General features: G+C 57.1%; 51 protein-coding genes (1 of these 51 running past the window's edge). 25 read left to right on the top strand and 26 right to left on the bottom strand.

What is annotated here, in order from left to right; translation table 11 throughout:
- Both ACZYUB_RS14940 and mltA read right to left on the bottom strand, forming a co-directional pair.
- Positions 1-1,209, bottom strand: partial view of a putative bifunctional diguanylate cyclase/phosphodiesterase gene (locus ACZYUB_RS14940; protein ID WP_463949049.1) — the 5' portion only. Its footprint begins 579 nt before the window's first position; the window shows 1,209 of its 1,788 coding nt (coding positions 1-1,209); the start codon lies at positions 1,207-1,209; the stop codon falls past the left edge of the window.
- 403 nt (positions 1,210-1,612) lie between these two features.
- Complete coding sequence (gene mltA / locus ACZYUB_RS14935; protein WP_463949048.1) at positions 1,613-2,698, bottom strand: murein transglycosylase A; 1,086 nt, start codon at positions 2,696-2,698, stop codon at positions 1,613-1,615.
- A gap of 250 nt (positions 2,699-2,948) precedes the next feature.
- Between mltA and ACZYUB_RS14930 the strand changes: the two genes are divergently transcribed.
- Positions 2,949-4,166: a glycoside hydrolase family 26 protein gene (locus ACZYUB_RS14930; RefSeq protein WP_463949047.1), complete on the top strand. Its 1,218-nt coding sequence runs from the start codon at positions 2,949-2,951 to the stop codon at positions 4,164-4,166.
- A 261-nt stretch (positions 4,167-4,427) separates the two neighbouring features.
- Here the strand turns inward: ACZYUB_RS14930 and ACZYUB_RS14925 are convergent, their stop codons facing one another.
- Positions 4,428-5,897 (bottom strand): RimK family protein, encoded by a 1,470-nt coding sequence (locus tag ACZYUB_RS14925; RefSeq protein WP_463949046.1) that lies wholly within the window; start codon positions 5,895-5,897, stop codon positions 4,428-4,430.
- 289 nt (positions 5,898-6,186) lie between these two features.
- Here ACZYUB_RS14925 and ACZYUB_RS14920 point away from each other — a divergent pair, with 289 nt between their 5' ends.
- Positions 6,187-7,281, top strand: coding sequence for a GNAT family N-acetyltransferase/peptidase C39 family protein (locus ACZYUB_RS14920; RefSeq protein WP_463949045.1), 1,095 nt, complete (start codon positions 6,187-6,189; stop codon positions 7,279-7,281).
- 123 nt (positions 7,282-7,404) lie between these two features.
- On the opposite strand, the gene ACZYUB_RS14915 is transcribed toward ACZYUB_RS14920, so the two are convergent.
- Both ACZYUB_RS14915 and ACZYUB_RS14910 read right to left on the bottom strand, forming a co-directional pair.
- Positions 7,405-8,715 carry an MFS transporter gene (locus tag ACZYUB_RS14915; protein WP_463949044.1) on the bottom strand — a complete coding sequence of 437 codons (1,311 nt, stop codon included), beginning with the start codon at positions 8,713-8,715 and terminating at the stop codon, positions 7,405-7,407.
- A 639-nt stretch (positions 8,716-9,354) separates the two neighbouring features.
- Positions 9,355-11,124: a metallophosphoesterase family protein gene (locus tag ACZYUB_RS14910; RefSeq protein WP_463949043.1), complete on the bottom strand. Its 1,770-nt coding sequence runs from the start codon at positions 11,122-11,124 to the stop codon at positions 9,355-9,357.
- A gap of 802 nt (positions 11,125-11,926) precedes the next feature.
- On the opposite strand from ACZYUB_RS14910, the gene ACZYUB_RS14905 reads away from it, so the two are divergent.
- From ACZYUB_RS14905 to ACZYUB_RS14890, 4 genes are all read left to right on the top strand, one after another.
- Positions 11,927-12,325 carry a hypothetical protein gene (locus tag ACZYUB_RS14905; protein WP_463949042.1) on the top strand — a complete coding sequence of 133 codons (399 nt, stop codon included), beginning with the start codon at positions 11,927-11,929 and terminating at the stop codon, positions 12,323-12,325.
- Positions 12,326-13,297: 972 nt separating this feature from the next.
- Positions 13,298-14,290 carry a DUF2971 domain-containing protein gene (locus tag ACZYUB_RS14900; protein WP_463949041.1) on the top strand — a complete coding sequence of 331 codons (993 nt, stop codon included), beginning with the start codon at positions 13,298-13,300 and terminating at the stop codon, positions 14,288-14,290.
- Positions 14,291-14,548: 258 nt separating this feature from the next.
- Positions 14,549-15,085, top strand: coding sequence for a hypothetical protein (locus tag ACZYUB_RS14895; protein WP_463949040.1), 537 nt, complete (start codon positions 14,549-14,551; stop codon positions 15,083-15,085).
- A gap of 383 nt (positions 15,086-15,468) precedes the next feature.
- A complete protein-coding gene (locus ACZYUB_RS14890) occupies positions 15,469-15,831 on the top strand; it encodes a hypothetical protein (protein WP_463949039.1) in 363 nt (120 codons plus the stop codon).
- Positions 15,832-16,808: 977 nt separating this feature from the next.
- On the opposite strand, the gene groL is transcribed toward ACZYUB_RS14890, so the two are convergent.
- The 3 genes from groL to ACZYUB_RS14875 all read right to left on the bottom strand — a co-directional run bounded on the left by groL (position 16,809) and on the right by ACZYUB_RS14875 (position 19,563).
- Positions 16,809-18,446: a chaperonin GroEL gene (groL, locus tag ACZYUB_RS14885; protein WP_463949038.1), complete on the bottom strand. Its 1,638-nt coding sequence runs from the start codon at positions 18,444-18,446 to the stop codon at positions 16,809-16,811.
- A 97-nt stretch (positions 18,447-18,543) separates the two neighbouring features.
- Positions 18,544-18,837, bottom strand: coding sequence for a co-chaperone GroES (locus ACZYUB_RS14880; RefSeq protein WP_463949037.1), 294 nt, complete (start codon positions 18,835-18,837; stop codon positions 18,544-18,546).
- Positions 18,838-19,035: 198 nt separating this feature from the next.
- Positions 19,036-19,563: an FxsA family protein gene (locus tag ACZYUB_RS14875; RefSeq protein WP_463949036.1), complete on the bottom strand. Its 528-nt coding sequence runs from the start codon at positions 19,561-19,563 to the stop codon at positions 19,036-19,038.
- Between the two features lie 312 nt (positions 19,564-19,875).
- Here ACZYUB_RS14875 and aspA point away from each other — a divergent pair, with 312 nt between their 5' ends.
- The 11 genes from aspA to ACZYUB_RS14820 all read left to right on the top strand — a co-directional run bounded on the left by aspA (position 19,876) and on the right by ACZYUB_RS14820 (position 34,029).
- Positions 19,876-21,315, top strand: a complete 1,440-nt coding sequence (gene aspA / locus ACZYUB_RS14870) for an aspartate ammonia-lyase (protein ID WP_463949035.1) — start codon at positions 19,876-19,878, stop codon at positions 21,313-21,315.
- Between the two features lie 102 nt (positions 21,316-21,417).
- Positions 21,418-21,735 carry a divalent-cation tolerance protein CutA gene (cutA, locus tag ACZYUB_RS14865; RefSeq protein WP_463949034.1) on the top strand — a complete coding sequence of 106 codons (318 nt, stop codon included), beginning with the start codon at positions 21,418-21,420 and terminating at the stop codon, positions 21,733-21,735.
- Positions 21,732-23,642: a protein-disulfide reductase DsbD gene (dsbD, locus tag ACZYUB_RS14860; protein ID WP_463949033.1), complete on the top strand. Its 1,911-nt coding sequence runs from the start codon at positions 21,732-21,734 to the stop codon at positions 23,640-23,642. The genes cutA and dsbD overlap by 4 nt, the downstream gene beginning before the upstream one ends.
- A gap of 259 nt (positions 23,643-23,901) precedes the next feature.
- Positions 23,902-24,957, top strand: coding sequence for a porin (locus ACZYUB_RS14855; RefSeq protein WP_463949062.1), 1,056 nt, complete (start codon positions 23,902-23,904; stop codon positions 24,955-24,957).
- Positions 24,958-25,279: 322 nt separating this feature from the next.
- Complete coding sequence (locus tag ACZYUB_RS14850) at positions 25,280-25,603, top strand: GIY-YIG nuclease family protein (RefSeq protein ID WP_463949032.1); 324 nt, start codon at positions 25,280-25,282, stop codon at positions 25,601-25,603.
- The gene (locus ACZYUB_RS14845) at positions 25,597-27,147 is read left to right on the top strand and encodes a helix-turn-helix domain-containing protein (RefSeq protein ID WP_463949031.1); all 1,551 of its coding nucleotides are present in this window, start codon (positions 25,597-25,599) and stop codon (positions 27,145-27,147) included. The genes ACZYUB_RS14850 and ACZYUB_RS14845 overlap by 7 nt, the downstream gene beginning before the upstream one ends.
- A gap of 324 nt (positions 27,148-27,471) precedes the next feature.
- Positions 27,472-30,126 (top strand): alpha-amylase family glycosyl hydrolase, encoded by a 2,655-nt coding sequence (locus ACZYUB_RS14840; RefSeq protein ID WP_463949030.1) that lies wholly within the window; start codon positions 27,472-27,474, stop codon positions 30,124-30,126.
- A gap of 254 nt (positions 30,127-30,380) precedes the next feature.
- Positions 30,381-31,748 carry a sodium-dependent transporter gene (locus ACZYUB_RS14835; RefSeq protein ID WP_463949029.1) on the top strand — a complete coding sequence of 456 codons (1,368 nt, stop codon included), beginning with the start codon at positions 30,381-30,383 and terminating at the stop codon, positions 31,746-31,748.
- A 166-nt stretch (positions 31,749-31,914) separates the two neighbouring features.
- Positions 31,915-32,304 (top strand): hypothetical protein, encoded by a 390-nt coding sequence (locus tag ACZYUB_RS14830; protein WP_463949028.1) that lies wholly within the window; start codon positions 31,915-31,917, stop codon positions 32,302-32,304.
- A 52-nt stretch (positions 32,305-32,356) separates the two neighbouring features.
- Entirely contained in the window at positions 32,357-32,794 is a 438-nt protein-coding gene (locus tag ACZYUB_RS14825; RefSeq protein WP_463949027.1) for a GNAT family N-acetyltransferase, read from the top strand.
- Between the two features lie 83 nt (positions 32,795-32,877).
- The gene (locus ACZYUB_RS14820) at positions 32,878-34,029 is read left to right on the top strand and encodes a GGDEF domain-containing protein (RefSeq protein ID WP_463949026.1); all 1,152 of its coding nucleotides are present in this window, start codon (positions 32,878-32,880) and stop codon (positions 34,027-34,029) included.
- Between the two features lie 4 nt (positions 34,030-34,033).
- Here the strand turns inward: ACZYUB_RS14820 and pfkB are convergent, their stop codons facing one another.
- The gene (pfkB, locus tag ACZYUB_RS14815) at positions 34,034-34,969 is read right to left on the bottom strand and encodes a 6-phosphofructokinase II (protein WP_463949025.1); all 936 of its coding nucleotides are present in this window, start codon (positions 34,967-34,969) and stop codon (positions 34,034-34,036) included.
- A 221-nt stretch (positions 34,970-35,190) separates the two neighbouring features.
- On the opposite strand from pfkB, the gene ACZYUB_RS14810 reads away from it, so the two are divergent.
- Positions 35,191-35,901 (top strand): hypothetical protein, encoded by a 711-nt coding sequence (locus ACZYUB_RS14810; RefSeq protein WP_463949024.1) that lies wholly within the window; start codon positions 35,191-35,193, stop codon positions 35,899-35,901.
- A 64-nt stretch (positions 35,902-35,965) separates the two neighbouring features.
- Entirely contained in the window at positions 35,966-36,565 is a 600-nt protein-coding gene (locus ACZYUB_RS14805) for a GNAT family N-acetyltransferase (RefSeq protein WP_463949023.1), read from the top strand.
- A gap of 27 nt (positions 36,566-36,592) precedes the next feature.
- Here ACZYUB_RS14805 and ACZYUB_RS14800 read toward each other — a convergent pair whose 3' ends face one another.
- Positions 36,593-37,504 (bottom strand): LysR substrate-binding domain-containing protein, encoded by a 912-nt coding sequence (locus ACZYUB_RS14800; protein WP_463949022.1) that lies wholly within the window; start codon positions 37,502-37,504, stop codon positions 36,593-36,595.
- Positions 37,505-37,600: 96 nt separating this feature from the next.
- On the opposite strand from ACZYUB_RS14800, the gene ACZYUB_RS14795 reads away from it, so the two are divergent.
- Positions 37,601-37,807 carry a DUF1127 domain-containing protein gene (locus tag ACZYUB_RS14795; RefSeq protein WP_463949021.1) on the top strand — a complete coding sequence of 69 codons (207 nt, stop codon included), beginning with the start codon at positions 37,601-37,603 and terminating at the stop codon, positions 37,805-37,807.
- 44 nt (positions 37,808-37,851) lie between these two features.
- Here the strand turns inward: ACZYUB_RS14795 and fkpA are convergent, their stop codons facing one another.
- A complete protein-coding gene (gene fkpA, locus ACZYUB_RS14790) occupies positions 37,852-38,694 on the bottom strand; it encodes an FKBP-type peptidyl-prolyl cis-trans isomerase (RefSeq protein WP_463949020.1) in 843 nt (280 codons plus the stop codon).
- 277 nt (positions 38,695-38,971) lie between these two features.
- Between fkpA and ACZYUB_RS14785 the strand changes: the two genes are divergently transcribed.
- Positions 38,972-39,187 (top strand): SlyX family protein, encoded by a 216-nt coding sequence (locus ACZYUB_RS14785; protein WP_460884012.1) that lies wholly within the window; start codon positions 38,972-38,974, stop codon positions 39,185-39,187.
- A gap of 132 nt (positions 39,188-39,319) precedes the next feature.
- Here the strand turns inward: ACZYUB_RS14785 and ACZYUB_RS14780 are convergent, their stop codons facing one another.
- From ACZYUB_RS14780 to glyA, 14 genes are all read right to left on the bottom strand, one after another.
- A complete protein-coding gene (locus tag ACZYUB_RS14780) occupies positions 39,320-39,568 on the bottom strand; it encodes a hypothetical protein (RefSeq protein ID WP_463949019.1) in 249 nt (82 codons plus the stop codon).
- A gap of 512 nt (positions 39,569-40,080) precedes the next feature.
- Positions 40,081-41,016 carry an ABC transporter permease gene (locus ACZYUB_RS14775; protein ID WP_463949018.1) on the bottom strand — a complete coding sequence of 312 codons (936 nt, stop codon included), beginning with the start codon at positions 41,014-41,016 and terminating at the stop codon, positions 40,081-40,083.
- A gap of 2 nt (positions 41,017-41,018) precedes the next feature.
- A complete protein-coding gene (locus tag ACZYUB_RS14770; protein ID WP_463949017.1) occupies positions 41,019-41,996 on the bottom strand; it encodes an ABC transporter permease in 978 nt (325 codons plus the stop codon).
- Between the two features lie 139 nt (positions 41,997-42,135).
- Positions 42,136-43,692, bottom strand: a complete 1,557-nt coding sequence (locus ACZYUB_RS14765; protein WP_463949016.1) for an ABC transporter substrate-binding protein — start codon at positions 43,690-43,692, stop codon at positions 42,136-42,138.
- 47 nt (positions 43,693-43,739) lie between these two features.
- Positions 43,740-45,461, bottom strand: coding sequence for a dipeptide ABC transporter ATP-binding protein (locus ACZYUB_RS14760; protein WP_463949015.1), 1,722 nt, complete (start codon positions 45,459-45,461; stop codon positions 43,740-43,742).
- A 426-nt stretch (positions 45,462-45,887) separates the two neighbouring features.
- Positions 45,888-46,376, bottom strand: coding sequence for a phosphatidylglycerophosphatase A family protein (locus ACZYUB_RS14755; RefSeq protein WP_463949014.1), 489 nt, complete (start codon positions 46,374-46,376; stop codon positions 45,888-45,890).
- 16 nt (positions 46,377-46,392) lie between these two features.
- Positions 46,393-47,361, bottom strand: a complete 969-nt coding sequence (gene thiL / locus ACZYUB_RS14750) for a thiamine-phosphate kinase (RefSeq protein WP_463949013.1) — start codon at positions 47,359-47,361, stop codon at positions 46,393-46,395.
- Between the two features lie 125 nt (positions 47,362-47,486).
- Positions 47,487-47,903 carry a transcription antitermination factor NusB gene (gene nusB / locus ACZYUB_RS14745; RefSeq protein WP_463949012.1) on the bottom strand — a complete coding sequence of 139 codons (417 nt, stop codon included), beginning with the start codon at positions 47,901-47,903 and terminating at the stop codon, positions 47,487-47,489.
- A gap of 13 nt (positions 47,904-47,916) precedes the next feature.
- A complete protein-coding gene (gene ribH / locus ACZYUB_RS14740; protein ID WP_460884003.1) occupies positions 47,917-48,387 on the bottom strand; it encodes a 6,7-dimethyl-8-ribityllumazine synthase in 471 nt (156 codons plus the stop codon).
- Between the two features lie 128 nt (positions 48,388-48,515).
- Entirely contained in the window at positions 48,516-49,625 is a 1,110-nt protein-coding gene (gene ribBA / locus ACZYUB_RS14735; protein ID WP_463949011.1) for a bifunctional 3,4-dihydroxy-2-butanone-4-phosphate synthase/GTP cyclohydrolase II, read from the bottom strand.
- Positions 49,626-49,654: 29 nt separating this feature from the next.
- Entirely contained in the window at positions 49,655-50,317 is a 663-nt protein-coding gene (locus ACZYUB_RS14730) for a riboflavin synthase (RefSeq protein WP_463949010.1), read from the bottom strand.
- Between the two features lie 2 nt (positions 50,318-50,319).
- Positions 50,320-51,417, bottom strand: a complete 1,098-nt coding sequence (gene ribD, locus ACZYUB_RS14725; RefSeq protein WP_463949061.1) for a bifunctional diaminohydroxyphosphoribosylaminopyrimidine deaminase/5-amino-6-(5-phosphoribosylamino)uracil reductase RibD — start codon at positions 51,415-51,417, stop codon at positions 50,320-50,322.
- A gap of 45 nt (positions 51,418-51,462) precedes the next feature.
- Positions 51,463-51,912 (bottom strand): transcriptional regulator NrdR, encoded by a 450-nt coding sequence (gene nrdR / locus ACZYUB_RS14720; protein ID WP_460884000.1) that lies wholly within the window; start codon positions 51,910-51,912, stop codon positions 51,463-51,465.
- Between the two features lie 143 nt (positions 51,913-52,055).
- Complete coding sequence (gene glyA, locus ACZYUB_RS14715; protein ID WP_463949009.1) at positions 52,056-53,309, bottom strand: serine hydroxymethyltransferase; 1,254 nt, start codon at positions 53,307-53,309, stop codon at positions 52,056-52,058.
- 318 nt (positions 53,310-53,627) lie between these two features.
- Between glyA and aroQ the strand changes: the two genes are divergently transcribed.
- The 4 genes from aroQ (at position 53,628) to ACZYUB_RS14695 (ending at position 56,656) form a co-directional block, all read left to right on the top strand.
- Positions 53,628-54,083: a type II 3-dehydroquinate dehydratase gene (gene aroQ, locus ACZYUB_RS14710; protein WP_463949008.1), complete on the top strand. Its 456-nt coding sequence runs from the start codon at positions 53,628-53,630 to the stop codon at positions 54,081-54,083.
- 29 nt (positions 54,084-54,112) lie between these two features.
- Complete coding sequence (gene accB, locus ACZYUB_RS14705) at positions 54,113-54,565, top strand: acetyl-CoA carboxylase biotin carboxyl carrier protein (RefSeq protein WP_463949060.1); 453 nt, start codon at positions 54,113-54,115, stop codon at positions 54,563-54,565.
- 13 nt (positions 54,566-54,578) lie between these two features.
- A complete protein-coding gene (gene accC / locus ACZYUB_RS14700) occupies positions 54,579-55,919 on the top strand; it encodes an acetyl-CoA carboxylase biotin carboxylase subunit (RefSeq protein ID WP_463949007.1) in 1,341 nt (446 codons plus the stop codon).
- Between the two features lie 131 nt (positions 55,920-56,050).
- Positions 56,051-56,656 carry an HD domain-containing protein gene (locus ACZYUB_RS14695; RefSeq protein WP_463949006.1) on the top strand — a complete coding sequence of 202 codons (606 nt, stop codon included), beginning with the start codon at positions 56,051-56,053 and terminating at the stop codon, positions 56,654-56,656.
- Between the two features lie 7 nt (positions 56,657-56,663).
- Here the strand turns inward: ACZYUB_RS14695 and xerD are convergent, their stop codons facing one another.
- Positions 56,664-57,548 carry a site-specific tyrosine recombinase XerD gene (xerD, locus tag ACZYUB_RS14690; RefSeq protein WP_463949005.1) on the bottom strand — a complete coding sequence of 295 codons (885 nt, stop codon included), beginning with the start codon at positions 57,546-57,548 and terminating at the stop codon, positions 56,664-56,666.
- Between the last annotated feature and the right edge of the window lie 123 nt (positions 57,549-57,671).

The raw sequence follows: 57,671 nt of genomic DNA, 5'->3' as shown, positions 1-57,671 counted from the left end.
GTCCAGGATCAGTCGGGATTGCTCGGCGACGGGTATGAACTGGTCGGGTGGCACCATGCCCAACTCGGCGTTGTGCCAGCGCAGCAGCACCTCCATACCGACCATCTCATGGCTGCCGGCCTGGATCTTCGGCTGATAATGCAGATAGAACTCGTCGCGCCGGATCGCCTCCTTGAGGTGTTGTTCGATACCGATGCGCCGCAAGTTCTCCTGCCCCATCCGCGAATTGAACTCCACCAGCCGGTTCTTGCCATGGGTCTTGGCGTAGTACATGGCCATGTCAGCATTGCGGATCAGGGTATCGTAGTCGTTACCATCCTCCGGGTAGGTACTCATGCCGATGCTGCAGGAGACGGCGAACTCGACCTCGTTGAGGGTTACCGGCACCTCGAACAGATGGCGCAATTGTTGTCCGGCACGCAGCGCGGCCAGGCGATTGGGTTGCTGACCCAGCACCACCACAAATTCATCACCGCCAAAACGCCCCAGCGCATCATAGGGACCAATGAAACCCTCCAGCCGCTCGGCGATCTGCTTGAGGATGCTATCCCCCACCCCATGCCCCCGGGTGTCATTGAGATCCTTGAAATTATCCAGATCGATGAAGAACAGCGCCACGCACTGATGGGCCAGCTGTGCCCGCTGCAAAATAGAGTCAAAACTGGCGGCCAGAGCCGGACGATTGGTCAGATTGGTCAGGTAATCGTGGTGGGCCATGTGCCGCAGCATCAGTTCGGCACGTTTACGCTCGGTAATATCCCGCGCCATGCCTGCGGTGCCAATCACCTTGCCCTTGCGATCAAACAGCGGCACCTTCAAGGTTTCGGCCCAGGCTTCGCGCCCTCCCTCCCCGGTAATGGTCTCCTCCCGCAGCAGGGACTCGCCACTTTCCAGCACCCGCCGATCGTCGGCGATATAACCGGCAGCGGCATCCGGCGTGGACAGATCATGATCCGTCAATCCGACCAGAGACTTGGGTTGGCGGCCGAAGGTTTTGCCAAACTGGGCATTCACAAACAAGAAGCGCGATTGGGTATCCTTGACCCAGGTCAGATCCGGAATGCTGTCCATCAAGGCCTGCATATGCTCACCCGTCTGGAGCAGATGGCGATTCTCACGCCATGCCCAGAGCAGCAGCAATAATAGCCCGGCCAGTACCAGCAGCAGAGCAGGAACCACCCAAGAATCAAAATCCACACCCGGCAACATACTGGCTTCCTGTAGATGAACGATGAATACGGCCCCTGAAAACCGGACCTGACGAAGCACAGTCCCGGTAGCGGAGCAAAGACAGCAATAGCACCATTAGAGTGGATCCCGATGCAAACGCATACTCTGACCAGTCATTCATGTTCGGAGTTGCAGATGTCATCACGATTCAGAGGTCAAAATGACCCCGCACCGCGAATTAACCCTGATTTATGTAATTGAATTGCAACACAAAAAGCCTCATTTAGAGCCCACCCCATCGATGTGAACAAGGTGCGAAATAAAGTTCCGCGCCAGTGGCGAAAGAGCCACATAACCCCCTGCCGAACCTGCTTACCGCGACAAAAAAAGGCCCCGGAGCAATCGGGGCCTGATGAAACATGTATGGTGGTGGCGACTGACATCAGCCGGCGCTGCTGACTCGCATCCATTCCGGGCTCGGCGCCGACCAACGCTTGGGCCACAACACCCTCAAATCCAGTGGTGATTGCAGCCGCCCCGCCAGCTCATCGGCCAGGTCACCATGCCCCAGGAACAGATCGGCCCGCACCCGGCCCTTGATGGCGCCGCCCTTATCCTGGGCGATCACCAGCCGGGAAAACGGTGTCTGATCCGGCCACTGGCTGCGGATCTTCAGCGGCGTACCCAGGGGGATGTGGCGCGAGTCCACCGCCACACTGCGGTAGGGTGTCAACCCGGCTTTGAGCGCCATGGCGCCCGGCGGACCGACGTGCTTCTCCTGCCGCCGGTCGATGTCATAGAAGACATAGGATTCATTGTGCTGGAACAGCCAGTCGACCCGATCCGGATTGCGCTCCACCCAGGCCTTGATCGCCTGCATGCTCATCTGCTCGCGGGGCACTTCACCGGCGTCGATCAATACCCGACCAATCGAGGTATAGGCGCGATTGTTCTTGGTGGCATAGGTCAGTTTCACCGTGCTGTTATCCGGCAACACCACCCTTCCGGAGCCCTGCACGCCGAGGCTGTAGGCATCAAACTTGTCGCAATACATCAGCACCGCCCGCCGCAGCGCCGACGATGGCGCCGTCTCGATCTGGCGCCGGGTCAGATAGGGCACTCCCTTGCGCAGATCGCTGGGCGTGCCATATACCGGATAGTTGAGGCGTGCCGTCGGCCGCCAGCTGCAGCGCAATTGCGCCTCCATATAACCGGTCAACAGACCGTGGCCATCATCCAGGGCATATTCATCAAAGTTCTGCTGGAAGAAACGAGCGGCGGCGGTAGGCGTCTTGGCGGTGCGCTGGGCTTGCCAGCACAGGCTCTGCCACTGCATACCCAGGCGCGGACAGGAGTTGAGAAACGCCTGCAACGCCTCTTGCTGCTGCCGATCCTCCCCGACCAGCGAGGCCGGGAGTCGATGGGTGACTGGCTTGGCGGCCGGACGGGAGGCGACCGAGGAGGGAACCGGAGGCGTGGAGGAACAGGCGGCCACCAGCAGCAGGCAACCGAGTAACTTCTTGGACATACGTGGATCCTGATAACAGTTCAATGGCCAATCACGGCACAACTGCCGCACAGCATAATCGATTTGTCCCCGCAGGCAGAAGCATGAGTCTCAGATCACAAACCTTTACAAAATTTAAAGCCCTCAATGAGTCTTTATCTGGCGCTATGGCAAGCTAGCGACCGTGGTTCAATTATTGACCACACAGTCAATCCATACTCACTCGTTCCATTCATAACAACATCAATAAAACTCCAGCAAGGATGACGCGATGACGATAAAAACAGCACAGGGATCTCGACGCCCCACCGCAACACTGGTTCCGTTCCTGGTCAGTGCACTGTTACTGGCCGCCTGTGGGGGCGGCGGTGATAAAGAACTGCACACTGACGTCTACAAGGCAACCAGCCAAGCCAGCGATCCAGCCGCCACCCCGGCGGCACAAAGTGTCATGAAGTACCTGGCGGCGCTGAGTAACGACACCATTCCGGGCGTGCTGGCCGGTCAGAATACCGGCCACGGCGATCAGATCCTCAACCTCACCGGCACGGTCGGCTATGCACCGCTCATCGATGAGCTGGAGCTACAGACCGGCGAGGCCCCGGCCGTAGTAGGCCTGGATTACGAATATGACCAGATCTTCACCCCGACCCAGCTGAGCAACGCCAACCAGAAGCTGATCGAGCACTGGCAGGCCGGGGGTCTCGTCACCATCAACTGGAGCCCGAATAATCCCTGGTGGAATGACGAAAGCGATCTGACCCACAATCCCGGCGGCGGTAATCTGACCCGCACCTCCGGTGGCGATATGACCCAGGTCAAGCTGGCCGATCTGGTCACGGCCGGAACCAGCGCGCACACCGTCTGGCGCACCAAGCTCGACCGTATCGCGGCCGCGCTCAAGGAGTTGCAAGATGCTGGCGTGGTCGTACTGTGGCGCCCGATGCAAGAGATGAATGGCAGCTGGTTCTGGTGGGGCATCAGCACCCAATCCAGCAGTTGCAGTGGCTACACCAATCTGTGGAAGGACATGTACACCTATTTCACCCAGGTGAAGGGGCTACACAACCTGCTGTGGGTCTACTCCCCCAACCGTGGTCCGGAAACCACCAATGAAAGCTACGGCATCGCCTCGGTCGACTGGTGCTATCCGGGGGCAGACTATGTGGATGTGGTTGCTGGCACCCGCTATAACGACTCCCTCTCCATCGCCGATTACAGCAAATACAAGTCCTTCGACAAACCGCTGGGCATGGGGGAATACGGCCCGACCCTGGGCGGTACAGCCGCGACCGCAGGCAGCTATGACACCCGCAACTATGCCACCACCCTGGCCAAGTATCCGGCCATCGGCTACTGGGTCAGCTGGCATGACTGGAACAATGGCGACGGTACCCGGGAGCATCAGGCCATGGTGGGCAATCTCAACACCACAGAGCTGCTGCAAGATAGCGCCGTCATCACCCGCAGCGAGGTCAAACTGAACTAAGGCACCGAGTAACCTCACGCCATCAGGTCCGAACCATTGAAGTGACAAGGCGGAGCCACAGGCTCCGCCTTGTTGATCTGGCGAGGAAGAAAATAGAGGAGCTAGAGCCCTACGACTTGTCAGCTAAGAGGTTCAGGAGAGACAGCCTCTCTCACCAACTCGCCGTAAATCCTTCCCTGGGGGCTCGATGGCGGCATCCCTGCCGCCAACGGTTGGCTCAACAGGCTATCTCTCCTTCGCTAAGGCAACCTGGCATTGGCGCTACAGCCCGCGCTGCTGCAGGCGGCGCAGAAACTCCAGCATCACCCGCTCGTAGATGAGTTCCCCCATCACATGATCCTCGATGCCGCGATCAATATTCGGGTTGTCGTTGATCTCGATGACATAGGCCTTGTTGCCCCGCTGTTTGATATCCACGCCGTACAGCCCATCGCCGATGAGATTGGCGGCTCGCAACGCGGTTTCCCGCACACAGCGCGGTACCGACATCACATCCAGCGTCTCCCAGCCACCAGCATTGAAGCTGCCGCCCTCCTTGTGCTGGTAGATCTGCCAATGGCCCTGGCTCATATAGTATTTGCAGGCAAACAGCGGCTGCCGATCCAGCACGCCGATACGCCAGTCAAAGTCGGTATACATATATTCCTGGGCCAGGATCAGCGACGAATCATTCATCATCGCCAGCGCCTTGCTCTCCAGCTCCTCGGCGGTGCTGACCTTGTGTACGCCGCGAGAAAAGGAGCCATCCGGCAGTTTCAGGATGCAGGGCAAGCCCAGATCGTGGATGGTCTTCTCCACCCAGTTCTTCTCCCCGGCCCGCAGGACCCGGGTCTTCGGCGTCGGCACCTTGTGCTTCTCCAGCAACTCGGCGAGATAAACCTTGTTGGTGCAGTACATGATGGAGGCCGGATCGTCGATCACCACCAGCCCCAGCTTCTCGGCGCGGCGGGCAAACTGGTAGGTGAAGTCATCGATGTTGGTGGTGGCGCGGATAAACAGCGCATCGTACTCACCGAGCCGGCCCAGCTGATCCTTGTCGATCAGCTCGACATTGATCCCCAGCCGCTTGCCGGCGCGGATGAAGCGCTTGATCGCCAGCAGGTTGGAAGGCGGCATATGCTCCTCCCGATCGATGAGGATCGCCAGATCGTAGCGATAGCGTTTGTGATGGGTCGGCTGACGCCAGATCTTGCGCGAGAAGCGCTCCAGGGCGGCGGCAAACTGGTCTTGCTGGCCATTTTCCAGGCGATGAAACGAATAGGGGGCAATACTGACCAGTTGCCAGCCATGAGAACCATGCCGGAACTGCACCGCCATCACCGGCAACGGGTACTGGTCGAACAGCTGGCGCGCCATTTTCTGCAACGCCGGTACATCGGTCTGGCCGAAATAGAACAACAGTTGGACGTTCTCGCAAGGGTGACCGGCAAAGGCCAGATCCAGCGCCTCGTTCATGCCATGGATCACCATCAACTGCTGCTCGCGATTAGCTATTTCGTTGATGGTGCGCAGGGTGGGCAGAATGCGGTGGCCGCGAGCCTCGGCCAGCAGGGTGCAGTAGTAGCCGATACTCTGGTACTCATAGGTTCGGCACAGGTTGATGACTTGGGTATTGCGTGCGGCCTTGTCGCTGCGATGGTCGAGATAATCGCCCACGCTGACGACGCTTTCCGAGGGGAAATAGGCAGCCCAATCTGATTTTTTTTCCGTGACTATAAGAAACTTGGCCATACAGACTCCAAGTTGAACAGCAACGGTATCCGGCACGGCGCAGGAGGGAGGTCGGATACGACCCGGCAGTAGAGTCTGCCGCAAGAAGAAGGGCGTTGGATACAACAGGCTCTCAGCCGAGCAGCATGCTATGCCCGTCACACTTTACCCGTCAAGGGCATAGGCCTATGATCTGGCGTCGTATGGGCTTCACTCTTTGGCCTGCCTACCCCCTGATCGCATTTGTCGCATTTGCTTCACCGGGCAGACATTTGCTGGCCCCCTCCTCGCGCCCATGCTTGAGGTCGATATGGTTCTGATCCGCGTTGCTGTCCCCGATGATCTCGAAGCGCTGCTGGCGCTGGAACTCTCCTGCTTTCCCGGCGATCGTCTCTCGGCGCGCCAATTCCGCCGTTTTATCAAGAGCGATACCAGCCGCACCCTGATCGCCGAGCAGGACGGCCAACTGCTCGGTTATGCCCTGGTGCTGTTTCACCATCGCACTCACTTGGCGCGCCTCTACTCGTTGGCGGTGGCAGGCGCGCAGCGCGGTCAGGGCATAGGCCATCAACTACTGGCAGCCAGTGAGGCGGCGGCGGTGGCGCTGGGCTATATCACCCTGCGCCTGGAGGTGCGGCAAGATAACGACGAGGCCAAGCGCCTCTATCTGCAACAGGGCTACCGGCCGATCCGCGTGCTGGCCCACTATTACGATGATGCCGCCGACGGCGTGCGCCTGGAGAAGCGGCTGCAGCCCGGGAAACTCCCCCATCTGCTACCCATCCCCTACTACGCCCAGACCCTGCCGTTCACCTGTGGCCCGGCCTGCCTGCTGATGGCACAGGCGGCGCTGCAGCCCGAGTTTGCCCTGAGCCGCCGCCACGAGGTGCAGATCTGGCGCGAGGCCACCACAGTGTTCATGACCACGGGCCACGGCGGCTGCTCGGCGCTGGGCCTGGCACTGGCCGCCCATCGCCGCGGCCTGCATCCTCGCGTCTGGATCAGCCAGACCTGCACCCCCTTCCTGCGCGGGGTGCGCAGTGACAGCAAGCGTCAGGTGATGGAGCTGGTGCAGGGCGATTTCGAGCAGCAACTGGCCGAGGCAGGCATCATGCCCACGGTGCGGCGGCCGGGTCTGGAAGAGCTGGAGCAGGAGCTAAAGAGCGGTCATCCGGTGCTGGTGCTGATCAGCACCTGGCGGCTGACCGGCGACAAGGCCCCGCACTGGGTGGTGCTCATCGGCATGGATGCCCAGTTCGTGTTTTTCCATGATCCAGACGTCGACAGCAGCCGGGATCGCCTGGCCTCGGCCATGCAGGTGCCGGTGCGGCGCGATGACTTCTACGCCATGATGCAATACGGCAAGGAGCGCTTCAGCGCCGCGCTGGCGCTCAGCGCCGGTTAGTAGAGCTCAGCGCCGGTGAGCAGAGCGGGCGGCAAGTCGTCCAATCCGGTAACCGGCCCATCCGCCAGAAACGACACCGCCACCAGAAGGTGGCGGTGTCGGCACAACTCGCAGCTCTGTCGATCAGGCCGCTTCGGCTTGCAGGCGCAGGGCACCGCGCTGACGCCACCACAGGTAAGCGCCGATGCCAAAACCCAACCCGCACAGGCTGACCACATAGTAGGCCGGCGCCAGCATATCTTTGGCCAGCCACAGGGTCACCAGCATGGGGGTCAGACCGCCAAACACCGCGTAGGCCACGTTGTAAGAGAAGGACAAGCCGGAGAAGCGCACCGCCGCCGGAAAGGCATTCACCATCACATAGGGCACGGCGCCGACGATACCGACACAGAATCCCGCCTGGGCATAATGCAGCAGCAGATCGCTGGTGCCGCCTTGCAGACCGCTGTAGAAATTCCAGGTGGTCAGCGCCAGCAGCACAGAGCCGCCCATAAAGGTGACGCCGCTACCCAGCCAGTCGATCAGTCGTCCGGCGACGATACAACCCAGCGTCAGCGCCACAATCGCCAGCGAGTTGGCCTTGAGCGCCTCGGGCGGCGTCAGGGCATAGACCTTCTGCAAATAGGTGGGCGTCATCAGGATCACCACCACAATCCCGGCCGAGAGCAGCCAGGTCAGCAGCATGGAGACCACCACCGCCGCTTTGTGATCCCGCAGCACCGCCTTGAGCGGCATCTCGGCGGCCAGCGCCTTGCGCGCCTGCAGCTCGGCAAATACCGGCGTCTCATGCAGCCAGCGCCGCAGATACATGGCGATGATGCCAAACACCCCGCCCAGCACGAACGCCAACCGCCAGCCCCACACCACCACCTCTTCCTTGGGGATCTGGGTATTGATCGCCGTGGCGACCAGGGATCCCAGCAGGATACCGGCGGTCAAGCCTGCGGTCAGGATGCCGCACGCCAGCCCGACTCGCGCCGCGGGCACATGCTCGGCGACAAACACCCAGGCCCCCGGCACTTCGCCGCCGATGGCCGCGCCCTGCAAGATCCGCAGTCCCAACAGCATGATGGGAGCAGCAATGCCGATGGCGGCATAGGTGGGCAGCAGGCCGATGAGCAGGGTCGGCACCGCCATCATAAAGATACTCAGGGTAAACATGCGCTTGCGGCCAATTTTGTCGCCAAAGTGCGCCATGATGATGCCGCCCAGCGGCCGTGCCAGATAACCGGCAGCAAAGATGCCGAAGGTCTGGAATTGGCGCAGCCAGTCGGGAATATCCGCCGGGAAGAAGAGATCGCCGATGATGACGGCAAAGAAGACAAAGATGATGAAGTCATAGAACTCCAGCGCGCCCCCCAAGGCCGCCAGTGACAGTGTCTTGAAATCCTGCCCGGTCAGGGTTCTGGCCGGAGTCGAGATCGAATTCAACATATCCTTATGTTTCCCATAGCATTTTGATAAAGACATTCACTATGCGACTGCGGGCTGGGGCTGTAAATCGCGGAATCTGCAATGTGGCCTTGCAAGTTCTGGGGCCTGGGCGGCTGGCCATGCCGCCGATCCTGGCTGATCGGCCAGCCTGCCGATTCGGCGGCCCGAGGTGGCCAGTTTCGACTTAGCCGGTTCCGACTTGGCCGGTTCGGTTCCGCCCTGTCGGCTGCGGCGATTGGCCAACCTGCCATTGGCGGGGGCGGCAAGGGGGCAAAAGGCCCTGCCCCCTTGACCCCTGGCCGTTGGTTTATGCCGACTGTCGGGAAAGCCCCGGGCTCCGGGATTCTCTCCACCGGCCGGTCGCCACACGCCATCCCTGGCGTGACGCTCCCTGTTGCGGTCATCCTGACCGCGCCCCGATTCCGTTCACCCCGCCACCCGGCCCGACAGACGGCTTGGGGTTTGGGTGTGTAAGTCTGACGAGCAAAGGCGGCATTTATGCACGGTCATGGCACAGCAGAGGGCTTGGAGTTTGGGTGATGAGTTCAGGATGAAGAGCCAAGTAGATCAAGATGGATCGCATGGGGAAGTGACCGGCGGGGGGCCGCCGGTCGGTGGGTCGGGTTGCTTGCGAGGGAGTTACTGGGCTTGCAGGGTGCCGGTGGTCAGGTCGATGCGCACGTTGCGATCCGGGGTCGGATCATTGACCACGCCGTAACCGACCAGGCCGATCAGGGGAACCATCTGGCTGAACTGGGCCAGCACGCTGTCGGGCACCTGGCCTTGCAACTGCATGGCGGTAAGCTGCGCCGTCATCAGCGCCTGCAACTGAGTGGCATTGACCTGGGTCAGCCAACCGATGGCAAAGCGCTGACTGGCGCCCAGCGCCGGATTGCTGCCCTCATCCCCGGCATAGTGGGCCTTGAGCAGGGTGGAGATGAGCGTGGTCAGGGTGGTGGCCTGCAGTTGGTCTTTCGTCACGCCGCTCGGCAGTGCCGCCAGCATGGCCGCCTCCCCTTGCGCCTGATCGGCCTGCGGATCCAGCCCCTGACCGACCAGATAGAGGTCGCACATCAGGCTCCACAGCGGGCGCTTGAGCAGCAGGGCATCCAGCAGATTGGCCAGCGAGTCCGGCACCTCCAGCCCCAGAGCCGCCAGCAGGTTATTCGCCATGGCATCGACCAGCGCCTCGAGACCGGCCTCCGGCACGTCGGCCTGCACCGTCTCGATATCGGTATTCACGCTCAGGGTCTTGCTCGGCAAATCCAGCACCAGCTGACGCATCGAGGCGGGATAGCTGACGGTGGCCCCGGTCTCGATATCAATCAGAAAGTTGCCATTGCCATAATCGCGGCGCGCTATGTCGTTGGCATGGAAGTGACCGGTCAGCAGCAGGTTCACCCCGGCCTCGGCCAGCGCCCGCGACACATATTCGCTGCTGGTCTGATAGGGGATCTGCCCCGTGCTGCCATCGGCGGCAGTGAAGGTCTCGACATAGGGCGACCACTGCAATCCCTGCAGGTAGGAGGCCTTGCCCGCACCATCCAGCACATAGTCGGGGATCAGCAGGTTCTGGCCGGTAAAGTGTTCAATGCCGCCAAAGTGGCTCATGGTCAGCAGCACCTTGCCCTCGGCCTTGGCACGGGCGGCCATGGTTTTGACCCAGGCCCAGGTCTGCGCCCGTTGCGGCGCCAGCAGAGAGCCGCCGGTCGGCGGATAGTCCTGCCGTCCGGCCTCCGTGGACCAGTTGCTGGTCGCCTGCGGCAAGGAGCTATTGGCCAGATCCAGCGCCAGCACCCACAGTCCCGGCACCGGCTCGCTGACATAGGAGAAGGAGTGGTCATCGCGGGCCACCGCATCCTTAAAGCCGAAGTCGGCATAGAAGCGGTCGAAGCGTGGCACATCATACAGCGGCGTACCGTCGCTGTGCTCCATATAAGGAGCTATGGATCCGACCTCGGCTCCCAGACTGTTCTGCTCGAGGAAGATGGAGCCACTCGTGCCATAGGGATTGTTCATATCGTGATTGCCGGGGATCAGCAGCACCTTGACGCCCTTGGCCTGCACCTGGGTGATCGCCTCACGCAACCACTCGTGGGAGTACTGTTCGCCATCCTTGGTCAGGTCGCCGGTGATGAGAATGAGCTGATTGCCCGCCGCGACCAGTCGATCCAGCGCCGACTGCACCAGGGCCTGGCTCTGCAAGAAGGCCTTGCGATCCTTGCCGATGGCCTCTTCATAGGCCGGCTCACCCGGCACCCCGCCCAGCTTGACCGCATCGAATACATGCACGTCACTGATGACGCCAATCTTGACCACGCTTGGCGGGGCCTTTGTTTCGGCGTCATCGCCACACCCTGCTAACAGCAGGGCCGCTGTCAGTGCAGATAAAACCAATCCCGAGCGCATGGTGGAACTCCATTCTTGTTTTTGGAGTACTGACTCTAGAGGGGGAATATGACGTCCAATTGACGCCTGTGTGACAGGGAGACGAGGGCTGTCTCCCTGGCTCTCAGCCCGGCTCGGCGATAGCGGCCCTGTCGTCGGGCCGATCGACCGCTGCCCGACCCGGCAGATGACGGCTGGTTTCGGCCCCTCCCCCGTAGGTCGGACTGAGTTGGGCGAAGCCCGACGTTTACCGCGTGGTGATACGGTTTGATTCGGTTCCGGCTTGATTGGGTTTCGACTTGATCCGGTTCCGCCCTGGTCGGCTGAGGGGATTTGCCAACCTGCCGTTGGCGGGGGCGGACCAAGGGGGAAAAGGCCTCCCCCTTGGCAATCCCGGGCCTTGGCGTATGCCGACTGTCGAGAAAGCTCCGGGCTCTAGGGCTCTCTCCACCGGCCGGGAGCCACACGCCATCCCTGGCGTGACGCTCCCTGTTGCGGTCATCCTGACCGCGCACCGATTCCGTTCACCCCGCCACCCGGCCCGACAGACGGCTTGGGGTTTGGGTGATGAGGGGCAAATGGCAAAAGCCGGTCATCCTGACCGCGCACCAGATTTGGGGGAATAGGGGCAATAGATGGACTCGAAAATCTGAACTATTGCTCGGTTTTTTGAATCCTATAAACGCGGGAATAGAGAGTTATCCTTTGAGACCCAAACGATTAAAGTACTCCGCAGAATTTTCCGATATATGAGATCCGGAAAATACCGTTTCAAAAATAATATTAACCTGTCACATCATTATAAAAAACATCAAGGAAGATAATGAATAAATTATTTGCCACAGGGTTGGTTGCTGCCATTACCCTCACTTCAGGCTGTTCATCGATCATAAATGGCACAACAGATACGCTTTCTGTGCGTTCATCAAATAGAGAAGCCAAAATTTATATTAATGGCGTCCCTATGGGAACCGAAGGCAGTGTATTTACCGCCAAGCGTGGTGAGAATTATATATTGGAAGCCAAAGCAGATGACTGTCAGACCGGCACCATCCAGACAACCCACACATTTGACGCCACTTCATTGCTTGGGATATTGATCGATTTTGGCATTTTCTCGATACCCATAGATTTAATTTCCGGCGCAGCCTGGAAACCAAGCCAGTCCGTATATATGGTCAACCCAGTATGCGCACCACAGAAACCTATTCAGGTCGGATAAAAACTAATCTGATGCGGCATAACAGACTAACTCCATAGTACGCCCTCATATTGTTTCCCATATGAATTTCAATATTCACCGTTTCCAGCTGGATTCGGTTTCGGCTTGATCCGGTTCCGCCCCGTCGGCTGCGGCGATTTGCCAACCTGCCGTTGGCGGGGGCGGGTTAAGGACCGAAGCCGCGGTCCTTAACAATCCTGCGGCTGGGTGTATGCCGACTGTCGGGAAAGCCCCGGGCTCTGGGATTCCCTTCACCGGCCGGTCGCCACACGCCATCCCTGGCGTGACGCTCCCTTTTGCGGTCATCCTGACCGCGCACCGGCTGCGTTCACCCCGCCACCTGGCCCGACAGACGGCTTGGGGTTTTGGTTTATTTGAAACGAGCAAAAGCGGCGTTTACTCCATCCCTTCTGTTTTAGAACGAAGGATGGTTTAGCTGATGAATTCAGGGTAAAGAGCCGAGATCTTGTAGGAGCCATTAGCGCAGCGTAATCGCTCGCATGGGGCTATTGAACTTGCAGGTTAAAAGGCAAACCCCAGATTGGCGGTCAAAATGTGAGCCCACTCATGTGAATCCATTTTCCCCAACGAAAAAAGTGCGGTAGCGTAGGAAATCAAATTACTCAAGGTTACTGTCAGCCATAACAGCTCCACCGAGATCGCACCTGGCACTGTGGCGGCCGCAAGCCCCTGCGGTAGCCATAACTGTTGCTGACTAAATCGCTCGAACCCCGCACGCCGATACGGCCACGGGACACGAGAATATGCACAAAAGGCCCGAGTGAAGCTCACTCTTAGATAGGGAAGCCAGTCGCCTCCTATCATGCCAGACAGATGAAGAGAAATAACTCAATGGATTGATTGGATGTATTTTTCGAGACAATCAAATAAATGGAATGCGAGAATGCAGCCACATAAACAGGAAATGTTTTCGCACAAAATAATCGCTAGCTTTCATTTTGAGTTACAAACATGTTGAATAAATTATTCAAGTATACATCTTTAAGGCTGGAATTTTTTGATAGCTTATTAATCAGAGCAAGCCAAAAATACGCGCTCAATGACCCATTTGAACTTAGACCAAGTCAAGTAAATAACAACACAGAACTATATGAGAAAGAATTTGAAACTCTATCTGATGCCTCATATTTTGATTATTCCGTTGCATCTTTTTCTGAGACCAATAACAACTTGCTAATGTGGTCTCATTATGCTGAGCAACACAAAGGGATTGTTATAGAGTTTGACCTAACAAAACCACTACTAGAAAAGTATCAAAGTTATAACGTTCTCACGTCAAAACTAGATAAATATGGTGAAGAAAACCTAGTAATAGATGAAGATGAAACAAGAAAAAGACTAGCTTTGAATGTAGGTAAAACACAAAGAGTAAGATATAACTCGAAACGACCCAGCATAGATAAATTTGAATCAATCCTAGAGCACTTCTTAATAAAAAGTGAAGAATGGATTTATGAGAAAGAGCATCGAGTAATTCTTCCTTTAGTTGCTGCAGAAAAAATAATTGTTCATCATGATTATTTACCCAAGATTGAGTTTACCCTTTATGATAGTGACTCTCTTGAAAAGACAGAACTAAATAATGGAATGTATCTTATCAACTTGAGAGATGTTACGGATCAAGAGGGCAATCGATACCTAAGAGACATGAATGAGATGGACATGTATGCACCAGCTGAAGACCTGAAGTACTCTTTTATTGAATCCATGTATTCAGAATATTTAAAGGACATATCTAGGGATCCAAGAACTATCTTTCTATATAAAATACCAGCTGAATCAATAAAATCAATTTATTTTGGATGCAGAGCGGATCCTGAACAGAAAACAAAAGCCATTGATAAGATTTTATCATCAAAAGAATTATCTCACGTGGACATTTTTGATTCCATCCCTAGTGCTGACAGATTCGAAATTGAATTCAGACCATTAAAGAAATTTTGAAATTGAAAAGCCCGTAGGGCGCAATAGCGTAGCGTATTGCGCCGAAATAACAAATAATGGAAACACCGATAACCAATAATAAAAGACCATGGACTATCGATGGTTCCGTGAGCGGGCACCTATTTTTACCATTAACTTTCGGCGGAGACATAATAATTTATAGCTGGTCGATAAATTTAATTGTTGCGACATGTTATGGTCATTATTAAATCTGGCGCAATACGCTTTGCTATTGCGCCCTACTTGCTGGAGAAATCCGTGTCAACATTGATTAGAACCCTCACTCTTCTCGTCGCCCTATTTCTAGCAGGCTGCGCCAATTTTAATGTTCCAAGTGATTACTCTCTGGCACACAACAAAGGCAAAGGGCTTATTGTTATGTCCTTAACACATTCTCTAAGTAGCGTGATTGTTGACTACCGACCGGTGGAAGATGGGAAGCAAGGGGATGGAGCATTTATGACCGGGAATATGCAAGATCCAATGGATTGGAACCACCCCAAAGGACGCCTGGTGGTAGCGGAACTCCCAGCTGGGAATTATGAACTTTATCAGTGGCGCTCAGAAGGTATAAACGTGACATATACCTCAAAAATATTTTCAATTCCTTTCACCGTTGCTAGTGGCAAAGCTACTTACATTGGCAACCTCTTCGTTAATATTGATGAATCGACTTCAATCTATAAATTAGAAGTAGCGGATAAATCAGAAAGAGACATTCCGTTGTTAATCAGCAGATACCCTAACATCAAAGACAATGATATTGTTAAGGATATATCGAGAATTTTTCATTGATCATATGAAATAGTACTCAGGTGCCAATTCTGCTCACAAATAGCCCGTAGGGCGCAATAGCAAAGCGTATTGCGCCGAATAAAAAAAATAATGGCAACACCGATAACCAACAATAAAAGACCATGGGCTGTCGATAGTTCCATAAGCGGGCACCTATTATTTACTGTTAGCTTTCGACGAAAACATAATAAATTCCATCTAGTCGAGAAAAATTATTGTTGAGATATGTTATGACCATTATTAAATCTGGCGCAATACGCTTTGCTATTGCGCCCTACTTGCTATTCCGCGGCGCGGATTAGGGTGACGAGGTGTGGTATCAGTTCGGGCAAATGGCATTCATTGAAAATCAAGAAAGAGCAAAATAAGGATCAAGGACTATTATGTTGGCATTGATTCAACCCATATCCGATATGCTGATGTGGTTTTTCTTTTGGATTGGAATTCCAGCGCTGCTTATTTCCATGCTGTGCATTCTTGGATTTCAATACAAGGCACGTCTCAGCTTGGCATTATCTCTGGTTGGTTTTATTGCGTTGGCAGGTTTTATCATCAGTCTGAATTTGAGTGGTTTAATATCGGGTGAGACATTAGCCATCACCAAGTCTGGCCCAACCATGGTTAAAAAATCAGAGCATGCAATAACCTATTGGCTCACAACTCTGGTCTGGTTTTCCGCGGCCTTTGCACTCCTGGCATTCTGCCTAAAAAAGTTAGTGGTTATTCTTTTTCAGCCCCAGCACTGATCCGCAAGGACAGGGCGCACCGCAAGCATCGCAGCCCTTCATCGCACAAACCCAAAGCCGTCTGCAGAGCATCGAGCGCAACCAGCTCTTGCTCGTTGCAATGACGCCCAAACCCAAAGCCGTCTGCCGGGCATCGCGCGCAACCAGCTCTTGCTCGTTGCAATGACACCTAAACCCGAAGCCGTCTGCCGGGCCGGGTGAAGGGGTGGCTGGAGCCGGTGCGCGGTCAGGATGACCGCAAGAGGGAGCGTCACGCCAGGGATGGAGTGTGGCTCCCGGCCGGTGCAAGACGACCCGAAGCCCGGGGCCTTCCCAGCAGTCGGCATACAACCAGCCGCAGGATTGTTAAGGACCGCGGCTTCGGTCCTTAACCCGCCCCCGCCAACGGCAGGTTGGCAAATCGCGATTGCCGACAGGGCGGAACCGGATCAAACCGAATCCAGATCCGGGTCTCGACCTCGACCGTTAAGAGCGAAAATCCTTACGCGGTAAACGTCGGGCTTCGCCCAACTCAGCCCGACCTACGGCCGAAATTCATCATCCAAACTCCACGCCGTCTGCCAGGCTGGACAGCAGACAGACCGGGCGCGGCGGGCTGGCTGTAACCGGTTCGCGGTCAGGATGACCGCAAGAGGGAGCGTCACGCCAGGGATGGCGTGTGGCTCCCGGCCGGTGAAAGACGTCCCGCAGCCCGGGGCTGTCCCGGCAGTCGGCATAAACCCGGGCCCGGGATTGCCAAGGGGGAGGCCTTTTCCCCCTTGGCCCGCCCCCGCCAACAGCAGGTTGGCAAATCGCCCAAGCCGACAGGGCGGAACCGGATCAAACCGAATCAAGAGTCGGGAGTCGGGAATCGACACTTGCGCGTCGAAAATCCGCCCGTCAGGCGCGAAACCATACGCTGACTGCCAACGTCAGAAATAAAAAAAAGGCCGGTTAAAAACCGGCCTTTTTTCAGGATGTTAGCGTGAGCTAGCAGATTACATCATTCCGCCCATGCCACCCATGCCGCCCATATCCGGGGCTGCCGGGGCATCCTTCTTCGGCAGGTCGGTGACCATGCACTCGGTGGTCAGCATCAGACCAGCCACGGAAGCGGCGAACTGCAGGGCAGAACGAGTCACCTTGGTCGGATCCAGGATACCCATCTCCAGCATGTCGCCGTAGACTTCGGTGGCGGCGTTGTAACCGAAGTTACCTTCGCCTTCACGGACGCGGTTGGCGACCACGGATGGCTCTTCACCGGCGTTGGCCACGATCTGACGCAGCGGCGCTTCCATGGAGCGCAGGGCCACACGGATACCCACGGTCTGATCGTCGTTGTCACCCTTGAGCTCGGCCAGCTTGGCCGCGACACGCACCAGGGCGACACCGCCACCGGCCACCACGCCTTCTTCAACCGCAGCACGAGTGGCGTGCAGGGCGTCGTCGACACGGGCCTTCTTCTCTTTCATCGCGACTTCGGTAGCAGCGCCAACCTTGATCACCGCAACGCCGCCAGCCAGCTTGGCCACGCGCTCTTGCAGCTTCTCTTTGTCGTAATCGGAAGTTGACTCTTCGATCTGTTGACGGATCTGAGCGACACGGGATTCGATGGCAGAGACTTCACCGGCGCCATCGATGATGGTGGTGTTGTCCTTGGTGATGACCACGCGCTTGGCACGGCCCAGATCTTCCAGAGTCGCCTTCTCCAGCTCCATACCGATCTCTTCGGAGATGACGGTACCGGCAGTCAGGATGGCGATATCTTGCAGCATGGCCTTGCGACGATCGCCAAAGCCAGGAGCCTTGACCGCAGCAACCTTGACGATGCCGCGCATGGTGTTGACCACCAGAGTCGCCAGGGCTTCGCCTTCGACATCTTCAGCCACCAGCACCAGCGGCTTGCCAGCCTTGGCGACGCCTTCGAGCACCGGCAGGATTTCACGGATGTTGGAGATCTTCTTGTCCACCAGCAGGATGAACGGATCTTCCAGTTCAACAGCGCCGGTTTCCGGCTTGTTGACGAAGTAGGGTGACAGGTAGCCACGGTCAAACTGCATCCCTTCTACCAGATCCAGTTCGTCGTGCAGACCGGTGCCGTCTTCCACTGTGATGACGCCATCGCGACCCACCTTCTCCATCGCTTCGGCGATGAGGTTACCGACGGTGGCGTCGGAGTTGGCGGAGATGGTACCAACCTGGGCAACCGACTTGGTGTCAGCACAAGGAACGGACAGCGCCTTGAGCTCTTCGACCGCGGCAACCACGGCCTTGTCGATACCACGCTTCAGATCCATCGGGTTCATGCCAGCGGCGACAGCCTTCAGACCTTCGGTGACGATGGCTTGTGCCAGTACAGTGGCGGTGGTGGTACCGTCACCGGCAGCATCGTTGGCCTGGGAAGCAACTTCCTTGACCATTTGCGCGCCCATGTTCTGGAACTTGTCTTCCAGTTCGATCTCTTTGGCAACGGTCACGCCGTCTTTGGTGATGAGCGGGGCGCCATAGGACTTGTCCAGCACCACGTTACGGCCTTTCGGGCCCAGGGTAACTTTCACGGCGTTGGCCAGTACGTTCACGCCTTCCAGCATCTTCACACGAGCATCGTTACCAAACAGTACGTCTTTTGCAGCCATTTGTTTCAATCCTTAAAATCGAGAGTTAGAGGTAAAGTGCCAATCGGCAAACTTAGGCTTCTTACGCCAACCAGCTTAGGCTTCTACGCCAACCAGCTTACGCTTCTACGATAGCCAGGATGTCGGTTTCAGACAGGATCAGTACGTCCTGGCCGTCCAGCTTCTCGGTCTTGACGTTGTACCCTTCGTTGAAGATCACCTGATCACCGACCTTGACGGCCATCGGCTTGACTTCACCATTGTCCAGGATACGACCGGTGCCCACGGCCAGAACTTCACCGCGGGTGGACTTCTGGGCCGCAGAGCCCGTCAGCACGATACCGCCTGCAGATTTGGATTCGACTTCGGTGCGCTTAATGATGACGCGGTCATGTAATGGACGAATTTTCATCGATAACTCTCCTACTAAAGTGTTGTTACCTAAACGCGACCTGCTGAACAACCGTCAGAGGTCGAATCTTGTGTTGTTAGTCAAACTCGGTCGCCAGACACTAGCGACCGGTTTTCAATAATGTCCACTCCAATGTGGGGGCAGATTTCGCCCCTTCAAGGGGCAGCGACGAAAAAAAGCTGCGGCTCCGGCGCCCGGTTATTCCTTGCGTTCGAACTCGCCGTCGATGGTGGTGCCGGTTTTCGGGGCTGAGCCATTGGCTTCGCCGACCTTGGGCTCGGCAAAGGGATCCCGTGGTTGCGCCTCATCATTCAGCGGGGTGCCGAAAGGACCGCTGCGAAAGGTGGCCGAGTGTGCCGAAGCACGGCCTACCGAGCTGGCCACCCGGGCGATCCACAACCGGGTCAGGCCACGGCGGATCGCCGGTTGCAGCAGCAGCAGGCCGAAAATATCGCTGACAAAACCGGGGAAGATGAAGAGAAAACCGGCCACCGCCAGCCAGATGCCTTGCAATAACTCACCACCGGGGGCTTCCCCGGCCTGCATACGCTTTTGCAGATTAAATAGCGTCATGACGCCCTGACTGCGCACCAGCTGGCCCCCCAGCATGGCGGCGAGCACCATCAGGATCAGCGTTGTCAGAGCTCCGATACTCGAGCCGACCTTGATCAGTACCCAGATCTCGACGAAGAAGAGCCCAATCAAACCCAGCAGAAACTTGCCCATAATGACCTCAAAAAAACAGGCGGGCCGCTGCCCGCATCTCTGGTTAGATGGGGGCGCTACGCCACAAGTTCAAGTCGTCTGGCGATTTTTTATACCAGCGACTGTGCCGCAACCCCGGCTGTGGTACCGCGCGGGCGCCCAACGCCGTAGCCGAGACGATAACGCAGTGATCTGGCGCCAACTCTGTCGGGCGACACTGGACTAGACTCAGAGCCACAGGCCAGATGGACCTTATGGCCGCCACCGCCTCCCTCCCCGGCACGGAGACTCGCCACGGGATCCGGCTCGCTCCTGTCTGTTCCGAGGTCTGTCATGAGTGAAAGCATCCGCATCGAAGAAGACCTGCTGGGGTCGCTACCAGTTCCTGATCATCTCTATTACGGCATTCACACCCTGCGCGCCGTGGCCAATTTCCAGATCAGCCAGCAGACCATCTCGGATGTCCCGGAGTTTATTCGCGGCATGTTGCTAACCAAGAAGGCCGCCGCGCTGGCCAATGGCGAGCTCGGCACTATAGATCCGCGCATTGCCGACTCTATAGTCCAGGCCTGCGACCATATGCTGGAAACCGGTGCCTGCTTCGATCAATTCCCGGTGGATCTGTTTCAGGGCGGCGCCGGCACCTCGGTGAATATGAACGTCAATGAAGTGCTGGCCAATCTGGCGCTGGAGCTACAGGGCTTCGCCAAGGGTCGGCACGATCTGATCCACCCCAATGATCACGTCAACAAGTGCCAGTCGACCAACGATGCCTATCCCACCGGCTTTCGCGTCGCACTGTTCGAAACCACCAACGCCGGTCTGCACACCCTGATCGATCTCATCAAGGCCTTCGATGACAAGGCGCTGGAGTTCCATGACATCCTGAAGATGGGGCGCACCCAGTTGCAGGATGCGGTGCCCATGACGCTCGGCCAGGAGTTCCATGCCTGGGCGGTGACCCTGCGCGAGGAGATTAAGAACATCAAGCGCTGCCAGGAGCTGCTGCTGGAGATCAACCTGGGCGCCACCGCCATCGGCACCGGCCTGAACTCGCCGCCTGAGTATTCGGCACTGGCGGTGCGCCGCCTGGCCGAGATCACTGGCTACCCCTTCGAGCAAGCCGAAGATCTCATCGAGGCCACCTCCGATTGCGGCGCCTATGTGATGCTGCATGGCGCGCTGAAGCGGCTGGCGGTCAAGCTCTCCAAGATCTGCAACGATCTGCGGCTGCTAAGCTCGGGGCCGCGGGCCGGATTCAACGAGCTGAATCTGCCCCAGTTGCAGGCGGGCTCTTCCATCATGCCGGCCAAGGTCAACCCGGTGATCCCCGAGGTGGTCAATCAGGCCTGCTTCAAGGTGGTGGGCAACGATGTCACCATCACCCTGGCCGCCGAGGCCGGACAGTTGCAGCTCAACGTCATGGAGCCGGTCATCGCCCAGTGCCTGTTCGAGAGCCTGCATCTGCTCAGCCGGGCTTGCGTCTCGCTGCGCGAGAAGTGTGTCGAGGGGATCACCGCCAATCCGGCCGTCTGCGAGCACTATGTGTTCCACTCCATCGGCATCGTCACCTTCCTCGATCCCTATATCGGCCACCAGGCCGGGGACAAGGTGGGCAAGCTGTGCGCGACCACCGGCAAGAGCGTGCGCGAAGTGGTGCTCGAGCTGGGCTTGATGACGGCCGAGCAACTGGACGAGGTGCTGTCGGTGGAGAACCTCAAGCGCCCCAGCTACAAAGCCCGACGCTATCGCCAGGCCGCCGAACTGGAGTAGCGGTTAGCGGTGAGTCGGTATAGCCACCGACGCCGGGACGGATGCAATTCCCCCCGGCCGTGGTTATAGTGGCTCACCTCCTGCCTCTGGATCCGATTCCTCATGACCGATGCCATTCTGGTGCTCTGCACCTGCCCCAATGAAGGGGTTGCCAACCTGCTGGCGAGCAACATCATCGAGCAGCGACTGGCGGCCTGCGTCAATGTCGTGCCGCTCATCCACTCCATCTATAGCTGGCAAGGCCGGGTGGAGCAGAGTGACGAGAGTCAGTTGTTGATCAAGACCCGCGCAGATCTGTTCGAGCCGCTGCGCGTTTTTCTAAGGCAGCATCACCCCTATGAGACCCCGGAAATTCTGGCGCTGCCGGTGGTGCTGGCCGATGCCGATTACCTGAACTGGATAGCCGACGTCACCCTATGACCTTTTTGATCCCCTTGCCGGGACGAGTAAGCTTCGCCTCCCGGCCGCTCCTGATGCCCTGGTGTCTCACTCTGCTGCTGTTGCTTGCCGTAGCAGGGCCCTTGCACGCAGCGCAGGCCACCGCGCCCTCGCCAACCTCGTCGCTGCCAGCCAGCGGATCCGCTACGCCGGTGTTAGCATCTGCTAACTCGGCCGATGATGTGCTTAACCAGCTGGGACTGGCCCCCGCCACGCCACAGTTTTTACCGGCCGAACGCGCCTTTATCCTCAGCAGCCAGCAGCAGGGGAATGAGCTGCAGATCCGGCTGGAGATAGCCCCCGGCTACTACCTGTATCGGGACAAGCTGCACTGGCAGGTGAGTGAGGGCCAACTGGGGGTGGTGACGCTGCCGCCTGGTGATCTACACGACGATGAATTCTTTGGCCGTACCCAGGTGTTCCACTACGATCTGGACTTTGCCATCCCCCTGCAGCAGATCCCGGCTCAAGCCGTGCTGGAGCTGAGTTATCAAGGCTGCACCGAAGGCATGTGCTACCCGCCGGTGACCCAGCGCATTCCCCTGCAGGCCGTGGACTCAGCGCTCACGTCAGCGACCGCCACCCCCCAGCCTTCGACCACCGAGGGCCAACCAGCCGCCGCGCAGAACCTGACCCCCTTGCCGGATGCCGATGCGACGCCGAGTGATCGCTCACAAGCGGCCCTGGCGCAGGGCGGTTGGCAGGCGATCGGACTCTTCCTGCTGCTGGGCTTCGGACTGGCGCTGACCCCCTGCATGCTGCCCATGTATCCGATCCTCAGCGCCATTATCCTCGGCCGCGGAGCCCTCTCCACCGGCCGCGCCCTGGCACTGTCCCTGGCCTATGTGCAGGGCATGGCGCTGACCTACACAGTGCTCGGCCTGGCGGTAGCCTCCCTCGGAGCTGGCCTGCAGGCCTGGCTGCAGCATCCGCTGATGCTGGGGCTGTTCAGCCTGCTGTTTATCCTGCTCGCCGCCGCCATGTTCGGCGCCTTCGAGCTGCAACTGCCCGGCGCCCTGCAGCAGCGGCTGCAACGACTGGCCGGCGCCCAGCGCAGCGGCTCCCTGCCCGGAGTGCTGCTGATGGGTGCCATCTCGGCGCTGGTCTGCTCCCCCTGTACCACGGCCCCGCTCTCCGGTGCCCTGCTGTATGTGGCACAAAGCGGCGATCTCTGGCTCGGAGCTCAGGTGCTGTATGCCCTGGCGCTGGGGATGGGCTGGCCCATGTTGCTGCTGGGTACCCTGGGTCCACGCTGGCTGCCCAAGCGCGGGATCTGGATGCACAGGGTCAAGGTGTGCTTTGGCTTCGTGCTGCTGGCCGCGCCGCTGTTGTTGCTCGGTCGCTGGTTGCCGGAGTGGTTGATCCGCGGTGGCTGGAGTCTGCTGATCACCACGGCCAGCGGCTACCTGCTGCTGACCCTGCTCCCCTCCCCGCGCCTGCGCATCGCCGCCCTGCTGCTATTGCCCCTGCTGGCGTTTGGCAGCTGGCAGTGGTTGGCACCCACTACCTACGCCAGCCTGCCCTTTACCGACATCCAGAGCCGCAGTGAGCTGCAGCAACAGTTGCAACAGGCCCGCGCCCAGGGGCAGCCGGTGATGCTGGACTTGTATGCCGACTGGTGCGCCGCCTGCCACCAGCTGGAGCAGGAAACCTTCAGCCACCCCGGGGTGCAACAGCAGTTGGCCCACTACCGTCTGCTGCGGGTCGATCTCAGTAACATGGATGCCGAGCAGCGCGCCCTGTTAGCTGAACTGCAAGTCACCGGCTTGCCCGCCATCCAGTTCTTTGGTCAGCCCCAGCGGGCGCTGACACGGATTGACGGATTTCTCGATGCCGAGGGGTTCCTCTCCCGGCTACCGCAGCAGTGCCAGCCACAAAGCCCCTGCTAATCCGCTCCACGGATCCGCTCCACTGAGCCGCTCCACTGATCCGCTCCATTAACGGCCCCGCCCTCTGCGGCGGGGCTGACACCCACGTTTTCAGATCTCTGGTTTACATGCCATTCAGTTTGAGCCCCGTCACGCTTTCTCGATTAAGCTCTCGTTTAGGTTTCAGGGGCTAGATTGGTGCTCATGTACCAAGCTGGCCGGATTGTTCAGGACCCTGTTCATGACGCTGGCCGGTTCCAATAACCATGAGGGTGACATGATGAAAGCCACATTAATTGCATTGAGTATTCCGACCCTGTTGGCTGCCGGCACTGCCTCTGCAGCGAATCTGTATGACAAAGATGGCACCAAACTGGATCTCTACGGCCGCGCCACCGGCATGTATTACGGCTCCGACAATGACGAGCTGCGCGGTGATGAAAGCTACATCCGGATGGGTCTGAAAGGTGAAACCGCTCTGGGCAACAACCTGACCGGTCTGGGTCAGTTCGAGTACAACCTGCCGACCTCCGGCAGCGACAACGACGAGCTGCGTCTGGGCTTTGCCGGTATCCGTCACGACACCTTCGGCACCCTGACCTACGGTCGTCAGGATGGTCTGCTCTCCATGGTCAATGACTACACAGACGTGCTGCCAGAATGGGGTGGTGATGGTCTGGGCAAGGGCACCGAAGTGTTCGGCACCGGCCGCACCAATGGCCTGCTCAAGTACGCCTTCACCCATGAGGGCCTGACCCTGGGTGCCCAGTTCACCGGCAAAAATGATCCGCAAAACAATGACCCCAGCAAGTGGATGCAGGGTAGCGCCGAGGGTTACGCCTTGGGTGCCTCTTACGATCTGCCGATGGGCCTGAGCTTTGCCGGCGCCTACAACCAGGCCGGTAAGACCGATGCTCAAAAACTGAATGCCACCTTTGGTGGTGATAGCGATGCCAAGCTGGGAGCCATCGGTGTGCGTTATGCTGCCAATAACTGGTATGCCGCCGCTACCTACTCCGACGGCCGCGATCACTACGCCATCGGTGACGGCTATGCCGAGAAGAACCGTGGCTACGAAGCCGTGGTGCAATACACGGTCGCCGACAAGTTCGTACCGTCCCTGGGCTATGTCCGTTCGGATGTGAAGGACAGCAGCCAGAACATCGACGACACCGCCAACGAGTACCTGAGCCTGGGTGCCAGCTACAAGTTCACACCGGTCTTCCAGACCTATGTGGATTACAAGGTCAACCTGCTGGATGACAATGCCTTTACCAAGCAGTACGGCATCAATACCGACGACGTAGTGGCCGTGGCCATGCGCTACGACTTCTAAGCGGCGCACCATCAGAGTTCATCAGCCGGAGCTTCTGCTCCGGCTTTTTTCTGCCTGGATTTCCAATCAGCACCGATTTGTTTAACCCAGGTTCAGTCGTGATGTGCTAAAGTGGTGCAGTCTACTGATTCAAGACCGCAACCCCGATGCAAGCGGGAATTGTGTCCTTATTTACTCCGTCTCTTTCGGCAGCCACTTCGGTGGCTGTTTTCTTTTTTAAAAAACGCCCCTATTTTTTAAAAGCCTATGCCGGGTCTCTTGAGTCAGTGTCTGCATCCGATTAGGCTGCCAGCTGGTTTACCGGATCCCTTCTCCTGTCGCTATGTCTGAGTTTGCCCTTGCTGAATGTTCCCACTCTGCAGTCCCTGCGGCTCCCTGCTGGTCTGTGTATATGCTGCGGGATGCTTCCAACCGCCTGTATACCGGTATCTCCACCGATGTGCTGCGGCGTCTGGCGGAGCATCAATCCGGCAAGGGGGCGCGCGCCTTGCGCGGTCGTGGCCCGCTGCAACTGGTCTGGCAGCAGAGCATTGGCGAGCAGAGCCTCGCCTTGCGCCTGGAATACCGCCTCAAGCAGTGGCCTAAAGCCCGCAAGGAGGCGCTGATCCTGGGTCAGATCGCGCTTCCCGAGCTCACGTCATGCTAACGCCGGATCTCCAGCAGCAGAGCAATGGACACATGCCGCGCCAGGAGCATGACCCCCGGCAACAGCTGCTGGCTCATCACCCGGTGCAGCAACTGGCATTGGGGGATGAGGTCTGGTCGCTACAGCAGCTGCTGGTATTGCTGGAATATGGGCTGCGCAGTGCCCCGGATCTGACCTCGGCCCTGGAGCTGTGGAGCGAGGGCGTCAGCCTGCTGGGTTTGCCCTGGTATCCGCAATTGCAGTATCAGGATCATGCCACCCGCTTGAGTTTTCTGCCGCTGCAGGAGGAGCGCCCACTCACCACCCTCTGGTTCTCGCTGCAACTGCTCTCCCGACAGCTCAGCCGCCAATTGCCCGGTGTCGAGTGCTCGTTGGAGTGGCCAGAGCGGCAGCGGATGGCTGACAGCGCCACCACTGGCGAGTCGCTAGTCGTCCGCTATGGTCCGTTGCCGGTGCTGCACCTGCCGGCGGCGAACACACCCTATTCTCCGGAGCCGAGTCTGGCCGAGCTACATGAGCCGCTGGTCAGCCTGATCCATCGCCTGCACCGGCTCGGCTCGAGGCCACGCAGTCTGCTGGAGCAACTCAAGCAGTGGCTGGATCTGGCGCTGCCCGAGCAGCTAAGTCTGCCGGAGTTGGCCAGCCGCCTGCAGATCTCGACCCGCAGCCTGCAGCGTCAACTGGCACAGCAGCAGGCCAGCTATAGCAGCCTGCTGGAAGAGGTGCGCAAGAACCGGGCGATCAGCCTGCTGTGCCATAGTCGTTATTCGGCTCAGGAGGTGGGCCTGCGCCTGGGTTACCAGGATGCTCCCAGCTTCCAGCGCGCCTTTCGCCACTGGTTCGGACTACCACCTGGAGAGTTTCGTAGTCGTTACTTTGCCCAGGATGAACAGCCGCAACTGCCACCCGTGGTGCTCTATTACGCCATCAACGAACTGCAGGAGCAGAGCCTGCGCCAGTACAACGGCGCCCGGGTCTGGATCTGCGTGCGCAATCTGGCGTTCGATAAATCGTTACAGCTGCAGTGCGAGGATCACGACGGCATCTGGCGTCCCTATACCGCCACCTTCGAGCGCTTTCTCAGTGCCGAGGTGGAGCTGTGGTCAACGCCAAGCCTGCCGGTGCACCATCCGCTGCGCTTTCGCATTGAATACCGGGTCGGTGGCCACACCTATCTGGATAACAACGGCGGTCAGGATTATTGCCTGAACGAGCCCGTACTGCTCGGCCCGCACGCAGCCATTTGCCACCAGCTGCTGTGGTTTGCCGAACCACGACCGTCTACCGCATCGGCCGGATGCCCAAGCGGTCGCATCGTGGCCCGCCTGTTTACCCGCCAGGCTTGGACCCAGGGCTGGGCGCTGTGGCCAGATGGTCGACGCGAGCCCTTGCTGGGCGAACTCTGCGGCAATGGCGTGCAATGGCAACTCTCCGCCATCGCGGCCCCGAACCAACCCCTGCAGTTCGAGTTTATCCACCCGAGCCCCTATCAGCGCTTGCTGCTGGATAACCAGAGTGAAGGCTTCTTGCCACGCCAGCTCTAACTGGCTGTTTCGAATAACAAATTACCTATCACAGAGGCAGGGTAGCGCTAAGCTGCCCCTCCGCGCCAGGGACGGCGCGGCGGAGCCCCCAGGGATGGATCTACGGCGTGTCAGCGTGTGCTACCTTGTCGCTGTAGCACAGTTAGGAACAGCTATTTAGGCCGCGCGCCATCACCCCCGCCACGCGATCCAGCCAGGATCTGCGTCAGCTCACAGTTTTCAGCCTTGGCATGAAACGTCAAGACATTGGCGCAATCGGCTAATTTCATTTGCATCCATCCGCCTAGAATCAAGCACGAACTTTTCAGCATCTAGGGTATCAATATGGAAAAAAACCGAGTATTCAAGCTCAGTGCTCTGGCAGTTAGCCTGGTCATTGGGCTATCTGCCTGTGGAAGTGACAACAATGAGACCCAGGTTCCCGAGACGGTGGGCAGCCATGTGCCATCCCCCGACTGGCGCGATCAGATAATTTATTTTCTGATGATTGACCGTTTCAACGATGGTGAGAGTGCCAACAACGACCAGGGCACCGGCGAATATGATCCGGCCAGCGAGAAGAAATTCAGCGGTGGCGATCTGGCCGGGGTCGAGCAGAAAATCGACTACATCCAGGGTCTAGGCGCGACGGCAGTCTGGACCACGCCACCAGTGGCCAACCAGTGGTGGGATCCGGCACAAAACTATGGCGGTTACCACGGCTACTGGGCGCGAGATCTGCAGAAGGTCGATGAGCATTTCGGCGACCTCAAGAGTTACCAGACGCTGGCCAAATCCCTGCATGCCAAGGGCATGTATCTGATCCAGGATGTGGTGGTCAATCACCTGGGCAACTTCTTCACCTACTCCGGCACCTATGATCCAGCCAACCCTTGCCAGGGATTCGAGCTGATCCCCGGCGCCCTGGCCGCCGGTCAGAGCCTGCCCGCACCGCTGGCGCAGAATGACTGCAACAACAGCAGTGATTTCAATGCCGCCATCTATCACTGGACCCCGGCGATCCAGGATCACAACAACCAGACTCAAGAGCTGACCTACCAGCTCTCGGATCTGGACGATCTCAACACCAGCACCCCGGCGGTGCGCGATTACCTCAAGCAAAGCTACCGCTACTGGATTGATACCGTCGGCGTCGATGCCTTCCGCGTCGACACGGTGAAATTTGTCGATCACGACTTCTACCATGACTTCTTCCACGCCAACGATGGCATTCTGGCCGAAGCCGAGAAGACTGGGCGCACCGACTTCCTGAGTCTGGGCGAGATCTTCGAAGCCTCGACCGCCTATCACACCGAAGGAGAAGAGAAGCTCATCGCCTATCTCGGTACCAAGGAGAAGCCCGAGCTGGCCTCGGTGCTGAACTTCCCGCTGCAGGCCACCATGACCCAGGTCTTCGCCGGGGGTAAACCCACCGCCGAGCTGGGCTTCCGCCTGCGCAAAATGATGGAGATGTACCCGGATCCTTACCGCCTGGGCAACTTCATCGAGAACCACGACATGGCGCGCCTGCTCTCCCAGGGCAATCCGGATGATCTGAAACAGGCACTGTTCACCATGCTGACCCTGCCCGGGATCCCGGTGATCTATCAGGGCACAGAGCAAGCCTTCACCGGCTATCGCGATGCCATGTTTGCCGGTGGCTACCGGGAGGATGGCCAGCAGATTGACTCCTTCGACAACCAATCCAGCATGTACCAGTTCATCCAGCAACTGGCGCAACTGCGCCATGACAACAAGGTGCTTTCCCGTGGTGATCTGACGATCCTGGCCGAAGACAAGGCCGGAGCCGGGGCCTTTGCCTATCGCCGTCATCTGGAGGATGCCGAGGCACTGGTGATCCTCAATACCGCCAGCCAACCGGTGCTGTTGAACCAGATGGCCACGGGACTCGCCGCCGGAACCCGCCTCAAGGTGCTCAGCCAACTCAATGGCGATACCCTGCCGCTAAACCTGGTTACCGGCGAGAATGGCACCCTGACTCTGGCGTTACCGGCTAAATCAGCCCTGCTGCTGGAGAGCGATGGCACGGGTGAACTGCCACCGGTCGATACCAGCATGACCCTGAGCACGACGCTCGCCGATCAGATCCTCAGTGCCGATCTGCCGCTGCAAGGCACAGGAACTCCGGGCAGCACCATCAAGCTGGTGGTCGATGGCGAGCTGGAGAGCGCAACCGATGTGCTGGTCGGCGGTGATGGCCAGTGGCAAAGCACCCTGAGTGTTCGCCACTTTGCCATGGGCACCCAGGAGCACCGACTGGCCCTGTATAACGCCGGCCAGGGCAGCAGTCTGGCCGATATCAACTTCCAGACCCAGTTGGCTTATCCGGACACCCCGGCGCTGACGCTGGATGACAGTGGGGATGGCGTCAATGGCAGTGCGGGTCCACAGGGCAGCTACTCCCTGCCGCAAGATGCCAGCTTCGACAAGGATCACAGCCAGTTGGCCATTGAAGCCGCGCGTCTCTACCACGCTGGCAGCAATGTGCGCCTGAGCCTGACCATGGCCAACCTGACGGATACCTGGGTACCAACCAACGGCTTCGACCATGTGGGCTTCAGCATCTTCATGCACCTGCCGGAACAGGCCGGTGGCGCCACCCTGCTGCCGAAGATCCGCGCCAGCATGCCAGATGGTGAAACCTGGCAGCGGCAGGTGGTTGCCTTCGGTTGGCAAAACAGCCTCTATAGCAGTGAAGGGGCGACCGCCAGCCAGTTCGGCACCTCCATCTCTCCCGCCCCGACCATCACGGTGGACAAGGCGAACCGGACCATCCACTTCGATTTCCCGAGTGCCTCACTGGGACGTCCGGATAGTCTCAACGGCATCAAGTTCTACGTCACCACCTGGGATCTGGATGGCCTTTCCAGCAGCTATCGTCCGCTGCAGGCCGAACTGGGCCCCTGGAACTTCGCCGGAGGCAGCGATCAGGATGCTCTGATCTGGGATGACACCCCGCTGCTGAGTCTGAGTGAGTAATTCCCTCTCTCCTCCGAGGTCGTGATAGCAAGCCCTGCCAGCATCTGGCAGGGCTTTTTCGTTTCCAGTCCCTCTCCCCAGGCTCACCCTCCTGGAGCAAGACACGCGCGAAAGCACATTTTTTAGCGGCCGGTACTGTAACTTGGCAGAAATAACTTGGAGTCCCTCTCTTTCGATGGAAAAATCTGCCGCGCTTCCCATCAGTGGGACAAAATCTGCCAAATGCCGGCATCGACAGCGGAACTAAGGACACTATGAGTCAACAATCTCTCAGCGTGAAGCGGGATGGCTTCACCAGCAGCTTCGGCGTACTCGCCGCTACCCTGGGCTCGGCCGTCGGCCTCGGTAATATCTGGAAATTCCCCTATATGACGGGAGCAAATGGCGGCGCCGGCTTCTTGCTGGTCTATCTGCTGGCCACCCTGCTCATCGGTCTGCCGGTGATGATCGCCGAGATCACGCTCGGTCGGCAGGCCAAGGCCAACCCCATCACCACATTGCAACGGCTGGCCCCCCGTGGCCAGCCCTGGTGGCTGATCGGCGCCTTCGGCATGCTGGCGGCCTTCCTCATCATGTCCTTCTACTCCGAGGTGGTGGCCTGGGTCTTTGCCTATATCCTCAAGGCCATTGATGGCTCCATCCTCTCCAGTGATCCCCAGGTGACCGGCGCGGCATTTGGTGCCCTGATCAGTGACCCGCTGCAGTCCCTGCTGTGGCAGTGGGCAGTGTTGATCTTCATCGGCGGCATCTTGCTGTGCGGTGTGGCCAAAGGCATCGAAGCGGTCACCAAGAAACTGATGCCGCTACTCTTTCTGCTGCTGCTGATGCTGTGTGCCGTCAGTTTGTCGCTGGAAAAAGCGAGCGAAGGTCTGGCCTTCTTGTTCCAGCCGGACTTCAGCAAAATCACTGGCTCCGTGGTGCTGATGGCGATGGGGCTGGCGTTTTTCAAGCTCTCCATCGGCATGGGCACCATGATGACCTATGGCAGCTACTTCCGTGATGATCAGAATATTCCGGCTACCACGGTGCGAGTCATGGCGGCGGATCTGTTTGTCTCCATGCTGGCTGGCATCGCCATCTTCCCGGCGGTGTTCACCTTCGGCTTCGAACCGGCAGCCGGCCCCTCGTTGGTGTTTATCACCATCCCGGCGGTCTTTGCCCAGATCCCCATGGGCCACCTGCTGATGGTGGTGTTCTTCGTGCTGGCCGCCGTGGCCGCCACCGGAGCCATGCTCTCGCTACTGGAAGTGCCGGTAGCCATCATCCACGAACGCTTCGGTCTTTCCCGCAAGAAGGCGACGCTGATCAGCCTGCTGATCCTGGCTCTGATGGGCTCCACCTGCGCCTTGACCAACAGCACGTTGGCCGATTTCAAACTGTTCGGCATGACCATGTTTGATCTGTTCGACTACCTCTCTTCCAACATCATTCTGCCCGCCGGAGGCATCTTCGTGGCGCTGTTTGTCGGCTGGGTCTGGGGCTTTGACAAGCTGAAGCTGGCGCTCTCCAACCACGGTGCCCTGGCTAACGACAGACTGGTGCGGGTGCTGTTTTTCCTGCTGCGCTACGTCTCGCCGCTGCTGATCCTGCTGGTGATGCTCAAGGGTTTGGGCTTGTTTTAAGACCCCTTGGAGTCCTAATCTGCAACAGGCTGCCCTCATGGTGGCCTGTTTTTTTTATATCTTCATAAGATCAAGAACTTATCTATCGAAAACCTGGACCGACCGATAGTCTGCGCCGTTCTTTTACCGTACAGTAATTCCTCTATTCCCTGATGCGGAGGATCCCATGCTCACCACGCTGCACCGGCTGCTAGTGCCGCTGGCGATCCTGTTGGCGCTGGGTATGGCTGCGTTTATTGATTACCAGAAAGCCAGCGTGCCCATGGTGCGCCAGGAGCCCCGACATGCCGTTTATGTGCTGGAGTCGCCACGCCATCAACAAGCGCTGGCACAAGGTCAGGTGGTGCTGGCTCTGGGCCCCTGGTGCTACGGGCTGCTGACCGGTAGCCAGGCCTTTGCCAGCGTCAGCGAGGCCACCGACTTCCTGCGCCTGCAGGGGCTAAGCGCCGATAGCTGGCAGATCTATCAAGTCTCCGGCGACTACCAGTTGGATGTCAGCGACGGCGTCCTCAACAAGACCCTGCAACTGGTTCGTCCTCTGCCCTTTAGCCACTAACTGCCTTTTCCAGCCATCACAGGAGTGATGGTGATCCAGCAAGGAGCTCGCCATGTCTTTTCACCTCGATCCCATGACCCCAGCCGACTACCCGGAGGTGATGGCTCTCTGGCAACGCAGTAGCGGCCTGACCCTGCGCGAAGCCGACTCCCAAACCGCCATCGCCGCCTATCTGGCCTGCAATCCGGGCTTGAGTTTTGTTGTCCGTGAACAGGATGTGCTGCTGGGTGCTATTCTGGTTGGCACCGATGGCCGTCGTGGGTATCTACAGCACCTGACCGTGGCCGAAGCCGCCCGTGGACGAGGCATGGGTAAGGCGCTGTTGGCGGCAGCAGTCGGTGCCCTGAATGAAATAGGTGTCGGCAAGACTCACTTGATGGTTCATGCTGATAATGACAGCGCCATGGCGTTTTACCGCCATCTTGGCTGGGAAGAGCGCGGAGAAATTCGTCTGTTTTCGTTCAACGCCAGTGGCCGCGAGAGCTGTTAATACGACGAATTGAGGCCAGGCAGAACGACTCGAGCCTGCGCCCATGATGATGAAGCGATTTGTCACCCGGAGGCTTGTACACCATGTCGATCCTGTTTGATCCTCATGCCCTGATCACCATCGACTTGGTGAGTATGCTGATCGGTCTACTCACCATGCTGCTGCTCTGGTTGCTGAACCGGGAGACGCCGGGAGTCAACTATCTGCTACTTGCTGCCACGTTGATCATCACGAGTCTATTGCTGCTATTGCAAGATGAGCTATGGCTCCGGCTACCCCCCTGGCTATGGATCTTGAGCATCAACCTGCCCTACATCAGCGCCCTCTGGCTGGTCACCGCCGGACTCTATCGCTTTTTGGCGCGCCCCATTCCCTGGTCTGCGATCGGCGGCATCCTGCTGTGCTACGGAGTGGCATTGGCCTGGTTCACCTGGATACAGCCCTCCCCGGTGCATAGAGCCATTCTGACGACCACCACTCTGGTGATAAATATGGTATGGAATATCCACTATGCCCACCGGTGGATGCGCCAACGCTACCCCTACACCTATCGGCTGATGCTGATCCTCGGCGGTAGCATCATTGTTCTTCTGCTCTGGCGTTTGAGCCTGCTACCCCAGCCCCAGCAACCAGGCAATACAGTCGCCTCACCTGCCATGACTTTGCTGTTTTTCGCCATGATGACCAGCAATCATCTACTGACCCTGCTGTTTGTTGCGTTGAGCCATGAGAAAAAAAGTGAACAGCTGATCCAGGCCGCGACCCATGATCCCCTGACCGGGTTGTTGAATCGGCGCGGTATGCAGTTGGCCATAGAACGCTGGCAGCAGGCCGCACGCGCGACAAGTGGAGCCGTCATCCTGGTGGATGTGGACCATTTCAAGCGGATTAACGATACACTCGGTCATGACAAAGGCGACGATATCCTGGTCTGGCTTGCACGGCTGCTGCAGCCGCTGCCAGTCGTTGGCCATGTATCACGTCATGGCGGGGAAGAGTTTTTACTATTTCTACCCGACATCGACCTGGGCGATGCCGCTGCGGTGGCCGAACAACTGCGACAGCGCCTGCAGGACCATCCGCCTCAGGAACTCAGTGTGACCGCCAGTTTCGGGGTCGCGACACTGGATGCAGCCTCGCCGTTGCGGGACGCACTGCACAAGGCGGACTTGGCGCTGTATCAGGCCAAGCAGTCAGGACGCAACCGGGTCGAGGTCGCATCCATGCTGCCGTAGTTCATTACGAGCCAGTCACCAGTTGCTGATATAACTTCTGGGTCTCGTCCCGATCACACAACTGGGTGCCATGGCGCAGGGTGGCGGCCGTACCCGCCGCCACGCCATAGCGCACCATCTCCTCCAACGAGGCACCGGCCGCCAGCTTCAGGCACATGGCGCCCACCATGCTGTCACCAGCGCCGACGGTGCTGAGCTTCTTCACCGGCGGCGGCACCACCTGCACACTCTGATCGGCACTGATGGCCAAGGCGCCCTGAGGGCCCATAGAAACCACCACCAGCTTGCTGGCGCGCTTAGCAATCAGCGAACGGGCGGCCGTGATGATGGCCTGCGGGCTATCCAGCACCAAGCCGGTCAACTCCGCCAACTCGGAGAGATTCGGCTTGATGAGCAGCAGGCCGCCCTCGGCGACCGCAGCGGCCAGGGCCGGGCCGGAACTATCGACCACACAGCGCAGATGGTTCTGCTTGGCAAAGACGATGAAATCAACCAGATCCGCCACATCCATGCCCGGCGGCAGGCTACCGCTGATCACCAGCAAGGAGTGGGCGGGCAGGGCCGCGACCTTTTGCCGCAAGCCATGGATCTCTTCCGAACAGAGACTGGCGCCGGGCATCACAAACCGGTATTGCTCACCGGTACTTTCCGCCAGCACATGCAGGTTCTGGCGGGTCCAGTCACGGGTTGACTCCACCGCGACTCTCAATCCTTCTGCCTGCAACAACTCGGTCAGATGCTGGCCGGTCGGGCCTCCGGCCGGGAAAATCGCCAGCGCCTGGCCCCCCAGACGCTGGATGGCACGCGCCACATTGATACCGCCGCCGCCAGGCTCGAAGACAGGAGCAGCACAGCGCAGTTTGCCTTCGGGATAGAGCTTGTTGGTGAGGGTGGCGCTATCCAGCGAAGGGGAAAAGGTCAGGGTTGCAATGTGGCTCATCAGACTCTCCTTGAAGAGCAATACAACAGGCAGAACATACCTTCATCATCGAGCAGGGTTGGCGTCATTACAAGTCCGGTCAGCGAATCAATTCGACCACCCGGCTCCACCCTCGGGATGGAAGACAGCCCGCCGTCACATGCTCCAGACTAGGCCTACAGCGGATGAAGCCGGAGCAGGCAGACTCCGGTTTCAGGAATAGCCCAGACAGGAGTCGAACCATGGTGCTCGCCGCATTGAATCCCCCATCACCCCACCCGATGCAGCTGGACGGTGAACAGTTGTTACTGGCCGGTGAAGTCTATGTCCCCATCACCGAATTGGGCCGCGGCAAATCCGCAGTCTCCTATCTGTATCAGCAGGCCGAAGGCCGCAGCGCCCAGGGCTTGCCGCCACAGATAGTCCTCAAACGCTACTGTCCGACACCCAATCAGACCATCCCCTTCGCCCAGGCGCTGGAGTTTGAACTGTGCAGCTACATGCGACTGCAGCAGGCGAACATAGCCCATCCACGATTACTCGGGTACAGCACCACCGGGTATTGCCTGGCCAAGGAGTACATCCCCGGCGAACTCATCACCGATTTGCTGCTCCAGAACGCACTGGATGACCGGCATTTTCGCGCCATCTTGGAAATGGCCGCCCAGTTACAGCGAGCCGGTTGGCATATCGATTACTTCCCGGCCAATTTTGTCCTCACGCCGCACGGGTTGTATTACATCGATTACGAGGCGCATCCCTATAATGCTGAATGGGACTTCGCCCATTGGGGGATCTTCTACTGGCTGAATCCGGAAGGCATGCGTCAGTTCCTGGCCACTGGCGATGACCGCCACATCAACAAGCCCGGGCAACCCAAGCCCTGGGATGAACCCTTTTGGCGTCAGCGCGAGAGTCTGCTGCGCCGCCTGGCCCCCGAAGCGACCGTGTGAGAGCTGGCCTGCACCTCTGGTCTATGGCAGGCTAGGACTAACCCGTTGCCTGCCGAGGATCGAGATGGCCCAACCCGAGCTTCTGACGCCTCGCTTGCGTTTGCGTCCCTTCACACTTGCCGATGCCGACCGCGTGCAGCAACTCGCCAGCCGACGCGAAATCGCCGAGGGTTGCGTGCTGATCCCCCATCCGTATCCACCAGGTCTTGCCGCTCGCTGGATTGAATCCCAAGCCGAGAATTGGCAGACCCAGCAAGCCGTCAGTTATGCCATCACAGTGCTCAATAGTGGCTTACTGCTCGGCAGTATCAGCCTGCTACTCAACGAGCAGCGCCAAGCAGACCGCAGCATCGTATTGACCGGCAATCTGGGCTATTGGCTTGCCCCGGAGTATTGGGGGCAGGGGCTGATGAGCGAGGCCGTCGCCGCACTGCTCGATTTTGCCTTCGATGAGTTGGGGGTGGATCAGATCCTCGCAGAACATACGCCGCAGAACCCGGCCTCAGGGCGGGTGATGGAGAAAAATGGCCTGGTGTTTGTGGCTGAACGGCTACGCGATGAACCCGACCATCCGCCCTGCCTGCTGCGTCATTACGCCCTGAGCTGGCCCCAGTATCGGCAGTGGCGCAATCGCTCCCGGCCTGCCGTCAAGGTCAGGCAATAATCAGGCTCATCAGGCCGGCCTCGGGCGCTATGATCTGGTTTCAGCCTGTGTCTCAGCCTGTATTTCGGCCTGTAGCCAGCGCACAAAACTCTGCACCGCGGGTCGTAGACGGGTACGCGGGGTTTGTAACAAGTAGTAGGAATAGGGACAGGGCAACACCACATCGAATAGTTGCACCAGGCTGCCCTGCCGCAACTCGGTACTCACCAACGAACGCCGCGCCAGTGCAATCCCCTGCCCGGCCAGCGCCATGCTGACGATCTGGGCCGAATCGGAGATGGTGAGATTGTGATAGGGCGTAAACCCGGTAGCACCGGCCAACGCCAACCAGCTGGACCAGTTGAACGACTCCAGGGAATTATCCTTGAGCAGCGTGAAGCGGTGCAGATCGGCTGGCGATGCCGGTGCCCCTTGCGCCGCCAACAATCCCGGAGAGGCAACCGGAAACAGTTCATCATCCATCAGATGCGTCACCTGCATCCCCGGGTAGTTCCCCTTGCCGAAGCGGATGGCCAAGTCCAGCGCCGAGGTGTGCAAGTCCTGCAGCTGATCGCTCATCGACAGTCGCAACTCGATCTGCGGGCAGCACTGGCTGAAATGGCTCAGTCGAGGTAGTAACCAGCGGCTGGCGAACGACGGCAACAGGGTGATGGTCACTACTCGATCATCGTCCTGCCGCTTCAGTTGTCGCCATCCTTCCTCCAGCTGGGCGAAACCCTGAGCCAGATAGGGCCGTAATCGCTCGGCACTGGAGGTGGGCTTCAACTGGCGGGATGTGCGCTCGAAGAGCAGCCCCACCTCGCTCTCGAGCTGCTTGATATGCTGACTGACCGCCGATTGAGTAATGAACAGCTGCTCGGCCGCCCGGCTGAAGGAGCCGGTACGCAATACCGCCTCCAAAACCGCCAACGCTTTTAGACGATGCATGAGTACCGACATAAGCCTACCTTATAGATGCTGCAGTTTTTCGCGTTTGAAGCTTAGTCAGCCTAAATGGAACATTGGCCTAACAGCAAGCTCTAGCAGGAGGCTAACATGGATATTCAATCCGCAGAACAGGCAACGACCCCGAGCGCAAAGTCATTAGAGTTTCTTAAGCTGATAGCGCGGCTAATCCAGCAGTGGCGGCACAACCGGCGTAGCCGTCTGCATCTGGCCGAACTCAGCGATTACCAGCTCAAAGATATCGGCATCAGCCCCAGCGAACGCCAGCATGAACTGGATAAACCATTCTGGCGTTAAAAAAAACGGCCCCGTCAGGGGCCGTTATGTGTAGAGCCTGGGGCTTATTTCTTAGCGGCGTCAGTCTTCACTTCAGCATTGGCATCCGCCGGCTTGTCTTTGCCGATGGAGAGCAGTTCAACTTCAAATACCAACACGGAATTGGCAGGGATAGAGCCAGCGCCTTGTTCGCCGTAAGCCAGTTCAGACGGCAGGTAGAACTTGTACTTGGAGCCGACATTCATCAGCTGAACGCCTTCGGTCCAACCCGGGATCACGTGATCCAGCGGGAACTCGGCCGGCTCTTTACGATCCACGGAGCTGTCAAACTTGGTGCCATTGATCAGAGTACCTGTGTAGTGCACCTTGACCATGTCGGAAGCCTTCGGCTTCGGACCCTTGCCTTCGGTGATCACTTCATACTGCAGACCGGACTTGGTAACCGTCACGCCCTTCTTCTTGGCATTTTCTTCCAAGAACTTTTTACCCTTCTCCAAGTTAGCCTTGGCATCGTCAGCGGCTTTCTTGGCAGAGGCTTCATTGATTTTCTGATCGTAATTCTTTAACGCTTTTTCCAGTTGCTCTTCGCTCAGCAGAGACTTCTTAACCAGACCATCCTGGACGCCCTTCATGATCATGGCGTTATCCAGCTTGACGCCCAGCTCTTGCTGACGCTCCAGCGTGTTGCTGATGTAACGGCCCATGGATTGGCCAATTGCATAGGCAGAAGTCTCTTCGAAAGTCTTCAATGCACCGCTGGCGGCAGGAGCGGCGGCATCAGCCTTCACTTCAGCCTTGGCTTCTGCTGCTTTCCCTGCTGCAGCAGGCTTTTGCTCATCTTGTTGGCAACCGGTGATCACAACGGCCATGGCCGCAGCCAGCAGGGAAACTTTCAGGATCTGTTTCATTATCTTCTCCAAAACACCAATTTCAGCTCTCTGTGCTAGTGATAGAGAGGCTCGTCATATAAAGCGTTTAATACTAACCGTACTCGGGCGCGGAACAACAGGCTTCGCACGGCAATTATCAAAAAATAGTGAGCCAGATTGGGTCTGCAGACTCTGGTACCCATTTCAAGATCCGATTTTGGTGATTTTTCTACAGCCGGTTGTTGTCGGGATCGGCAACAAGCTATCATGCACACCCCATACTCCTATCGGCAGCACGCCGCAAAACGAGGCCACGATGTCACAGGAACTCAGTGCGCGGATCGAATACCTGGAAACCCGGGTCGCATTTCAGGATCACGCCATCGAACAACTCAGCCAGGAGTTGGCTGAACAACAAAAGCAGCAAGAGAAATTGCGTGTGCAGATGGATGCCGTAATCGCTAAATTGCGCGAGGGTGGCAGTTCGCAGATTGCCAGCCAGTCAGAAGAGACTCCGCCGCCCCACTATTAACGACACATCCCTGAATCGAGGTATAAAAAAACGCTCCCGAACAGACGGGGGCGTTTTTATTTTGTCGGTCAGATGATGACATTAACCATCCGGGCTGAGGGCAGGCACGCCATGGGGCGCCCTGCCCGACCTTCAGCCTTGTCTGGGCCATCGGTGCCGCTGACGGGTACGACAGACCAGACGCAGAGATTCACGATGGCGGGATTCGAGTGTCCGGGCCAACGTGGTTTCATCCAACCCAATATCCCGCAACAAATGCCCTGAATAGTGACCCAGCTCGGCACGGGCCTGACGCACAGCACTGCGCAGACGCGCTTGCTCCAGCGCCACATCCGCCTTTACACACCACAGAGCCAGATTCATGAATACAGAACGACGCATAACACACCTCCAACAGGATTTTTAAGGAGGCCGGGGGACAATGCGACTGGGGGTATTACGAGGTTCCACAGTCCGCTTGTACCGCGGCCTGTGAAAATTAAGATCAGGCAGCGGACCGAATGGCGGTCGCTTTATCAGTGCTCGGGTTAACGGAGAACATGACAAGATGTCGTAGTGAGAATGGGCTCATCTTTGCTCTCCTTCCGTGACTGAAAAACCGCGTCGATCCTGACTGCGCGGCCAGTATGCAGAAAATCGTTTACACACACAATCGTCTAGCAGGCCGATAAGCAGCACTGCAGGGGCAACTTATGCCGTTTGTATAGCAGCTATCACCTCGCATACCGACATCCGCAGGAGGATCCTCCAGCCTGTCACGGTTGGACAAAAAGCAGGCAGCATAATGCTGCGAATTTGCAACGTTGACGATGAGAATGAAAGTTTTCCCGCAGCCAATAAAAAAACGGCGGAGCTTCAGCTCCGCCGTTATCAGTTGTACAACCGGCTAGTCATTAACCCTTATAGATCTTCGGGTTGAACACATCCCGCAACCAATCCCCCAGCAGGTTGATGACCAGCACCAGCAGCACCAGGCACAAGCCCGGGAATGCGGTGATCCACCAGGAGCCGGAGAACATGTAGTTAAAGCCGATGCTGATGAGCGAACCCAGCGACGGTTTATCCACCGGCATCCCCAACCCGAGGAAGGAGAGCGCCGCTTCCGACATGATGGCGTTCGCCACCTGCACGGTAGAAATTACCAGGATCGGCGACAGGCAGTTGGGCAGGATATGCCGGAACATGATGCGTGGCGCCTTGAAGCCCATGACGCGCGCCGCCTCCACATACTCTTTTTTCTTCTCGGCCAGCACCGAGGCACGGATGGTCCGGGCGTATTGCGGCCACTCGGAAATCCCGATAATCACCACCAGCATCAAAATGGCATATTGGGAGTAGAACTCGCCGCCCAGCGCAGCCTGGAAGATCGCCGAGACGATGATCGCCACCATCATGGTCGAGAACGAGAGCTGCACATCGGCAAAACGCATCAACAAGTTATCGATCCGTCCGCCAGCATAACCGGCAATCAGACCGATCACGATCCCCAACACCAGTTGCAGCCCTACCGCAAACAGACCAATGGTCAGGGAAACCCGTGAGCCATACAGCATGGTGCTCAGAATATCGCGGCCCTGGTTATCGGTACCCAGCAGGAAACGTTCATCCCCACCCTCCAGCCAGGAGGGGGGTAATTCGGCATCCATGATGTCATAGGTTGCCTGATCATAGGGATCATGGGGAGAAATCAGCGGTGCCATCAAGGCCAGCAACACATAGCTGACAAACACGGCCATGCAGAACATGGCCACCTTGTCTTTCAGAAAGAAATAGACCAAATCGGACTGACGGAAGCGGTCCCAACGGCTGAGAGTTTGTAGTTGGCTCATGTTCAGGCTCCCTTGCCAGTCAGGTTGACGGTCGGATTGATCACGCCGTACAGCAGATCGACGAAGGTATTGGTTACCACAAACACCAGCCCCACAAAGATGACATAGGCGGTGATCAAGGGGGTATCGACCCGGTTGATCGCCTCAAGGAACAGAAAGCCGGTACCCGGCCACTGGAACACAGTCTCGGTCAAAATGGTGTAGGCCACCATGGTCCCGATCTGCACACCGCCGACGGTAATCACCGGCAGCATGGTATTTTTCAAGGCATGCTGATACCACACCTTCTTTTTGTCGAGCCCCTTGGCCCAAGCAAATTTCACATATTCAGAGCTCAGTACTTCCAGCATTTCGGAACGCACCAGCCGGATAAACAATGGCAACATGATGGATGACAAGGCCACCGAAGGGAGGATCAGATGCTGAATACCGTCCCAGGTGAAGAAGCCGGAATCCCACCCCAGCAGGTTCAGGGTTTCACCTCGGCCATAGGAGGGCAGCCAACCCAACTGCACCGAGAACACATACATCAACAAGATCGCGGTCAGGAACACCGGCACAGAAATACCTATGATGCTGGCACCCATGATGCACTTGGTCAGGATGCTACGAGGATGGATGGCGGAATAAACCCCAAGCGGGATAGACAGCACGACGATGATCAGTGAGGCGCCGAACACCAACTCCAGCGTCGCAACCAGTTTGGAGAGAATGACTTCCAATGCCGGTTTCTTGAAAATGAAGGAAGTCCCCCAATCGCCATGAACGACACCCTTGAGGAAGCGACCGTACTTCACCATGAAGGGGTCGTGTAATCCCAGTTTGACGCGCAAGGCTTCGCGTTGGGCTTCAGAGACACTCTGCCCCACCATTTCGCGTAAGGGATCACCCAAGTTATCCTGAATGGCAAACGCCACCAGGCTGATGACAAACATGACAACCACGGCTTGCAGCAGCCGCTTGACCAAAAACGTAAACATGCAGGGGTATCCTTGCAACCACACGTCATCGACAGGCGATGAACTATTAAACAAACGATAATAACGGCGCGTCCCACGCCCCACCAAAGGCGGGGAGCAGGACGGCCGTAGCATTACGCCTGGGGACTAACCCCGGGTATTACTCTTTGACTTTCAGATCGCCGTAGTACGGGAAGTCATTGCTGTTGACGATCGGCTTGATATCCAGCGCGGTCTTGGAAGCCCACGCCAGGTTCTGCCAATGGATGGGCAGGATAGCGGCATCATCAGCCAGGATCTTCTCGATCTGTTGCAGCTGGGCAGTACGCTTGGCGACATCCACTTCAGCATTGGAAGCAGCAATCAGCTTATCCACTTCCGCATTGGAGTAACCGCCGCAGTTGTATTGACCCTTACCAGTCTTGTCATCACGAGTCTGCACCAGGTATTCGAAGTAGTTACCGGAGTCCTGGGTATCAGACTGCCAACCGATCATCTGCATGTCGCTAGCGCACTTGTCAAACTCTGGCCAGTACTGAGCCTTCGGCATAGTCTTCAGCTCAACCTTGATGTTGATCTTGGAGAGCATGGCGGCGACGGCCTGAGAGATCTTGGCATCGTTGATGTAACGGTTGTTGGTGGAGATCATGGTGATCTTGAAGCCCTTCTCATAGCCAGCATCCTTCATCAGTTGCTTGGCCTTAGCCAGATCGAAGGCCGGAGTCAGGGAATCAACATGGCCCAGGTAACCAGCCGGGCTCAATTGGCCAGCCGGAGTCGCGAAGCCTTTCATGATCTTCTCGACGATACCTGGCTGATTGACCGCGTAGTTCACCGCTTGACGCACACGCTTGTCAGCAAATGCCGGTTGAGTCTTCTGGTTCATTTCGAAGATCACGGTCCGGTTGCTCGGCTCGGTCACCAGCTGGATATTGGCCGCCTTCTTGACACGATCCTGGTCGTTCGGAGCCACAGGCGCGATCATATCGACGTCACCGGACAGCAGTGCGGCAACCCGAGTCGCGTCTTCCTTGATCGGTACAACCTTCAGCTTCTGGACGTTACCTGGAGAGGCCTTGTCCCAGTAGTCAGCATTGCGTTCCAGCTCCAGCTTGACGCCTTGCTCACGGGTTACCACCTTGAACGGACCAGTCCCGGAGACGTGGGTTGCGGCATAGGTGCCAGCAGCCTTGACGATTTCAGCCTTGTCCTTACCATCTTCGGTAGTACCGGTGTAGAACTTGGAGTCCATCGGGAAGATGTAGGTGGCGTTTTGCAGCGCCAGCGGATATGGCACCTTGGCCACCAGATCCACAGTGAAGTCATCAACCTTCTTCAGACCTTCATAGACTTCGAACAAGCCCTTGTAGTCTTCAGACTTCATGATGCGGTTATAGGTCCAGATGACATCATCAGCGGTGAACGGGTTGCCAGAATGGAACTTGACACCCTTGCGCAGATGGAAACGCACTGTCTTGGCATCCAGTTGTTCCCAGCTTTCCGCCAGACGCGCTTCAAACTTCATATCCTTGGTCAAACGCACCAGCGGATCATAGGACATATGGGCAAACTGCAGGATACCACCTGACAGTTGCTCATAGACGTCCAGAGATTCCGGATCCGCATCCAGAGCCACAGTGACATTAGCGGCATACAGGTTGAAGCTCACGCCTGCAGCAAACAGCGCGGCTGCGATCTTGGTAAATCCTTTCTTCATTGCTTACTCCGTGTAGCTGTTGTTGTTGTTTGGTTCCGGTTACGGACTCAGCCTGCGATCTGCAGACCGTCGCGACTCATCCCCTTGAACTCCGGCATCAGGGAAATCAACTTACGGCTGTACTCATGGTGTGGCGCCGTAAACAGTTGCTCGGTCGGGGCGACCTCCAGCAGGGCCCCTTTCTGCATCACGCCAATGCGATCGCACATCTGGCGGATGACGGGTAAATCGTGGCTGATGAACAGCATGGTCAACTTCAGCTCATCCTGCAGATCCTTGAGCAGATTCAGGATCTGTGCCTGAACCGACACATCGAGTGCCGAGGTCGGCTCATCACAGATGAGCAAGCGGGGACGCGTCGCCAAAGCCCGGGCAATCGAAATCCGCTGGCGCTGGCCACCGGAAAACTCATGGGGGTACTTCAACGCAGCCAGACGCCCCAGACCGACATGATCCAGTAAATCGGCAACGATTTGTGCAATCTGCTGCTCACTTTCCGCCAGCTTATGGAAACGGATGGGCTCGGCGATGATGTCACCGACCTTCATCCGGGGATTCATGGATGAGTAGGGATTCTGGAATACCATCTGCATCTGGCGACGTAATGGCCGACGCTCTTTTTCGCTCTTCAGCGCCGTCAGGTCGATATCTTCGAAGATGATCTTGCCTTCGTTAGGCGGATATAGACCGGCAATCACCCGGGCAATCGTCGACTTGCCGGAGCCGGATTCACCGACCAGGCCAAAGGTCTCGCCTTCCTGGATCTCGAAGCTGACATGATTATTCGCCTGCACATATTGGCGGCGAGACTCGAAGAACGAGTCTTTGGTCACGAATTTCAGGCTGACATCTTCGACCCGCAGCAAAGCCCCCTGATGCGCCCGCTGTACCATGGCCTGTCCCAGCCAGTGATTCTTCAGATCCAGCGGCTGGCTCTCGCCCGCTTCTTCGATGTAGCTGACCAAAGGGAAACGGACCAGCTTGATATCCGAGCGCGGAACCGCCGCAATCAGACTCTTGGTATAGGGATGTTCCGGTTCACCCAGTACTTTGGCGGTAGGTCCAATCTCCATCAGATCGCCGCGGTACATCACAGCCACGCGATCGGTAACATTCGACACCACACCCATGTCATGAGTGACGAGCATGCAGCCGACTTGGCGCTCTTTGCACAGGGTTTTGATCAGTTCGAGGATCTGATCCTGAATTGACACATCCAGCGCGGTAGTCGGCTCATCGGCAATGATGAACTCGGGATCCCCTGACAAGGCGATGGCTATAACCACCCGCTGACGCATACCACCGGAGAACTGGTGGGGATACTGCTTGATACGGATTTCCGGCTGCGGAATTCCGACCGAGGCCATCAGCTCGATGGCTCGCGCCACGGCCGCCGCGCCTCGCAGCTCGGTATTGGCTTCGATGGTCTCGACTAACTGGCGTTCCACGGTGAACAGGGGATTCAACGAGGTCATCGGATCCTGAAAGATGAAACCGATATGGGCGCCACGGACCTTGCGCATCTCTTCCGGTGTTAGGCCGGAGATTTTTTTACCATTGAGATAGACATCACCCCGGGCAATACGACCCGGAGGGCTCAGCAGATCGATAATAGCGTTGCCAATGGTGGACTTACCGGCACCTGACTCCCCGACCACACCCAGGATTTCTCCCTTTTCGATGGTAAAGGAGAGATCCTTGACCGCGGCCATCACGCCACGGCGGGACGGATACTCGATCCGCAGGTTCCTGACTTCAAGCAAGGACATGACACAACCTCGACAGGGCTTGCACCCTGAATCTTTTACTTCCGATTTATACCTTCGGACCGCGTGGCCAAAGGCGGTTTATTCTTAAGTTTTGTAAGCAAACTGACGTAAGTTACTTCGTTTATTATGCTGTGTAAATCGGGTATACGCAGATAGATATGCAACTTATCACTATGCTTATCCATCTTTTAAGAATATTAAGCTAGTAAAAATCCACACCAGCAACAGATGAAACGCCAATCAGGTCTTCAGCTGAATAATTGTTTCAGCAAAACCGCCACAGAGCAGTAAAAGCCGCTATTTTCACGAATAGACTCAGATGGTCACGTTTCGCAACTTATCCGTCACAATCCCGATTTGTTGCTATTTTGCATGGCGAAATCAGGCAACAGACGAGATAACGTCTGCTGCTCTGATCGGCAGCCATTAGAGCGGAAGCACGAAATGTGCCAAAACTTGCAGAGTTAAACAGGCGAAGATCCCGGCCACTATGTCATCGAGCATGATACCCAGACCGCCTTTGACCTGACGATCAAACCAGCGAATAGGCCAGGGCTTGAGGATGTCGAAAAAACGGAATAACAAGAAGCCAACTCCGATCCAGAGCCAGCCACTGGGGGCCAGCAGCATGGTGATACCAAAGCCCATGAATTCATCCCAAACGATGCCGCCATGATCTTCCATGCTGATCGCCCGGGTCGCCGACTCACAAATCCAGACACCGGCGATGCAGCCCACCAATAGCAAAGCACTGTAGGCCCAGAGTGGCCACTCCATGACCAACAGATAGAAGGGAATGGCCGCCAGGGTACCGAAAGTACCGGGAGCCTTGGGTGAGAGACCGGAGCCGAATCCGGTCGCTAACCAATGCAGCGGATTGCGCCACGACAAACGCTTGAGTTCAGGTTTGATCATCTCATCTCCTTGAGTTTTATACGGTAGAGGCCTGGAAGTGATCCCAGCCCTGCAGCGTCAAAAGCCGGGGCTGACCCTGTTCCAGCCACTGGATCTGTGGCTCACCGGCCACAATACGCCCAATCTCGGTCACGGTAACCGATGCGGCTTGCAAGGCCAACAGCAAAGCACCTCGGTGGGCTTCCGGCAGGGTGAAACAGAGCTCGTAGTCATCGCCACCCGCCAGTGCCAATTGCCAGGCCTGAGCTGCCGGTAATCCCTCCAGTGCGGGCGACAACGGCAACTGACTGAGCTCGATCTGGGCGCCAACGCCGGAAGCCACAAGGATATGCTGCAGATCCGAACTCAAACCATCCGAGATGTCCAGGCAACTGCTAGCCAGATTGCGCAGGGCCATACCGGCCAGGATGCGTGGCTGCGGTTGCTCGAGTTTTTGCATCAAACCCGGCAATGCATCAGGCGCCACCTGAAGCTTGCCCAGACAATGCTGCAGGGCCAGAGCCCCATCCCCCAGGGTGCCGGTGACAAACACTGCATCACCCGGCAGGGCACCATTTCGGCGCAAGGCGCACTGTTCTGGCACAACCCCCTTGATCGAGACCGTCATCGATAGCGGCCCTCGGGTCATGTCGCCACCGATCAATTCGACATTGTAGAAGTCGGCCAACGCCAGAAACCCTTCGGCAAATGCCGCCACCCAGGACTCGTTCACCTCGGGTAAGGTCAGTGCCAATGAGACCCAACGCGGCTCGGCCCCCATGGCAGCCAGATCCGAAAGGTTCACGGCCAATGCTTTGTGCCCCAGTTTGCGGGGATCCATATCGGCAAAGAAGTGGACTCCCGCCACCAGCGTGTCGGTACTGACGGCCAATAAGGTATCGGCTGGCACACTCAGCAGGGCGCAATCATCACCGGATCCTACGACCACATCTTTACGGCGCACCGGACGCTGAAAATAGCGCCGGATCAATTCAAATTCACCCATGTCACACCTCGCGCTATGGCTAACTCCCTTAGCGACACCCCATGGCTGGCATCCAGTGCCAAAACAGTTCTAAAAAAAAGCCAGCTTACGCTGGCTTGAGGCAATCAGAATGAAACGGCTCGAGCTTACTTGCCCAACCCCTGATCCTTGATCACCTTGTCGAGTACGCCATTGACGAACTTGTGGCTATCTTCGGCAGCGAATGCCTTGGCCAGCTCAATGCCTTCGTTGATGACCACGCGATAAGGAACGTCCTTGCGATACAGCAACTCGAAAGTCGCCAGACGCAGGATCGCCTTATCCACCAAATCCAGATCCTCAAGCTTGCGCGACAGGAATGGTGAAAAAGTGGTGTCCAGCTTGCTCAGGTTACCAGCCACGCCAAATAACAGTTCACGGAAGTAGCCGAGATCGACACCTTTCATGTCCTGATCCAGCTTGAACTGCTCTTCGATATCAGCCACGTTGTCCTGGGTCATCTGCCATTGGTAGATGGCCTGGACGGCAAAATGGCGGGCCTTGCGGCGTTCAGACGGTTTCAATCTCTTACTCCTTTCAGACGCCCAGATTTTTCAGGACGTTGATCATTTCCAGTGCGCTCAGTGCCGCCTCTGCACCCTTGTTACCCGCCTTGGTACCTGCGCGCTGGATAGCTTGTTCAACATTGTCAGTAGTCAGCACACCGAAAGCGACTGGAATTTCATATTCCAGCATGACCTGCGCCATACCCTTGCTGTTCTCATTGGCCACCAGCTCGAAGTGGTAGGTATCACCACGGATCACACAACCGAGCGCTATGATGGCATCGACGTTGCCGCTCTTGGCCAGCTTTTTCACCGCCAATGGAATTTCCACGGCACCAGGAACCCGCACCAGGGTAATTTGTTCGTCCGGGACCAGCCCCTGACGCTTGAGCACGTCCAGCGCACCATCAACCAGATTCTCGTTGATGAAGCTGTTGAAGCGAGCCACCACAATGGCCACGCGAGCCTCGGGCGCAGCAATGTTTCCTTCGATGACCTTCATGGGAAATCCTATTATGCGGGGTGAAAAGTGCGCGTATTCTAGCACAACCAAGCTGTGACAAAAGCCCGGTTCTGTGACTTGCCGCCTTGACCTCGCTGCAATACCGGGTCAAGACGGCATGATAGACCTTACTCGGAGATATATTCGACTACTTCCAGGCCGAAGCCGGAGAGGGCGTGATAGCGTTTCTGGCCACTGAGTAGCCGCATCTTGGTGACACCCAACGACTTGAGGATCTGCGAGCCCACACCAACCCGGCGCGAAGCTTCCTGACGTTTGTGTTGCAATTGCTGCTCACCGCGGTCAATTGCCGCAAACTGCTGCACACGAGCCAGCAACTCATTCTGCCCGCCTTCATTGCCTAGGATCACCAGCACGCCCCCTTCATTGGCAACCCGTTGCATCGCCTCATGAATTGGCCAGCTGCGCGGCGCATGGCGGTCAGTCAGAAGTACATCACTGAAATAATCGTGCAGATGGACCCGCACCAGCGGCGCAGCCGCGCCATTGAGCTCACCCTTGCACAGCGCAAAATGCAACTGGCTGTCGATGGTGTCACGGAAGGTGACCAGCTCGAACACGCCGTATTCGGTTGGTAACTGGCAACGCGCCACCTCTTCCACAGTGGTTTCATGCTGGTTGCGATACTCGATCAGATCGGCAATGGTGCCCAGCTTGATACCGTGTTCGGCGGCGAATTTTTCCAGATCCGGTCGCCGCGCCATGGTGCCATCCTCATTGAGGATCTCGACGATAACCGCGGCAGGCTCAAATCCTGCCAGACGAGCCAGATCGCAACCGGCTTCGGTATGACCGGCACGGGTCAGCACCCCGCCTTCCTGCGCCATCAATGGAAAGATATGACCGGGTTGTACTACATCATTGGCCGTCGCCTCAGGCGCAACCGCGGCTAATACGGTCCGAGCCCGATCCGCGGCCGAGATACCCGTCGAGACCCCTTCGGCAGCCTCGATGCTCACCGTAAAGTTAGTTGAAAACTGGGCACCGTTATTACCCACCATCAGAGGCAGATTCAGTCGCTGGCAACGGGCCTTGGTCAGCGTCAGGCAGATGAGGCCTCGACCGAAACGCGCCATAAAGTTGATATCTTCCGGACGCACCATGGAAGCTGGCATGATGAGATCGCCTTCATTTTCCCGATCCTCATCATCCATCAGGATCACCATCTTGCCCTGACGAAACTCTTCAATGATCTCTGCGGTGGTACTCAATGCCATCTCGATGTTCCTTACTCTTGATTGTCGGCTTAACGCATAAAGCCATTTTCCGCCAGCATCGCCAGGGTGACGCCGGATGCAGGGGTCGCGTCTGCGGCTTTATCACCCAGCACCAAACGCTCCAGATAACGGGCGATCACATCCACTTCCAGGTTGACCCGACTCCCGACCTTCCACTCACCAACCGTGGTCTCACCACTGGTATGGGGAACTATGGTCAGACGAAACCGGGCACCTTCCACACTATTGACCGTCAGGCTGATGCCGTCCACCGTAATGGAGCCCTTCTCGGCTATATAGCGGGCCAGCTCGCTAGGAGCTTCAACCCAATACTCCATGGCTCGCCCCAATGGCTTGATTGCCACGATTTTTCCCACGCCATCAACATGCCCCGACACTAGATGCCCACCCAGGCGACTGGTCGGCATCAAGGCCTTTTCCAGATTCACGCGCTGCCCGGGCTGATAATCGGCAAATCCGGTACGGGCTATGGTTTCGCCCGACACATCGGCGATATAGCCATCACCGGGAAGTTGCACGACGGTGAGACAGACACCATTGGTAGCAATCGAATCACCCAGTTTCACATCGCGCAGATCCAGCTTGCCACTGCGTACCCGCACCGACACATCCGAGCCCTTGGACGCCATCGCGACGATCGTGCCGACGGCCTCAATAATTCCGGTAAACATGATTACTCCTCCCGCCTGCGCGGTTGCAACGTCAAGCGCAGATCATCACCGATCTGGCATGCTTCACGCAGAGAAAATAGTGGCGCTTGCGCCAGGGATTCGAGCTCAGGTAGAGCCAGCAGTCCTTGCGCACTCTCACCCAACACTTTGGGTGCCAGGTAGAGGATCAACTCGTCCACCAACTGTTGGGATACCAGGGCTCCGGCCAATTGTCGGCCCGCTTCCACCCAAATCTCGTTGATGCCACGCGCGCCCAATTCGCCCAGTAACGCATGCAAGTCCAGCTTGCCGCTCTCGGCCAGTGGCAGCAGCAGTTGCTCGGTCTCTTCAGGCCAAATGCCTTCCGCTTGATGGCGCGCCAACCACACAGGACCAGACAGAGAAAACAGTTTGGCATCCGGCTGCAAGCGCTGGCGAGAATCCACCACCACACGAACCGGTTGACGCAACGCGCCTTGGGGATATTCAGCCTGGATCTCGCTCGGCAATTCATGCCAGCGCACATTCAAAGATGGATTATCCAGCAACACAGTATCAGCGCCACTCAGGATCGCACTGCTGCGCGCGCGCCATACTTGCACATCGGCGCGAGCATCGGGACCGGTGATCCACTGGCTCTGCCCGTTAGCCAATGCTGTACGACCGTCGAGGCTGGCCGCCAGTTTCACTCGTACCCAGGGCAATCCGGTTTGCATGCGTTTGATAAAGCCGGGATTCAGTGCCTTGGCTTCGGCCTCGCGCACGCCGCACAGCACCTCGATGCCCGCAGTACGCAGTATCTCCAGCCCGCGGCCGGCAACCAGCGGATTGGGATCCATCATCGCCACCACAACACGCCGAACTCCCGCTTCGACCAGAGCCAAGGCACAGGGTGGCGTGCGGCCGTAGTGAGAACAAGGCTCCAGTGTCACGTAGGCGGTAGCACCCCGCGTTTGCTCACCCGCAGCCCGTAGTGCGTGCACTTCGGCATGAGGCTCACCGGCTTTTTGATGCCAACCCTCGCCAACCAGCTCGCCGTCTCGAATCAGCACGCAGCCAACATTCGGATTCGGTGTTGTCGTGAAACGACCGCGAGCTGCCAATGCCAGAGCACGATCCATCCACATGAAATCGGATGACGTAACCGCTAACTCTTGTGTCACCGCTTAAGTCTCCAGACGGGCGATCTCTTCGCCAAACTCACGGATATCCTCAAAACTGCGATAGACAGAGGCAAAGCGAATGTACGCGACCTTATCCAGCCCTTTGAGCTCTTCCATCACCAGATTACCGATAAACTTGGCATCAACTTCACGCTCCCCCGTAGCCCGCAGCTGGGACTTGATACGGTTAACGCTCTCCTCGACGGCTTCCATGCTGACCGGACGCTTTTCCAGAGCACGCTGAATGCCGCCGCGCAACTTGTCTTCGTTGAATGGTTCACGGCTACCATTGCTCTTGATGACGCGAGGCATCACCAGCTCGGCACTCTCAAAGGTGGTAAATCGCTCATGACATTCGACACACTCACGACGACGACGAACCTGGTGCCCTTCGGCCACCAGACGGGAATCAATCACCTTGGTCTCATCAGCGCTACAGAACGGGCAGTGCATGAAGCTTGTCTCCGGCGAGGAACAGGATCCGCAGTGTAACAGACGCGCTACCTGCTATTGAACCTTCAGTGCCACAACGGCGAGCTGAGGACGAAAAAAAGAGCCGCGTCTGCGGCTCTTTCGATAAGGGAGCTGTATAGCAATCAGGCGTAGACAGGCAAACGCTTACAGATCGCCAATACCTTCTCGCGAGTATCGGCCAGAACCTTCTCGTCGGTGTGGTGATCCAGCACATCACAGATCCAACCAGCCAGCTCGGTAGCATCCGCTTGGGTGAAACCGCGGCGGGTAATGGAAGGTGAACCAATCCGGATACCGGAAGTGACAAACGGGGAACGCGGATCATTCGGCACCGAGTTCTTGTTCACGGTAATATTGGCCTTGCCCAGAGCAGCATCCGCATCTTTACCAGTCAATTCCTTGTCGGTCAGATCGATCAGGAACAGATGGTTCTCGGTACCGCCGGAGACAATCTTGTAACCGCGAGCCTTGATCACCTCGACCATCGCCTTGGCGTTTTTGACCACTTGCTGTTGGTAGGCCTTGAATTCAGGCTCCATCGCTTCCTTGAACGCCACCGCCTTACCGGCAATCACGTGCATCAACGGGCCGCCTTGGCCACCCGGGAATACCGCAGAATTCAGCTTCTTGTAGAGCTCTTCATCATTCTCGGCAGACAGGATCAAACCACCACGCGGACCGGCCAGGGTCTTGTGAGTGGTTGACGTCACCACATGGGCATGAGGAACCGGATTCGGATAGACACCAGCGGCAACCAGACCGGCAACGTGGGCCATATCGACGAACAGGTAAGCACCGATCTTGTCGGCAATCTCACGCAGTTTGGCCCAATCCACAATACCGGAGTAGGCAGAGAAACCACCGATAATCATCTTCGGCTTGTTTTCAACCGCCAGGCGCTCGAGCTCGACATAGTCGATCTTGCCTGCGTCATCGATGCCGTAAGGAATGATGTTATACAGTTTGCCGGAGAAATTGACCGGTGAACCGTGAGTCAGGTGACCACCATGGGCCAGATTCATACCTAAAACGGTATCGCCCGGTTGCAGCAACGCCATGTAAACCGCGCTGTTAGCCTGGGAGCCGGAGTGCGGTTGAACGTTTGCGTAGGTGGCACCAAAGAGTTCCTTGGCACGCTCAATAGCCAGAGTCTCGACCACGTCAACGTACTCGCAACCACCATAGTAACGCTTACCGGGATAGCCTTCGGCGTACTTGTTGGTCAACTGTGAACCCTGAGCCTGCATAACGCGCGGGCTAGTGTAGTTCTCGGAGGCAATCAACTCGATGTGCTCTTCCTGGCGCACGGTTTCATCGGTGATGGCCGCCCACAGTGCGGGATCGTAATCGGCAATGTTCATGTCACGCTTCAGCATCCATATCTCCTGACTCTGCGTAATGATTTGGGGGGTTGGTCACATTCTACCTTGCCGTCAGGCGACTGGATAGCACAGGATAATAACAATTGAGCTAAAAACGAGCTGGAATGCAGGGCACTGCGCACCTGATTTGTGCACTTTGTAATCATGTTGTGGTGATTAGACCAGTAAAGTGCTGCCAATTTTCACGAAATCACTATAATTGGCGAGTTTGGCTTGAAGGCCGACGCAAGAAAGCATACAAAACGCACAGTAATGCGTGAACTGCGCGGCTAGCCTAACGATAGCTGCATGATTGCCGAGGATAAGCTCACAATGGCCACAAAAGAACGGATCCTGCTCCTGAATGGCCCCAACCTGAATTTGTTGGGCAAGCGGGAGCCGGGCATCTACGGTTCAGCCACTCTCGACGATATCGTGACCCACCTGTCGCGATTGGCGGATGAACACGCGATCACACTGACCCATCTGCAGTCCAATGCCGAATTTGAATTGGTGAACGCCATTCATGCCGCCATGGGCCAGGTGGATTTCATTCTGATCAATCCGGCGGCCTTCACTCATACCAGCGTGGCACTGCGTGATGCCCTGCTGGGAGTTGCGATCCCGTTTATCGAGATCCACCTTTCCAACGTCCATGCTCGTGAGCCGTTCCGTCATCACTCCTATTTGTCCGATGTGGCTAAGGGCGTGATTTGCGGTCTGGGAGCGGATGGTTACGAATTTGCTTTACTAGCGGCTGTGCGCCACCTGCGCCGGTCAATCATTTAACTGCTAGAGAAGTTGAACAGAGAATGCAAATGGATATCCGTAAAATCAAAAAACTGATCGAACTGGTAGAAGAATCCGGAATTACCGAGCTGGAAATCACCGAAGGTGAAGAGTCCGTTCGCATCAGTCGCGGTGGCCTGGTCGCACAAGCCGCGCCGATGGCTTATGCCGCACCACAAGCGCCGGCAGCACCAGCGGCTGCAGCCCCTGCTGCAACAGCCGCAGCTCCTGCAGCCGCCGAACTGAGCGGACACATTCTACGCTCCCCGATGGTTGGCGCTTTTTACCGCTCATCTGGTCCCGATGCAGCTCCATTCGTTGAAGTGGGTCAGCAAGTCAAAGTCGGGGATGCTCTGTGCATCGTGGAAGCGATGAAAATGATGAACCAGATCCAGTCAGATAAAGCCGGCGTGATCAAACGCATCCTGGTTGAAAACGGCGATACCGTTGAGTTCGATCAACCGATGTTCATCATCGAATAAGGGGCGTCTGACCATGTTGGACAAAGTAGTCATCGCCAATCGCGGTGAAATTGCGCTTCGCATCCTGCGCGCGTGTAAAGAGCTCGGCATCAAGACAGTCGCGGTACACTCCACGGCGGATCGGGATCTCAAGCACGTCAAGCTGGCCGATGAAACGATTTGTATTGGTCGTGCTTCGGCAAAAGAATCCTACCTCAATGTGCCATCACTGATCGCCGCAGCCGAGGTGACAGGTGCTGTGGCCATTCATCCTGGCTACGGGTTTCTTTCCGAGAATGCGGATTTCGCCGAACAGGTTGAAAAATCCGGTTTTATCTTTGTCGGACCGAAAGCTGAAACTATCCGTCTGATGGGTGATAAGGTCTCGGCTATCAATGCCATGAAAAAAGCCGGGGTTCCTTGCGTCCCGGGCTCTGGCGGCCCGATTGGTGACGATACCAAGGAGAATGCCAGCATTGCCAAGCGCATCGGCTATCCGGTGATCATCAAAGCAGCGGGTGGTGGCGGTGGCCGCGGTATGCGTGTCGTTCGTTCAGAATCCGAATTGGTTAACTCTATCGCGTTGACCAAGTCCGAGGCAGGCCAGTTCTTTAACAATGACATGGTCTACATGGAAAAATACCTCGAGAATCCACGGCATATCGAAATTCAGGTTCTCGCCGATGGTCAGGGGAATGCCATTTATCTGGGTGAACGCGACTGCTCTATGCAACGTCGCCATCAGAAGGTTGTAGAAGAAGCTCCGGCCCCGGGAATTACCGAGGAAATGCGTCAGTTCATCGGTGCCCGCTGCGTACGAGCCTGCATCGAGATTGGCTATCGTGGCGCTGGCACCTTCGAATTCCTGTATGAAAATGGTGAATTTTATTTCATCGAGATGAATACCCGGATCCAGGTTGAACATCCGGTAACCGAAATGGTGACCGGGATAGACCTGATCAAGGAACAGCTGAAGATTGCTGCCGGCCAACCGCTGACCATCAAGCAGGAAGATATCCGCTTGAAGGGGCACGCTATCGAATGCCGTATCAATGCTGAAGATCCGCAAACATTCCTGCCAGCCCCTGGCAAGATTGAGTGGTTCCATGCGCCGGGTGGTTTAGGCGTCCGTTGGGATTCGCATATTTACAGTGGTTATACAGTCCCCCCCTACTACGACTCTATGATCGGCAAGCTGATCTGCTACGGCGATTCGCGCGACACGGCGATTGCCCGTATGCGACAAGCGCTGGATGAGATCGTGGTCGAAGGTATCAAGACCAATATTCCGCTGCAAAAAGAGATCATGCGGGACGAGAATTTTGCACTGGGTGGTACCAATATCCACTATTTGCACAAAAAACTCGGGCTCTGATCCTGACATCACGTAATCGGAAAAGGCCGCTGCTGCGGCCTTTTTATTGCGCGATAACCGGGTATGCAGAATAGCGGAATAATCAGGAGCAACGACATTCCTGAATGGACGAATAGCTAGAGGGAAAAATAATGACGGTCAACACCTGGCGCCAGCAATTGCGTGACTACATCCGCCAACATGCAAAACCCGCTGACAAATTCAGCCATCAACCTCGCCTTTACTCGCTGGCTTGTTCCTTGGCCTCAGGTTACGAAGTGGATGATGACATTCTATTTGCCGCATGCTGGCTACATGATCTGGGGGTTTTCGTCGGTCATCGCCCCGAAGACCTCCAGGCGTTGGCCAAATGGGACAACGTGGCATATGCGATTACCCAAGCTCCCACATTACTCAAAAGCTGGGGATTTCCCGTAGACAAGATCACCGCAGTCCAGGAGGCTATCCAACAGCATCATCCACAAGCAAGGCCGACCAACATAGAAGCGATCTTGCTGCATGATGCCGACATTCTGGAGCTGATTGGCGCAGTCGGACTGCTAAGAGCTATCAGCAAAGTAGGGCGGGATAGCCGATTCACCACCTTCCATGATGTGCTTCCGGTCTTGGAGCGGTATCTGCAATTTGAATCCGATTTATTGACGGAACCAGCTCGGGAACTGGCACAACCTCGACTAGCTCTAGTCCGACAATTTATCATGCAAGCAAAGGCGGAAAGTCAGGGCATGCAACTTTGAAAATGTATTATGACCGCGGATGAAACTCAGCATGCATTGATTTAAGACGCTCACTAGCAACATGGGTGTAAATTTGTGTGGTGGAAAGATCGGCATGTCCCAACAACATCTGCACCACGCGCAAATCGGCTCCATGGTTGAGCAGGTGGGTGGCAAACGCATGGCGTAATGTGTGAGGCGACAGCTCGACAGCAATCTGAGCTCGAGATGCATACAACTTGATCCGGTGCCAAAAAGTCTGTCGTGTCATTTGTTGAGCGCGACTGGAAGGGAAAAGAATATCTGAAGTCTGGGAGCCGAGAAGGACACCACGTGCCTCGCGCAAATAGACACTGATCCAATACATCGCTTCTTCCCCCATGGGGACCAAGCGCTCTTTATTCCCTTTACCCAAAATCCTTACCACCCCCTGCCGCAGACTAACATTTTCCATTGTCAAACCAACCAGCTCAGATACCCGCAACCCGGTCGCATATAACAGTTCCAGCATGGCCTTGTCGCGCAATTCCAGTTCAACAGCCACATCAGGTTCAGATAGTAGGGCCTCGACTTGGTGCTCGCTGAGATCCTTGGGTAATCGCTTAGGCAGCTTCGGCGTGAGTAACAAAGCAGTGGGATCGTCATCCCGCAATTGTTCACGAATCAAATATTGGAAAAAGCGGCGCAGGGCAGATAACAAACGGGCCGTAGAGGTAGCTTTAAAACCACGTTCCAGTCGCCAGGCAATATAGTCATGTAAAACATCGCCTTGTAAGGTCAGCAAAGAGTCTCCTCGATTATCCAACCAACTAGAAAATTTCTCCAAATCTGAGCGGTATGCGCCCAGCGTATGTTCCGCCAAACCGCGCTCTAGCCAGAGAGTATCGAGAAATTGGTCAATCAATCCATTCATCCGAAATTACCCAAGGCCAACATATCCACGCGCGTATTATGCGGATAAACCGAGAACAAATGAAACCAGGGAGAGTAATGAAACCAGAGGGGATAACCAACAAGGGATGCCGTTAAATCGTTC

This window comes from Pseudaeromonas sp. HNCC25DJ182 (assembly GCF_055413365.1).
The sequence above is the reverse complement of the archived record's forward strand: the minus strand, read 5'-3'. Positions and strand labels throughout refer to the sequence as shown.

Coding starts and splice junctions, on each gene's coding strand:
- mltA (WP_463949048.1), bottom strand. CDS start 2,698: ATGTCCAAGAAGTTACTCGGTTGCCTGCTGCTGGTGGCCGCCTGTTCC.
- ACZYUB_RS14930 (WP_463949047.1), top strand. CDS start 2,949: ATGACGATAAAAACAGCACAGGGATCTCGACGCCCCACCGCAACACTG.
- ACZYUB_RS14925 (WP_463949046.1), bottom strand. CDS start 5,897: ATGGCCAAGTTTCTTATAGTCACGGAAAAAAAATCAGATTGGGCTGCC.
- ACZYUB_RS14920 (WP_463949045.1), top strand. CDS start 6,187: ATGGTTCTGATCCGCGTTGCTGTCCCCGATGATCTCGAAGCGCTGCTG.
- ACZYUB_RS14915 (WP_463949044.1), bottom strand. CDS start 8,715: ATGTTGAATTCGATCTCGACTCCGGCCAGAACCCTGACCGGGCAGGAT.
- ACZYUB_RS14910 (WP_463949043.1), bottom strand. CDS start 11,124: ATGCGCTCGGGATTGGTTTTATCTGCACTGACAGCGGCCCTGCTGTTA.
- ACZYUB_RS14905 (WP_463949042.1), top strand. CDS start 11,927: ATGAATAAATTATTTGCCACAGGGTTGGTTGCTGCCATTACCCTCACT.
- ACZYUB_RS14900 (WP_463949041.1), top strand. CDS start 13,298: ATGTTGAATAAATTATTCAAGTATACATCTTTAAGGCTGGAATTTTTT.
- ACZYUB_RS14890 (WP_463949039.1), top strand. CDS start 15,469: ATGTTGGCATTGATTCAACCCATATCCGATATGCTGATGTGGTTTTTC.
- groL (WP_463949038.1), bottom strand. CDS start 18,446: ATGGCTGCAAAAGACGTACTGTTTGGTAACGATGCTCGTGTGAAGATG.
- ACZYUB_RS14880 (WP_463949037.1), bottom strand. CDS start 18,837: ATGAAAATTCGTCCATTACATGACCGCGTCATCATTAAGCGCACCGAA.
- ACZYUB_RS14875 (WP_463949036.1), bottom strand. CDS start 19,563: ATGGGCAAGTTTCTGCTGGGTTTGATTGGGCTCTTCTTCGTCGAGATC.
- aspA (WP_463949035.1), top strand. CDS start 19,876: ATGAGTGAAAGCATCCGCATCGAAGAAGACCTGCTGGGGTCGCTACCA.
- cutA (WP_463949034.1), top strand. CDS start 21,418: ATGACCGATGCCATTCTGGTGCTCTGCACCTGCCCCAATGAAGGGGTT.
- dsbD (WP_463949033.1), top strand. CDS start 21,732: ATGACCTTTTTGATCCCCTTGCCGGGACGAGTAAGCTTCGCCTCCCGG.
- ACZYUB_RS14855 (WP_463949062.1), top strand. CDS start 23,902: ATGAAAGCCACATTAATTGCATTGAGTATTCCGACCCTGTTGGCTGCC.
- ACZYUB_RS14850 (WP_463949032.1), top strand. CDS start 25,280: ATGTCTGAGTTTGCCCTTGCTGAATGTTCCCACTCTGCAGTCCCTGCG.
- ACZYUB_RS14845 (WP_463949031.1), top strand. CDS start 25,597: ATGCTAACGCCGGATCTCCAGCAGCAGAGCAATGGACACATGCCGCGC.
- ACZYUB_RS14840 (WP_463949030.1), top strand. CDS start 27,472: ATGGAAAAAAACCGAGTATTCAAGCTCAGTGCTCTGGCAGTTAGCCTG.
- ACZYUB_RS14835 (WP_463949029.1), top strand. CDS start 30,381: ATGAGTCAACAATCTCTCAGCGTGAAGCGGGATGGCTTCACCAGCAGC.
- ACZYUB_RS14830 (WP_463949028.1), top strand. CDS start 31,915: ATGCTCACCACGCTGCACCGGCTGCTAGTGCCGCTGGCGATCCTGTTG.
- ACZYUB_RS14825 (WP_463949027.1), top strand. CDS start 32,357: ATGTCTTTTCACCTCGATCCCATGACCCCAGCCGACTACCCGGAGGTG.
- ACZYUB_RS14820 (WP_463949026.1), top strand. CDS start 32,878: ATGTCGATCCTGTTTGATCCTCATGCCCTGATCACCATCGACTTGGTG.
- pfkB (WP_463949025.1), bottom strand. CDS start 34,969: ATGAGCCACATTGCAACCCTGACCTTTTCCCCTTCGCTGGATAGCGCC.
- ACZYUB_RS14810 (WP_463949024.1), top strand. CDS start 35,191: ATGGTGCTCGCCGCATTGAATCCCCCATCACCCCACCCGATGCAGCTG.
- ACZYUB_RS14805 (WP_463949023.1), top strand. CDS start 35,966: ATGGCCCAACCCGAGCTTCTGACGCCTCGCTTGCGTTTGCGTCCCTTC.
- ACZYUB_RS14800 (WP_463949022.1), bottom strand. CDS start 37,504: ATGTCGGTACTCATGCATCGTCTAAAAGCGTTGGCGGTTTTGGAGGCG.
- ACZYUB_RS14795 (WP_463949021.1), top strand. CDS start 37,601: ATGGATATTCAATCCGCAGAACAGGCAACGACCCCGAGCGCAAAGTCA.
- fkpA (WP_463949020.1), bottom strand. CDS start 38,694: ATGAAACAGATCCTGAAAGTTTCCCTGCTGGCTGCGGCCATGGCCGTT.
- ACZYUB_RS14785 (WP_460884012.1), top strand. CDS start 38,972: ATGTCACAGGAACTCAGTGCGCGGATCGAATACCTGGAAACCCGGGTC.
- ACZYUB_RS14780 (WP_463949019.1), bottom strand. CDS start 39,568: ATGCGTCGTTCTGTATTCATGAATCTGGCTCTGTGGTGTGTAAAGGCG.
- ACZYUB_RS14775 (WP_463949018.1), bottom strand. CDS start 41,016: ATGAGCCAACTACAAACTCTCAGCCGTTGGGACCGCTTCCGTCAGTCC.
- ACZYUB_RS14770 (WP_463949017.1), bottom strand. CDS start 41,996: ATGTTTACGTTTTTGGTCAAGCGGCTGCTGCAAGCCGTGGTTGTCATG.
- ACZYUB_RS14765 (WP_463949016.1), bottom strand. CDS start 43,692: ATGAAGAAAGGATTTACCAAGATCGCAGCCGCGCTGTTTGCTGCAGGC.
- ACZYUB_RS14760 (WP_463949015.1), bottom strand. CDS start 45,461: ATGTCCTTGCTTGAAGTCAGGAACCTGCGGATCGAGTATCCGTCCCGC.
- ACZYUB_RS14755 (WP_463949014.1), bottom strand. CDS start 46,376: ATGATCAAACCTGAACTCAAGCGTTTGTCGTGGCGCAATCCGCTGCAT.
- thiL (WP_463949013.1), bottom strand. CDS start 47,361: ATGGGTGAATTTGAATTGATCCGGCGCTATTTTCAGCGTCCGGTGCGC.
- ribH (WP_460884003.1), bottom strand. CDS start 48,387: ATGAAGGTCATCGAAGGAAACATTGCTGCGCCCGAGGCTCGCGTGGCC.
- ribBA (WP_463949011.1), bottom strand. CDS start 49,625: ATGGCATTGAGTACCACCGCAGAGATCATTGAAGAGTTTCGTCAGGGC.
- ACZYUB_RS14730 (WP_463949010.1), bottom strand. CDS start 50,317: ATGTTTACCGGAATTATTGAGGCCGTCGGCACGATCGTCGCGATGGCG.
- ribD (WP_463949061.1), bottom strand. CDS start 51,417: ATGGATCGTGCTCTGGCATTGGCAGCTCGCGGTCGTTTCACGACAACA.
- nrdR (WP_460884000.1), bottom strand. CDS start 51,912: ATGCACTGCCCGTTCTGTAGCGCTGATGAGACCAAGGTGATTGATTCC.
- glyA (WP_463949009.1), bottom strand. CDS start 53,309: ATGCTGAAGCGTGACATGAACATTGCCGATTACGATCCCGCACTGTGG.
- aroQ (WP_463949008.1), top strand. CDS start 53,628: ATGGCCACAAAAGAACGGATCCTGCTCCTGAATGGCCCCAACCTGAAT.
- accB (WP_463949060.1), top strand. CDS start 54,113: ATGGATATCCGTAAAATCAAAAAACTGATCGAACTGGTAGAAGAATCC.
- accC (WP_463949007.1), top strand. CDS start 54,579: ATGTTGGACAAAGTAGTCATCGCCAATCGCGGTGAAATTGCGCTTCGC.
- ACZYUB_RS14695 (WP_463949006.1), top strand. CDS start 56,051: ATGACGGTCAACACCTGGCGCCAGCAATTGCGTGACTACATCCGCCAA.
- xerD (WP_463949005.1), bottom strand. CDS start 57,548: ATGAATGGATTGATTGACCAATTTCTCGATACTCTCTGGCTAGAGCGC.